The 57671-nt window shown below is 51.5% G+C and carries 56 protein-coding genes and 1 tRNA gene (1 of these 57 running past the window's edge); 30 read left to right on the forward strand and 27 right to left on the reverse strand.

Features of this window, described 5'->3' with window-relative positions; genetic code table 11:
* Positions 1–121: 121 nt before the first annotated feature.
* The 4 genes from ABF87_RS04825 to ABF87_RS04840 form a co-directional block, all read right to left on the reverse strand.
* Positions 122–322, reverse strand: coding sequence for a hypothetical protein (locus ABF87_RS04825; protein WP_160828007.1), 201 nt, complete (start codon positions 320–322; stop codon positions 122–124).
* Positions 319–552, reverse strand: a complete 234-nt coding sequence (locus tag ABF87_RS04830) for a hypothetical protein (protein WP_164503155.1) — start codon at positions 550–552, stop codon at positions 319–321. Before ABF87_RS04830 ends, ABF87_RS04825 begins: the two co-directional genes overlap by 4 nt.
* A 151-nt stretch (positions 553–703) precedes the next feature.
* The gene (locus ABF87_RS04835; RefSeq protein ID WP_160828008.1) at positions 704–856 is read right to left on the reverse strand and encodes a hypothetical protein; all 153 of its coding nucleotides are present in this window, start codon (positions 854–856) and stop codon (positions 704–706) included.
* 133 nt (positions 857–989) lie between these two features.
* Positions 990–2783, reverse strand: coding sequence for a hypothetical protein (locus ABF87_RS04840; RefSeq protein ID WP_160828009.1), 1794 nt, complete (start codon positions 2781–2783; stop codon positions 990–992).
* Positions 2784–2941: 158 nt separating this feature from the next.
* On the opposite strand from ABF87_RS04840, the gene ABF87_RS04845 reads away from it, so the two are divergent.
* The 3 genes from ABF87_RS04845 (at position 2942) to flhC (ending at position 4129) form a co-directional block, all read left to right on the forward strand.
* Positions 2942–3148 carry a hypothetical protein gene (locus ABF87_RS04845; protein ID WP_160828010.1) on the forward strand — a complete coding sequence of 69 codons (207 nt, stop codon included), beginning with the start codon at positions 2942–2944 and terminating at the stop codon, positions 3146–3148.
* Positions 3149–3245: 97 nt separating this feature from the next.
* The gene (gene flhD, locus ABF87_RS04850) at positions 3246–3563 is read left to right on the forward strand and encodes a flagellar transcriptional regulator FlhD (protein ID WP_160828011.1); all 318 of its coding nucleotides are present in this window, start codon (positions 3246–3248) and stop codon (positions 3561–3563) included.
* A gap of 26 nt (positions 3564–3589) precedes the next feature.
* On the forward strand, positions 3590–4129 hold the full coding sequence (gene flhC, locus ABF87_RS04855) for a flagellar transcriptional regulator FlhC (RefSeq protein WP_160828012.1): 540 nt from the start codon (positions 3590–3592) through the stop codon (positions 4127–4129).
* A gap of 37 nt (positions 4130–4166) precedes the next feature.
* On the opposite strand, the gene ABF87_RS04860 is transcribed toward flhC, so the two are convergent.
* Entirely contained in the window at positions 4167–5360 is a 1194-nt protein-coding gene (locus tag ABF87_RS04860) for a pyridoxal phosphate-dependent aminotransferase (protein WP_160828013.1), read from the reverse strand.
* A gap of 78 nt (positions 5361–5438) precedes the next feature.
* Here ABF87_RS04860 and uvrB point away from each other — a divergent pair, with 78 nt between their 5' ends.
* The 6 genes from uvrB (at position 5439) to ABF87_RS04890 (ending at position 13730) form a co-directional block, all read left to right on the forward strand.
* Positions 5439–7469 carry an excinuclease ABC subunit UvrB gene (gene uvrB / locus ABF87_RS04865; RefSeq protein WP_160828014.1) on the forward strand — a complete coding sequence of 677 codons (2031 nt, stop codon included), beginning with the start codon at positions 5439–5441 and terminating at the stop codon, positions 7467–7469.
* 677 nt (positions 7470–8146) lie between these two features.
* Positions 8147–8482 (forward strand): cytochrome c, encoded by a 336-nt coding sequence (locus ABF87_RS04870; protein ID WP_160828015.1) that lies wholly within the window; start codon positions 8147–8149, stop codon positions 8480–8482.
* A gap of 15 nt (positions 8483–8497) precedes the next feature.
* Positions 8498–9412: a hypothetical protein gene (locus ABF87_RS04875; RefSeq protein WP_160828016.1), complete on the forward strand. Its 915-nt coding sequence runs from the start codon at positions 8498–8500 to the stop codon at positions 9410–9412.
* 12 nt (positions 9413–9424) lie between these two features.
* Positions 9425–10969, forward strand: coding sequence for an FAD-binding oxidoreductase (locus ABF87_RS04880; protein WP_160828017.1), 1545 nt, complete (start codon positions 9425–9427; stop codon positions 10967–10969).
* A gap of 78 nt (positions 10970–11047) precedes the next feature.
* Entirely contained in the window at positions 11048–12160 is a 1113-nt protein-coding gene (locus ABF87_RS04885; RefSeq protein ID WP_160828018.1) for an NAD(P)-dependent alcohol dehydrogenase, read from the forward strand.
* A gap of 67 nt (positions 12161–12227) precedes the next feature.
* The gene (locus ABF87_RS04890; RefSeq protein WP_160828019.1) at positions 12228–13730 is read left to right on the forward strand and encodes an aldehyde dehydrogenase family protein; all 1503 of its coding nucleotides are present in this window, start codon (positions 12228–12230) and stop codon (positions 13728–13730) included.
* A 46-nt stretch (positions 13731–13776) separates the two neighbouring features.
* On the opposite strand, the gene ABF87_RS04895 is transcribed toward ABF87_RS04890, so the two are convergent.
* The 9 genes from ABF87_RS04895 to ABF87_RS04935 form a co-directional block, all read right to left on the reverse strand.
* Positions 13777–14814, reverse strand: a complete 1038-nt coding sequence (locus tag ABF87_RS04895) for a methyltransferase (protein ID WP_160828020.1) — start codon at positions 14812–14814, stop codon at positions 13777–13779.
* Between the two features lie 134 nt (positions 14815–14948).
* Positions 14949–15452 carry an SRPBCC family protein gene (locus tag ABF87_RS04900; RefSeq protein ID WP_160828021.1) on the reverse strand — a complete coding sequence of 168 codons (504 nt, stop codon included), beginning with the start codon at positions 15450–15452 and terminating at the stop codon, positions 14949–14951.
* A 327-nt stretch (positions 15453–15779) separates the two neighbouring features.
* Positions 15780–16124: a hypothetical protein gene (locus ABF87_RS04905; RefSeq protein ID WP_160828022.1), complete on the reverse strand. Its 345-nt coding sequence runs from the start codon at positions 16122–16124 to the stop codon at positions 15780–15782.
* Between the two features lie 156 nt (positions 16125–16280).
* Positions 16281–17096 carry an RNA methyltransferase gene (locus ABF87_RS04910; protein ID WP_160828023.1) on the reverse strand — a complete coding sequence of 272 codons (816 nt, stop codon included), beginning with the start codon at positions 17094–17096 and terminating at the stop codon, positions 16281–16283.
* Between the two features lie 46 nt (positions 17097–17142).
* Positions 17143–18444, reverse strand: coding sequence for a histidinol dehydrogenase (hisD, locus tag ABF87_RS04915; protein WP_160828081.1), 1302 nt, complete (start codon positions 18442–18444; stop codon positions 17143–17145).
* Positions 18444–18608: a hypothetical protein gene (locus tag ABF87_RS04920; RefSeq protein WP_160828024.1), complete on the reverse strand. Its 165-nt coding sequence runs from the start codon at positions 18606–18608 to the stop codon at positions 18444–18446. Before ABF87_RS04920 ends, hisD begins: the two co-directional genes overlap by 1 nt.
* Before the next feature lie 24 nt (positions 18609–18632).
* Positions 18633–19277, reverse strand: coding sequence for an ATP phosphoribosyltransferase (gene hisG, locus ABF87_RS04925; protein ID WP_160828025.1), 645 nt, complete (start codon positions 19275–19277; stop codon positions 18633–18635).
* Positions 19278–19288: 11 nt separating this feature from the next.
* Positions 19289–19930, reverse strand: coding sequence for a superoxide dismutase (locus ABF87_RS04930; RefSeq protein WP_160828026.1), 642 nt, complete (start codon positions 19928–19930; stop codon positions 19289–19291).
* A gap of 89 nt (positions 19931–20019) precedes the next feature.
* Complete coding sequence (locus tag ABF87_RS04935) at positions 20020–20472, reverse strand: biopolymer transporter ExbD (RefSeq protein ID WP_160828027.1); 453 nt, start codon at positions 20470–20472, stop codon at positions 20020–20022.
* A 241-nt stretch (positions 20473–20713) separates the two neighbouring features.
* On the opposite strand from ABF87_RS04935, the gene purE reads away from it, so the two are divergent.
* The 5 genes from purE to ABF87_RS04960 all read left to right on the forward strand — a co-directional run bounded on the left by purE (position 20714) and on the right by ABF87_RS04960 (position 25218).
* Positions 20714–21202 carry a 5-(carboxyamino)imidazole ribonucleotide mutase gene (purE, locus tag ABF87_RS04940; protein ID WP_160828028.1) on the forward strand — a complete coding sequence of 163 codons (489 nt, stop codon included), beginning with the start codon at positions 20714–20716 and terminating at the stop codon, positions 21200–21202.
* Between the two features lie 8 nt (positions 21203–21210).
* Complete coding sequence (locus tag ABF87_RS04945) at positions 21211–22344, forward strand: 5-(carboxyamino)imidazole ribonucleotide synthase (RefSeq protein ID WP_160828082.1); 1134 nt, start codon at positions 21211–21213, stop codon at positions 22342–22344.
* An 11-nt stretch (positions 22345–22355) separates the two neighbouring features.
* On the forward strand, positions 22356–23243 hold the full coding sequence (locus tag ABF87_RS04950; RefSeq protein WP_160828029.1) for a phosphoribosylaminoimidazolesuccinocarboxamide synthase: 888 nt from the start codon (positions 22356–22358) through the stop codon (positions 23241–23243).
* Positions 23244–23423: 180 nt separating this feature from the next.
* Positions 23424–23990, forward strand: coding sequence for a hemerythrin domain-containing protein (locus tag ABF87_RS04955; RefSeq protein ID WP_160828030.1), 567 nt, complete (start codon positions 23424–23426; stop codon positions 23988–23990).
* Between the two features lie 232 nt (positions 23991–24222).
* Positions 24223–25218, forward strand: a complete 996-nt coding sequence (locus tag ABF87_RS04960; protein ID WP_160828031.1) for a ribonuclease T — start codon at positions 24223–24225, stop codon at positions 25216–25218.
* Positions 25219–25289: 71 nt separating this feature from the next.
* Here ABF87_RS04960 and ABF87_RS04965 read toward each other — a convergent pair whose 3' ends face one another.
* Together ABF87_RS04965 and ABF87_RS04970 are read right to left on the reverse strand one after the other, a co-directional pair.
* A complete protein-coding gene (locus ABF87_RS04965; protein WP_160828032.1) occupies positions 25290–25919 on the reverse strand; it encodes a hypothetical protein in 630 nt (209 codons plus the stop codon).
* A 5-nt stretch (positions 25920–25924) separates the two neighbouring features.
* Positions 25925–26359 (reverse strand): glutathione peroxidase, encoded by a 435-nt coding sequence (locus tag ABF87_RS04970; protein ID WP_240143529.1) that lies wholly within the window; start codon positions 26357–26359, stop codon positions 25925–25927.
* A gap of 428 nt (positions 26360–26787) precedes the next feature.
* Between ABF87_RS04970 and ABF87_RS04975 the strand changes: the two genes are divergently transcribed.
* A complete protein-coding gene (locus tag ABF87_RS04975; protein ID WP_160828034.1) occupies positions 26788–28338 on the forward strand; it encodes an amino acid permease in 1551 nt (516 codons plus the stop codon).
* A gap of 78 nt (positions 28339–28416) precedes the next feature.
* On the opposite strand, the gene ABF87_RS04980 is transcribed toward ABF87_RS04975, so the two are convergent.
* Together ABF87_RS04980 and ABF87_RS04985 are read right to left on the reverse strand one after the other, a co-directional pair.
* Positions 28417–31068 carry an MMPL family transporter gene (locus tag ABF87_RS04980; protein ID WP_160828035.1) on the reverse strand — a complete coding sequence of 884 codons (2652 nt, stop codon included), beginning with the start codon at positions 31066–31068 and terminating at the stop codon, positions 28417–28419.
* A 92-nt stretch (positions 31069–31160) separates the two neighbouring features.
* On the reverse strand, positions 31161–31793 hold the full coding sequence (locus tag ABF87_RS04985) for a DedA family protein (RefSeq protein WP_160828036.1): 633 nt from the start codon (positions 31791–31793) through the stop codon (positions 31161–31163).
* Positions 31794–32190: 397 nt separating this feature from the next.
* Between ABF87_RS04985 and ABF87_RS04990 the strand changes: the two genes are divergently transcribed.
* The 3 genes from ABF87_RS04990 to ABF87_RS05000 are packed head-to-tail and all read left to right on the forward strand — an operon-like array spanning position 32191 to position 34223.
* Positions 32191–32646: an NUDIX hydrolase gene (locus ABF87_RS04990; protein WP_160828037.1), complete on the forward strand. Its 456-nt coding sequence runs from the start codon at positions 32191–32193 to the stop codon at positions 32644–32646.
* Positions 32647–32650: 4 nt separating this feature from the next.
* Positions 32651–33730: a tRNA 2-thiouridine(34) synthase MnmA gene (gene mnmA / locus ABF87_RS04995; RefSeq protein WP_160828038.1), complete on the forward strand. Its 1080-nt coding sequence runs from the start codon at positions 32651–32653 to the stop codon at positions 33728–33730.
* A 52-nt stretch (positions 33731–33782) separates the two neighbouring features.
* The gene (locus tag ABF87_RS05000) at positions 33783–34223 is read left to right on the forward strand and encodes a DUF1810 domain-containing protein (RefSeq protein WP_160828039.1); all 441 of its coding nucleotides are present in this window, start codon (positions 33783–33785) and stop codon (positions 34221–34223) included.
* A 55-nt stretch (positions 34224–34278) separates the two neighbouring features.
* Here the strand turns inward: ABF87_RS05000 and ABF87_RS05005 are convergent, their stop codons facing one another.
* Positions 34279–34788 carry a hypothetical protein gene (locus ABF87_RS05005; RefSeq protein WP_240143523.1) on the reverse strand — a complete coding sequence of 170 codons (510 nt, stop codon included), beginning with the start codon at positions 34786–34788 and terminating at the stop codon, positions 34279–34281.
* Positions 34789–34937: 149 nt separating this feature from the next.
* Here ABF87_RS05005 and ABF87_RS05010 point away from each other — a divergent pair, with 149 nt between their 5' ends.
* Together ABF87_RS05010 and ABF87_RS05015 are read left to right on the forward strand one after the other, a co-directional pair.
* Positions 34938–35219: a hypothetical protein gene (locus ABF87_RS05010; RefSeq protein WP_160828040.1), complete on the forward strand. Its 282-nt coding sequence runs from the start codon at positions 34938–34940 to the stop codon at positions 35217–35219.
* A gap of 801 nt (positions 35220–36020) precedes the next feature.
* The gene (locus ABF87_RS05015; RefSeq protein ID WP_160828041.1) at positions 36021–36476 is read left to right on the forward strand and encodes a PA2169 family four-helix-bundle protein; all 456 of its coding nucleotides are present in this window, start codon (positions 36021–36023) and stop codon (positions 36474–36476) included.
* Positions 36477–36811: 335 nt separating this feature from the next.
* Here the strand turns inward: ABF87_RS05015 and ABF87_RS05020 are convergent.
* The 3 genes from ABF87_RS05020 to ABF87_RS05030 form a co-directional block, all read right to left on the reverse strand.
* A tRNA-Asn gene (locus ABF87_RS05020) sits at positions 36812–36887 on the reverse strand.
* A gap of 159 nt (positions 36888–37046) precedes the next feature.
* A complete protein-coding gene (locus tag ABF87_RS05025; protein ID WP_160828042.1) occupies positions 37047–38438 on the reverse strand; it encodes a PAS domain S-box protein in 1392 nt (463 codons plus the stop codon).
* Positions 38439–38453: 15 nt separating this feature from the next.
* Positions 38454–40886: an EAL domain-containing protein gene (locus ABF87_RS05030; protein ID WP_160828043.1), complete on the reverse strand. Its 2433-nt coding sequence runs from the start codon at positions 40884–40886 to the stop codon at positions 38454–38456.
* Between the two features lie 366 nt (positions 40887–41252).
* Between ABF87_RS05030 and alkB the strand changes: the two genes are divergently transcribed.
* The 5 genes from alkB (at position 41253) to ABF87_RS05055 (ending at position 48646) form a co-directional block, all read left to right on the forward strand.
* Positions 41253–41924: a DNA oxidative demethylase AlkB gene (gene alkB / locus ABF87_RS05035; protein WP_160828044.1), complete on the forward strand. Its 672-nt coding sequence runs from the start codon at positions 41253–41255 to the stop codon at positions 41922–41924.
* Between the two features lie 109 nt (positions 41925–42033).
* Positions 42034–43572 carry an efflux transporter outer membrane subunit gene (locus ABF87_RS05040; RefSeq protein WP_160828045.1) on the forward strand — a complete coding sequence of 513 codons (1539 nt, stop codon included), beginning with the start codon at positions 42034–42036 and terminating at the stop codon, positions 43570–43572.
* A gap of 143 nt (positions 43573–43715) precedes the next feature.
* The gene (locus tag ABF87_RS05045; protein ID WP_160828046.1) at positions 43716–44267 is read left to right on the forward strand and encodes an NADPH-dependent FMN reductase; all 552 of its coding nucleotides are present in this window, start codon (positions 43716–43718) and stop codon (positions 44265–44267) included.
* An 84-nt stretch (positions 44268–44351) separates the two neighbouring features.
* Positions 44352–45533: an efflux RND transporter periplasmic adaptor subunit gene (locus tag ABF87_RS05050; protein WP_164503161.1), complete on the forward strand. Its 1182-nt coding sequence runs from the start codon at positions 44352–44354 to the stop codon at positions 45531–45533.
* On the forward strand, positions 45530–48646 hold the full coding sequence (locus ABF87_RS05055; protein ID WP_160828048.1) for a multidrug efflux RND transporter permease subunit: 3117 nt from the start codon (positions 45530–45532) through the stop codon (positions 48644–48646). The genes ABF87_RS05050 and ABF87_RS05055 overlap by 4 nt, the downstream gene beginning before the upstream one ends.
* 103 nt (positions 48647–48749) lie before the next feature.
* Here ABF87_RS05055 and ABF87_RS05060 read toward each other — a convergent pair whose 3' ends face one another.
* Together ABF87_RS05060 and ABF87_RS05065 are read right to left on the reverse strand one after the other, a co-directional pair.
* The gene (locus ABF87_RS05060) at positions 48750–49358 is read right to left on the reverse strand and encodes a response regulator (RefSeq protein WP_160828049.1); all 609 of its coding nucleotides are present in this window, start codon (positions 49356–49358) and stop codon (positions 48750–48752) included.
* On the reverse strand, positions 49355–50851 hold the full coding sequence (locus tag ABF87_RS05065) for a PAS domain S-box protein (protein WP_164503157.1): 1497 nt from the start codon (positions 50849–50851) through the stop codon (positions 49355–49357). Before ABF87_RS05065 ends, ABF87_RS05060 begins: the two co-directional genes overlap by 4 nt.
* 308 nt (positions 50852–51159) lie before the next feature.
* Between ABF87_RS05065 and ABF87_RS05070 the strand changes: the two genes are divergently transcribed.
* The 4 genes from ABF87_RS05070 (at position 51160) to ABF87_RS05085 (ending at position 54970) form a co-directional block, all read left to right on the forward strand.
* Entirely contained in the window at positions 51160–51540 is a 381-nt protein-coding gene (locus tag ABF87_RS05070) for a hypothetical protein (RefSeq protein WP_160828050.1), read from the forward strand.
* Positions 51541–51589: 49 nt separating this feature from the next.
* Entirely contained in the window at positions 51590–52612 is a 1023-nt protein-coding gene (locus ABF87_RS05075; protein WP_160828051.1) for a sodium-dependent bicarbonate transport family permease, read from the forward strand.
* 52 nt (positions 52613–52664) lie between these two features.
* Positions 52665–52994: a transcriptional regulator gene (locus ABF87_RS05080; RefSeq protein ID WP_240143524.1), complete on the forward strand. Its 330-nt coding sequence runs from the start codon at positions 52665–52667 to the stop codon at positions 52992–52994.
* 449 nt (positions 52995–53443) lie between these two features.
* Complete coding sequence (locus tag ABF87_RS05085; protein ID WP_160828053.1) at positions 53444–54970, forward strand: alginate export family protein; 1527 nt, start codon at positions 53444–53446, stop codon at positions 54968–54970.
* Between the two features lie 109 nt (positions 54971–55079).
* Here the strand turns inward: ABF87_RS05085 and ABF87_RS05090 are convergent, their stop codons facing one another.
* The gene (locus ABF87_RS05090; protein WP_240143525.1) at positions 55080–56420 is read right to left on the reverse strand and encodes a deoxyribodipyrimidine photo-lyase; all 1341 of its coding nucleotides are present in this window, start codon (positions 56418–56420) and stop codon (positions 55080–55082) included.
* Positions 56407–56628, reverse strand: coding sequence for a DUF1731 domain-containing protein (locus ABF87_RS14655; RefSeq protein ID WP_345789879.1), 222 nt, complete (start codon positions 56626–56628; stop codon positions 56407–56409). The genes ABF87_RS05090 and ABF87_RS14655 overlap by 14 nt, the downstream gene beginning before the upstream one ends.
* A 5-nt stretch (positions 56629–56633) precedes the next feature.
* Between ABF87_RS14655 and ABF87_RS14955 the strand changes: the two genes are divergently transcribed.
* Complete coding sequence (locus ABF87_RS14955; RefSeq protein ID WP_160828055.1) at positions 56634–56870, forward strand: hypothetical protein; 237 nt, start codon at positions 56634–56636, stop codon at positions 56868–56870.
* A gap of 83 nt (positions 56871–56953) precedes the next feature.
* Here the strand turns inward: ABF87_RS14955 and zapE are convergent, their stop codons facing one another.
* On the reverse strand, positions 56954–57671 hold the 3' portion of the coding sequence (gene zapE, locus ABF87_RS05105; protein WP_205012659.1) for a cell division protein ZapE. 491 nt of this gene lie beyond the right edge of the window; the window shows 718 of its 1209 coding nt (coding positions 492–1209); the start codon falls outside the window, past its right edge — the gene reads right to left on this strand; its stop codon occupies positions 56954–56956.

Raw genomic sequence — 57671 nt, forward strand, 5'->3', positions numbered from 1 at the left:
CCTGCCGATTCATCCGGAAATGGTGACGGGGGTGCTGGTGCCGGTCGTGATTTGGATCGTATGGCGCACGACGCGCCGGATTCATGATAAGTTTTTTAAGGGGCATTAAGCGTGTAAATGCTCAGGACGCATCATTAGGGATCGATAACAGGGTAGCGCCGATGATGACGATGAGCTGAAGAGCGATGAGGCAAAACAAGAATTGAGCATACTGCGCCGGCGAAATATGGAGGCGCTGAATGAAGAAGTCCCTGAAGCCGATTTGTACCAGCACCAGGGTGGTGGTAATCAAAAGGAAAATGGATAGGTTGTCTTCGCTCATGATGCCTGTTTCTCCTGATCCATTTTGTGCAAGCGGTTGAAGAAGCGCCGCACCAGATAACTTCGAGCAATCGACACAGCAGTGAAGATCAAGCCGATCTGGAGATTCTGGCTGATGCTGACCTCGATGTCATACCACGGAAACACGACGATCTGGGTGGCCAGCGCGACGACGTAACCGATGATGACGTTTATCCAGGCTTCGAGCAGTGATTGCAGTCGGGTTTGCATACAGGCAATAGTTTGTGTTCATGGACGGGACGCGGTGATAAGAACTGCGCTATCGCCGAACTCCCACTACGAGCTGATCTTCAAGAATTTCCAGCGGTGTTGGCAATTCCAAGCGGGCGGTAGTGTTTTTATTCAAGCGCCGGTATTTGCATTATTTCTCAGTCAGGAACATCATGGCCGCCACGAAAGAAACCAGCAAGCCCAGCAATACGAACGCCAGCACAGCGCCTTCGCCAGTGTTCAGAAAATAGACATACAATATCAGAGAAAAAGCCAGCGAACCCAGCATCGTAATTTTTTTCATACTCTCCATCCTTCTGAATATCATAACTGCTCGAGTCAATATCATGGCTGACCGTCACGCTTCAGCCCATCATGCCTTATCTTAATCCTATAACGCGGCGTAGCGCAGGATTATTTTTTCTGGCTAGCAAGGTTCATTGCGCGGGACGGCGCATTTCCTGGAACCACGTGCGGTATTGCATCATTTTTGAGCGTTGTTCCATCGGCGCATGACGACGGCAGGTCGCATATTCTTCGCTATCCGGTTGTGCACCCCAGCGCTTTTCGACGCAATCATTCGGGTTATATGCCATTTCATAGGCGGATTGACGTGCCAATACCTCAGCTATGGAAAGTTCCTGCTGACTGCCATCCGAGCGGGTGTAGCGGATTTTCTGCTGATGAGTGCGTTGCGCGTGGTATTGCTCAATGTCGGTTTTGACGGCTTGCGGCGCCTTGCCATGCATCAGGAATAAATCGGGATACCGCACGACTTTGTCGGGCAATCCGTTCAGTACATGCATCGCGATGAGCAGGCGCATATCGCGCGACGGTGTCGAATAATCTTCCCACGGGCCAACGGTTTGGAATATTGCTGTGCCACGCGGCATGGGTATGACGCTGCGCGGATTCTTGCGGAAATGGGCTTCGGCGTTGTCGATCGACGTGACACGCGTCTCGATTTGCTCGACCAATGCTGAAAACATCGCATCATACGCTTGTTTCGGCTCAAGGCCGTCGGGATTGATGAGCTTCGTAAGCTTGGCGTAAAAGTCATCCGGAGCCATCTGCTGCTGTTCCAGCGAGAATGGAATGAATTCGGACTGATCGGTCAGTTCAGCATTCGACAACATGTTCCACTGGTTTTGAGCAGTCGAGATCAGCGGGCGAAAAGCCTTGAAACCCGCGCCTGCGCTGTTAGTTTGGGCGAACAATAGTGTGCCTTCCCATACTCGCTTGCGGGTGATGGTGTTATCCGGTTGAGCGTCAGCCGCCCACAGCATGCCGGCATGCTTCGCTGTCTGAGGCACCCATTCGACGAGCACCAGAATATGCCCATACGGATCAGCAAAGATGGTTCCCGGCCTGAGCGCATCGCGGCGCAGCGGAACGGGGTACCAATCGGTCGATTCATCGTCAAGCCTGGTGCGGGCAGAACCGGAATGTACGGTATTGACTAGTTTTCGGCTGAATTGCGTGAAACTGACCGGTGTGCCGGTAGTTCGGGTGAATTCCGTCATGAGGGTAGGCGAACTGCATCGCGGCGGCGCATTGCCCGAGCCGCGCCCACAAGCGTGAAAAGCAAAGGGCAAGCCCATTTTCCAAGCGAAATAGCTTCGCAGGATATAAGGTAAATCGGCGCAATCCGGTGTCATGGGCAGAGCGGCATCTTCGTTGAGACCCAGGTAGTTGTGCAGGAAATTATGGTCAGTGTTGCGCAGCAGAGGTTCGAGCGAAGGAAAACTGAGATTTTCAGGAAATGGTGCGGCAAACAATGCTTCGATCCAGGCCGAATACAAGGCTTCGGTAATCTGATTCCATTCGTTGATTTTGGGCTGGGCAGGCGATTTGCCAATGCCGAGTGTAGAGCACGCGATCAATTTGCCATCGCTCTGAGTTTCGATGCGATACTGTCCGGCATCGAGGTGTTCTAACGTGGCGTTGATGCTCCATGGCGGGCCGCCGCGGCGGCTGGATTGCACAGGTATCCGATTGCCTCCGCTATCGATGACGGTCAATTCCGACAATGCATGGCTGGTCGATACGACCATGACGCGGACTGGTTTGCCTGCGTCCGGATGCTTCGGCGAAACCCACAGTTGGGCTGCGCCATGATCGGTGCATGGAGTGGTCTCAGCCAATGCCGGTGACATCGCGAGCCCAGCCAGAAAAAGAATGCTGATGTGATTCAGGAAGCGCCCGGTCAAATCCAGAAAATGTTTTCGCATGGTATTCTCCTTCAGCGCAATTGTAGGGAATGGGTGATCAAAAGACTACAAATTGCCTAACTGAGTAAAGACAGGTCATGAACCTCCGGTGCGAGCTCAGCATCCACCCTGGTTGAGAAGCGTACCATTCCAATCTTTGAGCACGAACGTATCATGAAATGTATCATAAATTTAAAGAATTCCGGGTGAGTGCCGATGTCATGCATCAGTCATCAATAGAAACAGTCGCACGGCATCATGGCTGCAAGCGATGCATTCAAAGTTGCCCAAGCCGGCCTGATTCGGTGAGCATCCCCGGCTATCGCGCCAGCGCCATCGATCGGTTGTCAGGCAAATTCCTACATTCTGATAAGAAGATTACCTAGCATTGTTTAGGTTAACTTCCATTTACTTCCACCCCGGCATGATTGAAAATCTCTCCATACGATCTTGTGAGTTTATTAATCTTAAAGGAGTAAAAAAATGGAAGCAGATCAACTTCTTGATGAAATCAGAGATATTAACTTAGCCTATTTGTTATTGGCCAAACAGATGCTGCGGGAAGATAGAGTATCCGCCATGTACCGTTTGGGTATCAACCAGGATATCGCCGAAATATTGGACAAATTGACTTCGGCGCAACTCGTCAAAATGGCGGCTTCCAATATGCTGCTCTGCCGTTTTCGTTTTGATGATCGCCTGATTGCGCAGATGCTGTCGAATGATACTCGCGAGCAGTCCGTGACCAAGTCGCATGCGGCCATTTTGATGGCAGGCAAGCCAGCAGAAGCGATTGTCTGATCAATTAATCATGAAGGGGCAGGAGCATGCGTAACCGGAGCATTCTAACCGAGGCCAAACAAATCCAGCTTGCAACCGAGTTGATCAGCTTGGGCGCTCGCTTGCAAGTGTTGGAAATGAATACCGATCTGAGCCGCGAACGGCTGGTCAAGTTGTACAAGGAAATCAGGGGAGTCTCTCCTCCGAAGGGCATGCTGCCGTATTCCGAGGATTGGTTCATGAGCTGGCAACCCAACATGCATTCATCCTTGTTCATCAACATTTACAACTTCGTGCTCAAGAATACCGGTGTCGAGGGCATCGATGCGCTGATCAAGAGCTACCGGTTATATATGGAACACATCAAAGTGCATAGCCTGGAAAAAGTTCTGAGCCTGACGCGGGCCTGGACGTTGATACGATTCGTGGACAGCGGTGTATTGTGCATCGCGCCTTGCGTCAGTTGCCGCGGCAATTTTATCGTGCATTCGCTGGAGATCCATTCCAATCATGTCTGCGGCCTATGCAACATTCCTTCTCGGGCAGGAAAAACCAAGAAAGCCGCTGCAATTGCCGGTTTTCATTAAAAGCACCTAGGAATAAGAATAAGGAATCGGTTACTGATTATTTGAGTAAACGCTTAATCCGATCCAACGCTTGCCGAAGATTCTCCATGGACGTGGCGAACGACAAGCGCATGTATCCCTCGCATCCAAAAGCAGAGCCCGGAACAACGGCCACACCGGCACTTTCCAGCAAATATTCACTGAATGCAATGTCATTCGGTGCCGCGATCAAGTTCTTCTTATACAGATCATCCATTGCCTGACGTACGTCGGCAAACGCATAAAAAGCCCCCTCGGACGATAAGCAACGAATTCCATGAATCTGGTTCAATTGTTCCGTCACAAAAAGATTGCGTTCCTTGAACGCGGAAACCATCGGCGTGATGCAGGACTGATCCGCGTTGAGCGCTACCTCGGCGGCGGCCTGTGAAATTGAGCTTGGATTCGATGTGCTTTGGGATTGAACATTTTCCATTGCCGTGATGATGTGAGCAGGGCCGCCGCAATAGCCGATTCGCCAGCCCGTCATCGAATACGCTTTGGAGACGCCATTCAGAACCACGGTTTGCGGCAATAGATCGGGGCAGGCGTTGACGATGTTGCAGAATTTCTGATCCGACAGCAGGATGTGTTCATACATGTCATCGGTGGCGATCAGAATCTGCGGGTGTTTGCGCAACACCGCACCCAGGGCCTTGAGCTCATCCATGCTGTATACCCCGCCGGATGGATTGCTCGGGCTGTTGATCACGAACATTTTGGTTTTGGGTGTGATGGCGGCTTCCAGTTGCTCGGCGGAAATTTTGAAATTCTGTTCTATGCCCGAAGGGATGAACACCGGCTTGCCTTCGGCGATGAGCACGATATCGGGATACGAAACCCAGTAGGGCGCCGGAATGATCACTTCATCGCCGGGATTGATGAGCGACAGTGTCAGATTGAAGAAACTCTGCTTCCCTCCGCACGAGACGAGAATTTGTTTGGCTTCAAAATCAAAGTTGTTTTCGCGTTTGAATTTGGCCACGATGGCATTTTTCAGGCCAGGCGTTCCGCCCACCGCGGTATATTTGGTCAAACCTTTGTTGATCGCGGCGATGGCGGCATCTTTGATGTGCTGCGGCGTATCGAAGTCGGGTTCGCCGGCGCCCAAGCCAATGATATCCTTTCCTTCCGCCTTCAATTTGGCGGCCCGGGCAGTTACCGCAAGGGTGGGAGAGGGTTTGATGCTTTGAACGCGGTTTGAAAGTTCCACAAAAATCCTCGCACTAAAATGAGTAGATCAGCATGTTAAAATGACACCAAGAAGAAATTCTATCGTGGAATTATACTCGTGATCATAACCTTCCCCAAGAGTCCGTTCAAATTACATCAAGCGTTCGAACCAGCGGGCGACCAGCCCGTTGCAATCGCACAATTAATCGAAGGTATCGACGACGGCCTTGCCTTTCAGACTTTACTGGGTGTTACCGGCTCCGGCAAAACCTATACGATTGCCAATATGGTCGCCCGAACCGGACGCCCGGCCATTCTGCTGGCGCCGAACAAAACCCTGGCGGCTCAGTTGTATGCTGAGATGCGGGAGTTCTTCCCTGAGAATGCCGTGGAATACTTCGTGTCCTATTACGATTATTATCAACCCGAAGCCTACGTGCCGTCGCGCGATCTATTCATCGAAAAGGATTCCAGCATCAATGAGCACATCGAGCAAATGCGCTTGTCGGCGACCAAGTCGCTGCTGGAACGCGATGATGCGATCATCGTCGCGACGGTATCGTGCATTTACGGTATCGGCGATCCGGTGGATTATCACGGCATGATTCTGCATCTGCGGCAGGGTGAAAACACCACGCAGCGCGACATCATCAAGCGTTTGACGGAAATGCAATACGATCGCAACGAATTGGAATTCAAGCGCGGCGTGTTCCGGGTGCGCGGTGACGTGGTCGACGTATTTCCGGCGGAAAGCTCGGAAGCGGCCGTGCGCGTGTCGTTGTTCGATGATCAAGTCGATAGCATGGCGCTGTTTGATCCGTTGACTGGCCGCGTGTTGCAAAAATTATCCCGCTATACGGTCTATCCTTCCAGTCATTACGTGACGCCCCGCAGCACCACATTGCGTGCGATGGAAACCATCAAGGCGGAATTGCGCGAGCGATTGGAGTATTTTTATCAGGAGAACCGGTTGGTTGAGGCGCAGCGCCTGGAACAGCGCACGCGGTTCGATCTGGAGATGCTGAATGAACTGGGCTTCTGCAAGGGCATTGAAAACTATTCACGCCACCTGTCCGGGAAGAAACCCGGCGAGCCGCCGCCGACTCTGCTGGATTATTTGCCGGGCAATGCGCTCATGATCATCGATGAAAGCCACGTCACTGTGCCGCAGATTGGCGGAATGTATAAGGGAGACCGCTCGCGCAAGGAAAATCTGGTGAATTACGGTTTCCGCCTGCCGTCGGCGCTGGATAACCGGCCTTTGAGATTCGAGGAATTCGAGAAACGCATGCCGCAGACGGTTTTTGTATCCGCTACGCCGGCCGATTATGAAAAGAACCATAGCGGCCAGGTCGTGGAGCAAGTGGTACGGCCGACCGGCCTGGTCGATCCTATCATTGAAGTGCGCCCAGTAGCCACTCAGGTGGATGATTTGATGTCCGAAGTCAACTTACGTACAGCCAAGAATGAGCGCGTGTTGGTCACGACGTTGACGAAACGGATGGCGGAGGATCTGACCGATTATTTTTCTGAACACGGTATCAAAGTGCGCTATCTGCATTCCGATATCGATACGGTCGAGCGCGTCGAGATCATCCGTGACTTGCGCCTCGGCCAATTCGATGTGCTGGTCGGCATCAATTTACTGCGCGAAGGGCTGGATATTCCGGAGGTTTCGCTGGTCGCGATCCTCGACGCCGACAAGGAAGGGTTTCTGCGTTCGGAGCGCTCGCTGATTCAGACCATAGGCCGCGCTGCCCGGCATATCCATGGTACGGCCATTCTGTACGCCGACACCATCACCAAATCCATGCGCGTGGCGATCGATGAGACCAACCGGCGGCGCGACAAGCAAATGCAGCATAATCTGAAAAACAACATCACGCCTCGCTCAGTGCACAAGCGTATCAAGGATCTGATCGATGGCGTCTACAATTATGAATCCGCACAGCAGGACTTCAAAGCGGCGCAGGTGCAGGCACGCTATGATGCGATGAGCGAAACGCAGTTGACCAAAGAAATTCAGCGGGTCGAGAAAAAAATGCTCAGCGCCGCCAAGAATCTCGAATTTGAAGAGGCTGCAAAATACCGCGATGAACTGAAAAGCCTCAAGAATAAGCTGCTGATCGGCTTTACCGATGTGACATAGAAAACCTCGAAAAACTGCTCTGTTCTTACTTTTTTCACTATACAAGAAGCTGTAACCGCGCAACAAGCTCGATATCTCAATACTGACCACAGTAGCCGATTCATCAAAAATTTCCCCTCTGTAGGCAGGAGTACATGAATGCTCGTCCTGCTAAGGCACAGCGATCATTTTTCTCTGATGGCTGGTACCTATGATCTGTTGCGCAGCCGATTAAACCGAAATTAACGATGACGATGATAAAAATCTTCGTGAATGAATTGATTTTGTAATTGGCGTTTGATGCATTTCCAGACAGCAGTTTTGCATTTCGAGTACCAGGTACAGCTGCCATGGATGACGTTGGCATGAATTGGAGCAGTGGTTGCCCCCATATTTTCGATATCGATTTCATCATTAGCTTCGCGCACTATTCAAACAAGCTTCTGATTCTGTAATGAGCGCCTAGTTCACTGAATACCTTGATGCGTTAGTATTCCTCATCTTCCATTCACTAAATGCTCGATAAGCTCGTGTTGAGTGATTTTCATAAACTATCCACACGACTTGTAAACGGCTTGTAAATGGGTTGCTCTAAAATGAATTGAAGAGTAAAACTTAATCTGATCTTATCAGACATGATGATGAAAACTTAAGAGTGTCATCGTCTTTAATGCACTGAAATTCTTCGGAGGATCAGCATGAAAGAAATAATAAGAAATCTAATTGTTGTATTCGGCTTCATGCCGATCATTATTTTCCTCGCAACAACTTGGGTGTGGGCAGCTCAAGAAGATAATTCTGCTTCTAGTCATAGATGGAAAGATGGGGCTGAAATTTATACCAAAATCTGCGCGTATTGTCATGATGCGCAGGTCGCTCCGCCAATTCGCAATCGGAAACTTCCTTTAGACTATATCCGTAACATTGTTCGCAACGGAAACCGCGCGATGCCTGCCTTTCGCCCTTCTGAGATTAATGATGAATCGCTGACCAAACTGGCGGAGTTTATTTCACATCAATCATCTCAGCATTAAAGGAGGCTGCATATAATGGATGAAACACGGCGTAACCTCATTAAAGGTATGCTCAGCGGCGGAACGTTGTTGGCTCTGGGGATCCCTGGCATAACCCAAGCAGCTTCAGCTACTCCGATCCTCCCCGACAATGCGCGGAATTGTCATTTACTGCTGGGCAACACGCTGATCGGCGAAGCATTCGCCACCGGCGCGCGAGCGGCTTGTGCTCATTGCGGCCACCCCGGTCAAGATGAACTCGCTACATTCCAACTTGGGGACGAGTTGTTGATCAATCCTCGGCGCATTGCCGATTTTTTGGCGCGATCGCATCACATGCGTTGGGTTGCCGTCATGGACTACGCGCATGCAGCGATTTTCACGGAACTTGTGCGCAATGCTGACGGACACTTGCTGGCCTTGGGCTCGCACACATCAATATCGAATGCTGATGCTGCGTTATCGCTACGGCATAGATGGGCGACGGCATCGCCGGTCTACAGTGCGGGGGGATTGCTGGCGTCCACGCTGATTCAAAACAGGCGCAGTTTTTCGATTGTGGAAAATTTCCTGAAGGCACCCTTTCATGACACCGGACTGATGGAAGCATCGTTACCGCAATTTTCTTCGTATAGCTCGGCTGATCAGCCTGCAACTCATTTACATTGCGCCGGAGTGCCTCTGCCAGAAGCCAGTCAATTAGTTGGCTGGGAAACATCAGTAAGCTGGGATTCTTTAGCGCCTCAATCGACTGCCTCTGTTATTGAACATCCGCAATTCGGAAATTGGATCGAAATGACGGGTTATGCAGTGGTGGCGGCTGCGTTAGGAGTAGGCATACACCAAGAAGCTTGTTCCCAGCGCGCCTACGTGCACCGGCCGGGTAACCGCAATCTGGATCATGATGGATTAGCGGGAGAACAGTTTGTTTCATTCGTCATCGACGTGTAGGGAGAACACAGCATGGCCAGTAAATATATCGCATTACCCAAGGGTGTTTCAGAAAAGGATTTTGATGCAGCCATCAATAATTTTCGTAAAGTACTGAGCGACGATGCCGTGCTCACCAGCGCAGAGCAGCTTGCGCCATACATCAAGACCATGATGCCGGTTGCTGACGCTGAGCACACACCGTCAGCGGCGTTGCTCGCGACCACCGTCGAACAGATCCAGCAAATTGTAGCGATTTGCAATCAATACAAAGTGCCGATCTGGATGATTTCCACAGGTAAGAATCTGGGTTATGGCTCGGCTGCGCCAGCAGAGCGCGGTCAAGTGGTGCTTGATCTGAAGCGCATGAACCGCATCCTCGAAGTGGATAAGGATTTGGCTTTTGCGTTGGTTGAACCGGGCGTCACTTATCAGCAGCTCTACGATTATATTAAAGAGCACAAACTTGGATTATGGTTATCCATGCCTGCGCCTTCAGCCATTGCCGGGCCGGTGGGCAATACGCTGGATCGGGGTGTCGGTTATACGCCATATGGAGAGCATTTCTTGTTCGCCTGTGGCATGGAAGTGGTGTTGGCCAATGGCGAGGTATTGCGCACAGGCATGGGTTCGATGCCGAATTCCAATACTTGGCAGGTTTTCAAATGGGGGTATGGCCCATATTTGGATGGCATTTTCACGCAGTCCAACTATGGCATCGTCACTAAATTCGGTTTTTGGTTGATGCCTGAACCGCCGGCGTTTAAGCCGTTCGTTATCCAATATCAGCACGAAGAGGACATCGTTGAAATTGTCGAAACGATTCGGCCTCTGCGCATCAGTGGGGTCATTCCCAATGCCGTGGTGATTGCCCACGCGCTGTACGAGGCACCGGTAAAAGCCAAGCGGAGCGATTATGTATCCGGACCAGGCTCAATTCCAGATGAAGCGGTCGATCGAATCATGAAAGACCATAAACTGGGAATCTGGAATGTTTATGCGGCGCTCTATGGCACGCAAGAACAGATCGATGTGAACTGGAACATCGTGACGCAGGCGTTCGGCAAGTCCGGCAAGGCAAAAATCCTGACGGAACAGGAAGCGGCGGATGATCCCGCTTTTGTGTATCGCGCCAAGCTCATGCGCGGAGAAATGACGCTGACGGAATTTTCGCTTTATAACTGGCGAGGAGGTGGCGGATCGATGTGGTTCGCGCCGGTTTCGCAAGCTCGGGGTAGTGAAACCCTCAAACAAATGGCGCTGACCAAACAAATTCTTGCGAAATACGGGCTGGATTATTCCGGTGAATTCATCGTCGGCATGCGCGATATGCATCATATCGTCGATGTACTATACGACAAGACCGATCCCGAGCAAACCAAAGCGGCTTATCAGTGCTTCGATGAATTGCTGACCGAATTCTCTGCGCGGGGATATGGAACGTATCGCGTCAATACGGCCTTCATGGATAAAGTTGCTGAAACCTATGGCCCGGTGCAGCGGAAAGTGCACAAGACGCTCAAGAAAGCGCTGGATCCCAACGGTATTATCGCACCTGGAAAGTCAGGCATTCGTTAGGTAAATGCACTCATGATTTCTTGAGTTATTTTTTGGATTTTGGAAGACAGCCCTATTTAATAAAGCGGAGACGAAAAGATGTTAAAAATCAAAGCAGCCGTCATTCGTCAAAAAGGCGGGCCTTTTCAAATTGAAGACCTGATTCAAGAAGATCCCCGTCCTGATGAAGTACGTGTCCGCATTGTTGCGGCGGGAATGTGCCATACCGATATGGTGGCGCGAGATCAATTGTATGATGTGCCTCTGCCGGTGATACTGGGACATGAAGGTTCAGGGATAGTCGAACGCATCGGCAGCGCTGTCAAAAAAGTCGCAGTTGGCGATCATGTCGTGCTGACTTTCATGTGGTGCGGGCATTGCAAATCGTGTTTACAGGGGAATTTCACTTACTGCGAGCATTTTTACCCGTTGAATTTCGGTGGCGCGCGTGAAGATGGCAGTGTGGCGACCCATCCTGACAACGGTACGCAAGAACCGATTCACGATCATTTCTTTGGGCAATCGTCCTTTGGCACCTTTGCGCTGGTACACGAGCGTAATGTCATCAAAGTACCCAACGATGCGCCCCTGGAACTGCTTGGACCGCTGGGTTGTGGCATTCAGACTGGCGCAGGAGCGGTCATGAATGCGCTGAAAGTCACCCCTGGTAGCAGCTTTGCCGCTTTCGGCGGCGGCGCGGTGGGACTCAGCGCGGTAATGGCAGCCCGCGCTGCCGGCGCTACGACGATCATTTCGGCGGATGTGGTTCCTGCGCGCCTGGCGCTGGCGATGGAACTCGGAGCCACGCACACCATCAACAGCCGCGAAGCCGATCCGGTCGAAGTGGTTCGTAAAATTACTGGCGGTGGGGCGGATTTTACGCTGGAATCGAGCGGACACCCGGTCGTATTGCGTCAAGCCATCGATGCGCTTGCAATTCGAGGAACGTGCGGCATCGTCGGCGCGCCGGCGTTGGGCACCGAAGCCAGCTTCGATGTGAATGGCGTGATGACAACGGGAAAACGCATCATCGGCATCGTCGAAGGCGATAGTAAACCGGATCTTTTCATTCCGGTGCTGGTTGAACTTTATCAACAAGGGAAATTTCCTTTCGACCGGCTGGTAAAATTTTATTCTCTCGACCAGATCAATCAAGCTGCTGAAGATAGCGAGAAGGGCGTTACGATCAAACCGATTATCCAGTTAGAATAAAAAATTCATCAATGTTTCGTCAGACAACGGCAACGAAATTTGGATAACCAAACACGAACAATACATTATGGAAAATAACAAAGAAACTCCCTCCGTCTATTCGAACTTCGATCGATTACCGATCAATGGTCAATGGCGGCACGGCAAAGGCGCCAAAGTTTTGCGGAACCTGAATCCCTATGACGGTGGTACGCTGGTCGAGATCCCTCATGCCAATCGCGATGATATGGACGAAGCCTATCGCGGAGCTGCCCAGTCGCAACAAGGTTGGTCGGCCTTGATGCCGGGTGAGCGCGCAGCCGTCATGCGCCGCGCCGCGCAAATCATGGAAGAACGCCGTGAAGAAATCGTATCCTGGATCATTCGTGAGTCTGGCGGCACACGAATCAAGGCAAATCTGGAATGGCATGCCGTCCATGGCGTGCTTTTGGAAGCGGCCACATTGCCCTATTTAGTAGAAGGCCGTATTCTGCCAGCCGACATTCCCAGCAAGGAAAGCCGCATGTATCGTAAACCGGTCGGCGTGGTCGGCGTGATCAGTCCGTGGAATTGGCCATTCCAACTCACGGCTCGTTCCGCCGCGCCGGCACTCGCCGTCGGTAACGCTGTGGTAGTGAAGCCCGCCAGCGATACGCCTGTGACAGGAGGGCTGCTGTTTGCGAAAATTCTTGAAGAGGCGGAATTGCCTCCAGGTGTGCTCAGCGTGATCGTCGGTGCAGGTAGCGAAATCGGCGATGCATTTGTCACTCATCCAATTCCCCGCGTCATCTCATTTACCGGCTCGACGCCGGTGGGCCGGAATATTGCCAAACTGGCTGCCGAAAGTCCCATGCTGAAACGGCTGGAATTGGAGCTGGGCGGCAATAGCCCGTTCGTGGTGCTGGATGACGCCGATCTGGAGCGCGCAGTGGAGGCTGCGGTATTCGGCAAATTCCTGCACCAGGGACAGACCTGCATGAGCATCAACCGCATCATCGTCGACAAACAACTTCATGATGATTTTGTGCAACGTTTTGCGGAGCGCGTCCGGCAATTAAAAGCGGGCGATCCCGACGCACCCGATACACTAATCGGTCCGATTATCAATGAAAGTCAATTGAAGGGCTTGCAGCAACGGATTCGGCATGCCGTTTCAGCCGGCGCAAAGCAAGTCATCGGCGGAGAAGCGATTGGCTCGGTGTTGCCGCCCCATGTATTCGATCACGTGACGAATCAGATGGTTCTGGCTCAAACGGAATCGTTTGGGCCGATCGTGCCCATCCTTCGTGCGGGCAATGAAGCTGAGGCGCTGACTATCGCCAATGACACCGATCTTGGGCTGGCTGCCGCAGTGTTTACGCAAGATGTGGAACGCGGCCTTCGGTTCGCGCAACGGCTCGAAGCGGGTATGGTGCATATCAATGATCAGCCGGTCAACGATTTGCCTTACAATCCCTTTGGCGGCGAAAAAAATTCAGGTATTGGTCGTTTCAATGGCGTTTGGGGCGTGGCAGCATTTACGACTGATCAATGGGTCAGCATACAGCATATGCCTCGTCATTATCCCTTCGATGCCCGGAAGATCCCATAATCGAAAGAAGCGCTGACTGATATTCAAGACATCACAAATAGAGAAGCTAAGGTTTAATACCGGTAACAATACTGTGATAGCCAAATGCTTTATGAATTTGAATGTCTTCAAATCCGACTTCATCCAGCATCCTGGTCAATTCTCGGCCGGAATACATTTTCCCTTCCGTCCATCCCATCATCACCATGCTGAATCCGGCCATGGCAAACGGGCCGGTTTTGTCGTCGTTGTAAAGCATTTCGTGAACTACGATTCGCCCACCCGGTTCTAGGCTATTGAAGCTCTTAGCCGTCAAGAAATGACATCTGTCGGGCATCCAGTCATGATACATATTTGAGAAAAAATGGAGATCAGCAGCCGGCCAATGATCCTGCCAAATGTTCGCGGCGTGTGTTTTAACGCGATCTTGCATCTTATACTGAGCAATATAGGTTTCAGCCACTTCGCATACCTGAGGAAAATCCATTGTTAGCGCAAGCTTCAAGTTTGGCAATTTAATTGCTGCTCCAATTGAATGCGCACCAGAGCCGCCTCCAATATCAAGCATGATCCGGTGCCTGGAGAAATCCATGATAGTCGGCCACACCAATGCGGAAGTAATACTAATACTATGCATTCCTGCTGTGAAACGCTGCAATAATACGATCTGTTCTTCATGGGTTTTGAACAGATTATTGCCACCATACACTTGGGGCTTATCAGTGACAATGGCTTGTTCTAGGCTTGCAATCGAAGATACTTGATAATTATCCATCATCATATCCCAGAAAAATCCAAAATAATTGGGACTGCTCTCAAGTAGATAGGCTTCAGTGACTGGCGTTAGGCTGTAGTGTTCCTCATGGAGAGACAGAAATCCCAGTGAGGTCGCTGTCGTCAATATCGCTTCAACTGGGCGCGGTTTAAGATTAAGCGCTTCACAGATTTCCAATAATGTGCAGCTTTTCTGAGCCAGAGCGGAGAAAATCTTGAGCCGATGCGCTAGAAGCAGCGCAGGATAACCATAAATCGCAAAGATTACATCCCATACCGGGCGATCGTCTACCTGCGGTATCTGAATATCGGAAAATTTGTCTTGTGCCATATATTCCTTGTATTGATAAATTTTTCGAATTAATTTATGGATTGGTCACAGTGATATGTTTAAGTCAATCACGACTGGATTTCTTTTTTAGTTATAAACCGTTGAATTTGTGCAATTGCGTACAACAACTCATATTAGTTGTTGCACTTCACTTTCTCGGCTTCGGCCAACTGCTTAATATTCTGAACCGTCTTGGACACCCCTTCCTTGATGGAAGCACGAACCAGCGCTTCAAAAGGACGCATTACTACCAATAACTCCAGTAACTCAAACGTAAATGTTAATTTTGTCGAGTTCTCAAGATGGTTAGCTTGCAATTCATAAGAACAACGATAAGGATCGGAGATACCAGTAAATGTTAACCGCTCTTCAGGTATAAAGTCGGATATTTTGAAACGGGACTCTGAACGGCGTCCCTGATCAAGGCGTACTTGCCGCCCGATTGTTCCTAATTGCACCGGGCCAGGCGTAATTTTCTCAAGCTCTTTCACTTCCGGAGACCATTGAGGATAATTCTGAAAGAGATTCTCTCCGATAAATTGAAATAGCTCACTGGCAGAGCATTTCACAATTGTTGATGCACTGCCTATAACAGGTTCGGTAGAACCTAGATTCAACATGGAACCTAAATTAAACATAGTCGTGATTGCCTCTTTTGTCAGACTAATTTAATAGTTGGACGTTTAAAACTCAATCTTATTCCAATCAATGGATGAATAGTAATCTAATATTGGATTGGTTTCTGTTCAAGGTTTCCGTAAAAAAACCTCTGCGCTTTCTCTTCCTATGAACGGTGAGATCTGAATTCGTGAGACCCTGTCAGTCCTTGAGGATTTTTTGATTAAGGTTTCGGAGAATCTGCAAGTAAGACGACTTTTTTTCTAACGGTTAACTTATCATCAGGTCTTTAAGCACTTAGTGTGCAACAGGTGAGCGCGGGTATTTTGTGAAGCTTTGCAAATTCATTATTTCTTGATTTCAGTCGAGGTGACGAAAATGAGGGTACTGAACGTGCGGTTCAGTGTTTTGCTGGTGAAGTTCGTCATGACCATGTTTTCTACAAAGCGGATATGGTCGCCATCATTGACTGGGGTGGTCGGTGCCGCGATCCAGAATTTATTTCCGCCGTTGTCCAGTTCCATATAGGTGTAACCGGCAGCATCCATATGAGAAACGACGATGCCCTCGTTATCGGGCAATTTGGCGGCTTGGCTTGCCTTGGACGATTCCTGGACAGGGGCTGAAGCGTGGGCGATGGTGAATGATAGGCACCCTGTTAGCAGGATGGCGAAGAAAGCAGAAATTTTCATAAAGGCTCCAAAGTTGCGGTTTGATCGGGTGCGGTATCATACACCGCTGCATAATTTTGTTCCATGACCAGGAGAAAACTCGGGGAAAGCTCTGCGCTAGGTCATGCGGCAATGTAATAACGCTCAGGAGGGCATTCATTATTTGAATCGTACTTTTCAGATCTTGCCTGAAGCAGCATTCGTGCTGTCTTGCCGCACTTTTTCGAAAAAACAGATGGCGGCCGCCGCAGCGGCGTTCAATGATTCAGTATTGCCGGGCATGTGAATGGCGATATTTTCATCGCAGGCACTGATGATTTCTTTCGAGAGGCCGGCGCCTTCGTTTCCGAAAACAAAAGCAATGGAGCCGGCGAGCGAGATTTCGAATAAGTTCTTGCTGGCCTGGATCGATGTGGCAATGACGGTGCCGGGAAATTGCGCGGCAATGCTCTGCAGATCGCTGTTCTCGTGAATGCGCAGAAAGAAATGAGCGCCCATCGCAGCGCGCAGGGTTTTCGGTGACCAGGCATCAGCGCATTGAGGGGATAAATAAATGTCCCTGACATTTGCCGCCGCTGCCGACCGCAAGATCGAACCCAGATTGCCAGGATCTTGAATGGCTTCCAATAAAACGCTGAAGGTTTCTCTTTTGTTGTTGACGTCAGGCGCCAGGTCGGGGATTGCAATGAGCGCGAGTATGCCGGTGGGGGTTTTCACCGGCGAGATTTCCTGGAACAGGGCATTGCTGATGACGATGACTTTCGCCAGCGCACCGCCGAACAGCATGCTGATGAATCGTTTGTTGGCCGTATCATCGATGTAGGATTGACTGACAACCAGATGCTTCGGTGTTCCCAGTACCGAACTGTAAATCTGGATCAGATGGATGCCATCCAATACTGTGAGATTCGCTTTCTTGCGGTACTGTGAGGATTTCTCCAGCTTGATCAATTGCTTGATCAAAGGATGTTGACGCGAGGTGATCACTGGCATGATAGCGTTCCGCGCCTATCGCTCAGCAATGGCCGAGATAATGAGGCTACCGGTGTTTATACCGATACTCTGCAGATAGTGCATGCGCTTGCAAGCCTTCGCCATAAGCCAGTGTTGATGCGATTTCACCCAATTTTGCAGCGCCTTGCTGCGAAACCTGAATCAGACTGCTGCGTTTTTGAAAATCGTAGACGCCCAGTGGCGAAGAAAACCGTGCGGTGCGCGAGGTCGGCAGGACATGATTCGGGCCGGCGCAATAATCGCCCAGCGCTTCGCAGGCATTGCGGCCCAGAAAAATGGCACCGGCATGCCGGATCGCGTTGACCCAGTGTTCCGGTTGCTCGACGGAGAGTTCCAAATGTTCGGGAGCGATCGTGTTGGCGATTTCGCATGCTTCATCCAGGCTTCTGACCTGGATCAACGCGCCGCGGTTTTCGAGTGAAGCACGAATGACATTTTGCCGAGGTAGTTTCGCGAGCAGACGCTGTATGCTTTCCGTCACCTGATCCAGAAATTGCGCATCCGGCGATAACAGAATGGCTTGCGCAAGTTCATCGTGCTCAGCCTGGGAAAACATATCCATCGCGATCCAATCCGGATTCGTGTGACCATCGCAAATGATCAGGATTTCCGAAGGACCGGCCACCATATCAATGCCGACTATGCCGAAAACTCGCCGTTTTGCGGCCGCTACATAGGCATTGCCGGGGCCCACGATCTTGTCCACCTGCGGTATGGATTCCGTGCCATAGGCAAGGGCCCCGACAGCCTGGGCGCCGCCGATGGTGAATACGCGATCGACTTTACTGATCGCTGCCGCCGCCAGAACCAGGTCGTTTCGTTCGCCATTCGGGGTCGGAACGACCATGATCAATTCCTGGACACCGGCTACTTTGGCAGGAATGGCGTTCATCAGCACGGATGAAGGATAGGACGCCTTACCGCCGGGAACATAGAGGCCCACCCGATCCAAGGGTGTGACTTTCTGGCCCAATAGCGTGTCATCCGCATCGGTGTATTGCCAGGAATTCAATGATTGCTTTTCATGGTAGTTGCGCACGCGGTCGGCCGCCTGCTCCAGAGCTGTGCGTTGATTGGGCGGCAAGTTATCGAGCGAGTGCTGCAATTGCTGCGGCGTCAGTGCCAGCTCGGCCGCAGAGCTGACCGTCAGCCGGTCAAACTGACGGGTATAGTCAAGCAGCGCCGCATCTTTACGTGCGCGGACATCCGCCAGGATGCGGGCCACGGTTGCGTCAACCGCATCATCCTGCGCACTTTCAAATGCCAATAACGCGTCAAGCTGGGCCTTGAAGCCAGGATTTGCTGAGTTTAAACGTTTGATGTTGATCATGGGTTCAGTTGAAGTTTTGAATGAAAGCGCCGGTCGATTTTTGGAGTAAAGTGCTGACAAACGGTCACGCTTGGCCATGCCACATTGGCATCCGGTTCAACACGTTCGTCGATACTTTCTGAACTGTGCGTATTGAACCGGATCTCGTCTTGCCTGGCCATCACGCTCTCGTTTTTTGGATTTCCTCAGCGCGGGATGGCTTCGGAAAAAGCGTTCAGAACCGGCTGGATGATGTCCCTCTTGAGTTTCAGCGCAGCTTGATTGATGATCAACCGCGCCGAAATCGGCATGATTTCCTCGACCGCCACCAGCCGGTTGGCTTTCAGGGTATTACCGCTGGAAACGAGATCGACGATGGCATCCGCCAGTCCGACCAGCGGTGCCAGTTCCATCGAGCCGTACAGCTTGATCAGGTCGACATGAACGCCTTTTTGAGCAAAATGCTCGCGGGCGGTTTGCACATACTTGGTGGCGATGCGCAATCGCGCACCCTGGCGGACTGCGGAATCATAATCAAAGCCTTCGGGTACCGCCACCATCATCCTGCAACGCGCGATATTGAGATCCAGCGGTTGATATAGCCCTGCGCCGCCGTGTTCGAGCAGCACATCCTTGCCGGCAATGCCCAGATCGGCTGCACCATATTGCACATACGTGGGTACATCGGACGCGCGCACGATGATGAGGTGAACATTGGCCTGATTGGTGTCGAGAATCAATTTGCGCGAGGATTCCGGATCATCCAGCGCAACGATGCCGGCTGCTTTCAGTAACGGAGCGGTATCTTCGAAAATTCGCCCTTTTGACAGGGCGATGGTAATGTCAGTCATCGATCGAAAATTTATCCCAGATTAGCCGCGGCGAAATCCCAGTTGATCAATTTGTCGAGTATGGTGTTGACATAATCGGCACGTCGATTTTGATAATCCAGGTAGTAGGCGTGTTCCCATACATCGATGGTCAACAATGGTCGGACATTTTTGGTTAGCGGGGTTTCGGCATTGCCGGTTTTCACAACCGCGACCTTGTCGCCATCGGCGACGAGCCAGGCCCAGCCACTGCCAAATTGTGTCAGCGCCGCTTGAGCAAATTCTTTTTTGCAGGCGTCCAAACTGCCAAACGCAGCATCGATTTTTTGTTTGAGTGCGCCGGAAGGTTCGCCGCCGCCATTCGGTTTCAGGCTATGCCAATAGAACATATGATTCCAGACTTGGGCGGCATTATTGAAAATGGCTGCCTTATCGGCCTGGCCGGCCGTGGCCTTGATGATGTGCTCGAGCGATTGACCTGCCAGGTCGCTATTGGCCAGCAGATTGTTCAGATTGTCGACATAGGTTTTGTGGTGCTTGCCGTAATGGAAACTCAGCGTATTGGCGGTGATCACCGGTTCCAGTGCAGTATTGGCGTAAGGCAGCGGAGCGAGAATATATTGCGAGCCTGATTGAGCGGCCTTTGAAAAATTATCAAGATTGCAATTTGACATGATGTTCTCCTTAATTAAAATTGTTTGGATAAATGCGAGGTGACATTCAATTCTATGTCAATCGATGTCCGTCCGGGTCTTGAATGAAATTATTTGGGTTTGACGGATTGCTGGGTATTGCGGTCGGTCTCAGTCGTAAAGGTAATTTTATTGTATCCTGCCAGGCGAGCGGCTTCCATGATCGTGATGACGGATTGGTGAGCGGCTTTGGCATCGGCGTTGATGATGATGAACGGATCCGTCAGATTTTCGGCTGCCGATCGAAGCGCATCCCGCAAGGCTTCGATGCTGGAGGACTGGATCGGCGTCAGATTGATGGTATAGTCCCCGCCAGCGCTGACGGTAATATCGATGCTGCCGGGTTTCTGGGTATTTTTATCGACTTCTTCCCCACTGGCTTGCGGCAGGTTGATTTCGAGCTCGGCAAATTTTGAATAAGTCGTCGTGACCACCAAAAAAATCAATATGACGAGCAATACATCGATCATCGGAACCAGATTGATTTCCGGTTCGTCATTTTGTTTACCTCGTTGAAAATTCATAACACGTATCGCTATTCCAAGAAATATCAATGAAAGAAATTCGCGCTATTGAAAACGCCGGTCATTTCACAAGCGCAATGCCGAGTGCCCGTTAGTATAATACGATCGATGAGGATTATTATTAAAACCTGACGAAAAAATAATACAATTATTGCACAGCCTTATAGAATACCCGGCACGCGCCGCAGGGCGGAATCATTGCCGGCGCTCGCCTTGACAAACTCTGAAGAATTGGACTCGAATGATTAAACCATTGATTAGCGTAGTAATGGGCAGCAAAAGTGACTGGGATGTGATGCAGCATGCAGTGGCGATCCTGGATGAATTCTCGATTGCTTACGAAACCAAGGTGGTTTCAGCGCATCGTACGCCTGATCTGATGTTTCAATTTGCCGAAGAGGCCAAGCCGCGCGGCATCAAATGCATCATCGCCGGTGCCGGCGGGGCGGCGCATTTGCCGGGGATGATGGCCGCGAAAACGACGGTGCCGGTGCTTGGGGTTCCGGTCAACTCCAAACATCTGCAAGGGCTGGATTCATTGCTGTCCATCGTACAGATGCCGAAGGGAATCCCGGTCGCCACCTTTGCCATCGGGGAAGCGGGCGCAGCCAATGCCGGACTGTTTGCAGTGGAACTGCTGGCGATCAGTAACAGTGAATTGAGCGCGCAGCTTGACGAATACCGGAAAAAACAAACCGAAGCGGTGCTGTCTGCTGAGTTACCGGCATAATGCCTGTAATCCCTGTAATGCCTGGAGCGATGCTCGGCGTTCTCGGAGGCGGCCAGCTTGGGCGCATGTTTACCGCGGCCGCTCAGCAAATGGGGTATCAGGTCACGGTACTGGATCCAGCCGCGGATAGTCCCGCCGGACGAAGCGCCGATCGCTTGGTTTGTGCGGATTATAGCGATCAGGCGGCGCTCGGAAAGCTCGGCGAAGAATGTGCGGCCATTACCACCGAGTTTGAAAACATTCCTGCCGAATCACTACGGCAATTAAGCGAACGCTGCGTGGTCAGGCCGGATTCGCACAGCGTGGCGATTGCCCAGGATCGGGTGCTGGAGAAGCAATTCCTGCGCGATAACGGTTTTGCCGTTGCGCCATTTGCGGTCATCCAGCAGCCATCCGATCAAGCCGATCAGGCGATTGCTCATTTACTGCCGGGCATATTGAAGGTCAGCCAGTTCGGCTATGATGGCAAAGGTCAGAAATCAGTGAGTCATCAGGCAGATTTGACGGCTGCCTATGCGCAGTTGAATCATTCGGTCTGTGTGCTGGAGAAATTCATGCCGTTGCAGTGCGAAATCTCCGTGGTTGTGGCGCGCGGCAGTGATGGTGAAATCAAGACCTTTCCCGTTGCCGAGAATCAACATGTCAATGGCATTCTGGACATCAGCATCGTGCCGGCGCGAATTCCGCTGGCTTTGGCGCAGCAGGCTCAGGCTGTCGCTTGCCGGGTGGCTGAACGGTTGGATTACCAGGGCGTGCTCTGCGTCGAGTTTTTCGTCGTGCAGGACGATCAGCTCCTGGTGAATGAAATTGCTCCCCGGCCGCACAATAGCGGTCATTATTCGATCGACGCCTGCGTCACATCGCAGTTTGAGCAGCAAGTTCGTGCGTTGTGTAGTCTGCCGCTCGGAGCCACTACGCAGCACAGTGCCGCGGTGATGGTCAACCTGCTCGGCGATCTGTGGCAATACGGCACGCCTGACTGGAGCGTGGTTTTGCAACATCCCACCGCGAAACTGCATCTCTACGGCAAAAGCGACGCGCGGCCAGGCCGCAAAATGGGACATTTCACGGTACTCGGCGCTGACGTTGATGAAGCGCTGCAGCAGGCCATTCATATCAAACAACAGCTTCAATGCGATTGATTACAAAAACTATGACCTCTTCATCCGCGCTATTCGAAACCACCATCAAAAGCTTGCCATTTGTCCATCGCGGCAAAGTTCGCGATATTTATGCGGTCGATGCCGATCAATTGCTGATCGTGCAGACCGACCGACTGTCGGCATTCGATGTGATCCTGCCGACTGCAGTGCCTGCCAAAGGAAAAATCCTCACGGCGCTGTCGCAGTTCTGGTTTGACAAGCTTGCGCACGTCATGCCAAATCACCTGACCGGCATAGCGCCCGAGTTGGTCGTGGCCGCTGACGAGCGCGGTCAAGTTCAAGACCGTGCCTTTGTGGTCCAGCGGCTGAAACCACTGCCGATCGAAGTGATCGTGCGCGGCTATGTGATCGGCTCGGGATGGAACGATTATCAACGAACTGGCGCGATTTGCGGCATTCCACTGCCGCCAGGGCTGAAGCTGGCGGAACGATTACCTGGCGGCGCGATCTTCACGCCGTCGACCAAGGCTCCAGCCGGCCAGCACGATGAAAATATCTCGCTCGCGGACGTGGAAAAGCAACTCGGCAAGGATTTGACCGCGAAAGTCAGCCAAAAAGCTATCCAGCTTTATACCGAGGCTGCCGATTACGCCCTGTCGCGCGGTATCATCATTGCCGACACCAAGTTTGAATTCGGCTTGGATGACACAGGCGAACTGTACTTGATCGACGAAGTACTGACGCCGGATTCATCGCGCTTCTGGCCGGCAGACCGCTATCAACCGGACCAGAATCCGCCGAGCTTCGATAAGCAGTTCGTGCGCGATTGGCTCGAGCAGCAGGACTGGAACAAAAAAGCACCCGCTCCTGAGTTGCCGCAGGACGTTTTACGCCAAACCGTGGAGAAATATCAGGAAGCACTGCGGTTGCTGACGTAAAAAATATCCCTGTATTTCATAAGTATTTGACTTAATTCATTATCTCTTAATAGAAATTTCGAAGTAATCAGCAACTGTGTTGCTGTGTGATGAATTATCCAATTGTTTGATCATTCGCAACAAACCCTGCGATAGGTTCTGTTATGTTCGAGCATCAACGCTGCGTCACAGGAGGATGCTATGCATACAGTTCAACGCCAGCTTCATACCGACCATTACCATCTGCAACGGTTATTGAATTGCCTGAGTCATGAAATCGAGTGCTATGAATATAACAGTCACGAGAATGCCGATCTGACCGTGATATTGAGCGCATTGGATTATGTTCATGATTACCCGGATAAATGGCACCATCCTGCGGAAGATGTGATTTTCAGCAAGCTCGAACAGAAGGGTGTCAAGGAGTGTCCATTGATTGAGCAGCTCAAATCCGAGCATCGGCAAATCATCCAAGCCACGCATACCATTTATGAATTATTCAACATGGCGGCGGAAGATTGCATCGTGCCGGCCAATCAGTTGCTGGAGACGACCCGTCATTACATCGCGTTGCAGAAGCAGCATATACACAAGGAAAATGAATACATTTATCCGCTGATGAACAAGGTATTTTCCGATCAGGAATGGGATGCGATTGAAAAAGCCGTGAAGATCCGGAACGATCCATTGTTCGCCCATCAGTCCAAAAAAGAATACGAACTGCTGTATCACTACATTTTCGATCTGGAAGCCCATAAAAACCACTGAGGGTTCAGAATCGCAAGTACTGTGGCTGCAAACCGTGACGGAAGCGGTGATTTTTGCACTGCAAGGCTGCGGAGCCGGCATCCCTGACTGGATCCATTGCCCTGGTCACATTGAATTTTCTTCCTCACTGATGTGAGACGCGACGCAAGAGGTTCACGGCAGCTTTATCGATGACGTTCAATAATGATAAGCTGCCAGCCTATCATGTAGTACCCATCGCCGGAGGAAATCAATGTCGTACTCAAAAGAATTGTTTGTTCGTCATGTCGTCATGATCGTGTTGACAGTCTGCTGCGCCCCTTCGCTATGGGCTGCCAAAGCGACAGGTGTTTTTTCTGCACAGCAGGTATGCCCTGCCTATGTTTCAAAAAATAACCTCACCAATCCGGACAACGCGCAGATTCAGGCGGGAAGCGATTACACCGTTCTTGAAGCGAATCGGCCCAATCAACCGGATTGGTACCGTGTCATCGTATCCTCAGCCCAGCCTCGGGAACGCTGGGTCAGCGCCGATTGCGGTCAAGTGAAATTAACCCAACCGGATACGAATGGCAATGCGCAATGCGGGGTTGCCGGGCAAGCGGATAGTTTCGTGCTGGCGCTGTCCTGGCAGCCGGCTTTTTGTGAAACAAAACCGGATAAAGCGGAGTGTGCAATTACTGATCCGCAGGTCTATCAGGCGAGGCACTTCACGTTGCACGGCTTGTGGCCCAACAAGCGAACTTGCGGCATACAGTATGGTTTCTGCGGTGACGTCAAAGCCCAGAAGCAGAATTTCTGCGATTATCCGCAGCTTTCATTAACTCCCGCTTCACGCGCGGCGTTGGCCGAGGTCATGCCGAGTGTGACGGCCGGTTCCTGTCTCGAGCGGCACGAATGGCATAAGCATGGCACGTGCCAATCCGGCTCGATGGATGATTATTTCGACTTGGCGGTGGATTTGATACGTCAGTTCAACGATGCCGGTATGGCCTACTTCATGAACCGCCGGATCGGCCAGGATGTGCGTACCGCTGATTTTCTCGAACGCGCTGCCGCTGTGCTGGGGTCATCCGTGCGCGACCGTATCAAATTGACCTGCCAACAAGGCATGCTGGTGGAGGTTCAATTGAATTTGAATGCCGATCTAAGCCGCGGCGGCGATCTCGAAAAGTTGATCGTGAATGCACCGGTACAAGGAAATTCCAATTGCGGCGAAACCTTCCGCGTCGATGCGATTGGCCAATGAAATGAATACAGATGGGATAAAAAATTTTAAATCGCAAGGTTAAGGCAGAGGTGATGATCATGCTCAACCTGTCATGCCGGCAGTGCGAGATCAAGCTTGATCCCATACCGCACGGTTTGGTCAGTCTGTGTTTCGGCATTTTCGATCAGCACAGCCATGCAGGTGGTAATTTGATTAGAAAGTTGATGATCTTTCAAGAGCTTGCGAAAACGCTGCGCTTGATCATACGATAAATAGCCCACGGTATGTTCGCCAATATCGACGCGGATGACGTTGTCGTCGTATGGATTATCATTGACCGGCTCAAGCAGCGCCAGAAAAAAACGCCTTTTCGTGCCGGTGGAATCCGGATTGACGGGATTTTCCTGCGCCAATTGCTGGATTTCTTGTTGATAAGGAACCGCCGAGATGGTTACAGCATACTGTTTTGATTCCGGCCAGGCGTAATAGATCTTGGGGGTGGGTGAAGCGTTGTGGCTTGTTGAATTCGGGGTATCCTGGGCAGCGATTTTATGTCGGTTGGTATACAGAATGATCGCGCAAATCAGTGTTGCTGGCAGAATATGCGATTTGTCGGTGGCGGCACCTATCATTAACCCTAAAAATAATGCCAAGCCCAAAATCGGCCCCACGCCGATTTCCGGTTTTTCTTTACCGGAAGAGTCAGGCGCGGTGGGTGGCTGAGAGGATGACTCTTTCATTGGGTTTATTGCTGTAATGCCTTTTCGATCGCGGTGATTACCATCGGATCAGATGGCTTGGTATGCGGCGTAAAAAAAGTGATGTACTTGCCGTCGCGCCCAATCAAGTATTTTTGGAAATTCCAGGTCGGAAAAGTACCCGACAATTCGGCTAACTGTGCATAGAAAGGATGCGCGTGCTCTTTTTTCACCGGCGTTTTCTCGAACATCGGGAATTTGACGTCATAGGTGAGCCGGCAGAAATCCTGAATTTCTGCTTCGGTTCCGGGTTCCTGGCCCATGAAATCGTTCGACGGAAAACCGAGCACCACCAATCCTTGAGATTGATATTTTTCGAATAACTGCTCCAGTCCTTCGTATTGCGGCGTATAGCCGCATTTGCTGGCGGTGTTGACCACCAGCACAACTTTGCCGGCGTAGGCCTGGCACAGATTGACCATTTCCTCAGCCGCGAGTTTGCGGAAATTCTGGTCGAGCAACGAACTGTTGCACGCAAACACGGGAGTGGCCAGTAAGGCGATGATCATTATCAGTAGGATGCGCATCGATAACTCCTGAATTGATGGATTGATTGGGTGGGAAAACGTCGGGTAAATATTCTATCCCACTTCGTGTGTATTTTTGTGCGTGAACCGGGCAATAAGTTTCATTGAAGCAAGCTTAACTTCGGCAATAATGTCAAAGTAGCGGATCGAATCAGATGCGAAACTGCCGGGTCAGCTAAAATCGCTGAAAAATTTAAATTTTTAAGGCACTGCGTTGCTTTGATCCAGCGCATCGAATCTTTACCATAGCGTCATTTCTTGTACACTATGCCCGCGCTGAAGGTATCATTTAGCGCGATTCGTTTTCATTAAAGGGGAAATTTATGATCTTCTGGCGCGTGAAATCGCTGGATGCCATCCTGGCTACCGCTGAAAAGAAAAGCTTGCACCGATCCTTGGGTGTATGGCAACTGACGCTGCTGGGAATTGGTGCGATCATTGGCACCGGTATTTTCGTGCTGACGGCTGAAGCCGCGCAGAAAGCGGGGCCTGGAATGATGGTGTCGTTCGTGATCGCCAGTTTCGTGTGCACGGTAGCGGCGCTGTGTTATTCCGAATTATCGTCGATGGTGCCGGTTTCCGGATCGGCGTACACCTATTCGTATGCGGTGCTCGGCGAATTGGTCGCCTGGCTGGTCGGCTGGGCGCTGATGCTTGAATATTCAGTCGCGGCGAGCGCCGTGGCCGTTGGTTGGTCGGGTTATTTCGTCGGCCTGCTGGATCATTCGATGGGAATCAAATTGCCGTTCGGCTTGGTCAATGGCCCGTTTGCGGGCGGCATCATCAACTTGCCGGCGGTGTTCATCTGCCTGCTGGTGATTGCCTTGCTGGTCATCGGCACGCGGGAAAGTGCACGTTTCAACGCGGTGCTGGTAGCGATCAAGATTATGGCGTTGACGTTGTTCATCGCGTTGACGCTGCCTGTCATCAACCTCGACAATTTCGAACCGTTCCTGCCATTGGGTGAAACCGGTGTGATTGCGGCTGCATCGTCGATTTTCTTTGCTTATGTCGGATTCGATGCCGTTTCGACGGCGGCGGAAGAAACCAAGAATCCGCAGCGTAACGTCCCACTCGGATTGATCAGCTCGCTCGCGATTTGCACGGTGTTTTATCTGTTGATTTCGATGGGCGCAATCGGCGCAATCGGGGCGCAACCGGTGCTGGATGCAAGCGGTCGGAATCTGGTTCCCGGATCGCTGGCGCTGGCCGAGCACTGCCAGTCGCTGATGGCGGTGGGCCAACAACCGCTGGTTTGTTCGCGCGAAGCATTGGCGCTGGTGTTGCGCGAAATCGGCTGGGAAAAAATCGGCAATCTGCTCGGTCTCACGGCCTTCCTGGCATTGCCATCCGTGATTCTGATGATGCTGTTCGGGCAGACCCGCATATTTTTCGTGATGTCGCGCGATGGCCTTTTGCCGGAGGTGCTGAGCCGGATTCATCCGCGCTTCAAGACGCCGCACATCGTTACGTATGTGACCGGGCTGGGCGTCACGTTGGCGGCGGCCTTTCTGCCGGTCGGCAAATTGGCAGACATTTCCAATTCCGGTACGCTGTTCGCGTTCATGGTGGTCGCCTGCGCGGTGATGATTCTGCGCGTGAAGGACAGGCAACGCGAACGGCCATTCCGGGCGCCGATCATCTGGCTGGTGGGGCCGCTTGCGGTCATGGGTTGCATCATGCTGTTCCTGTTTCTACCCGCGGACGCCAAGCTGGTGTTCCCGATCTGGTCAGGGATAGGATTGATGTTTTATTTTCTCTATGGTTACCGCAAAAGTCATGTCGCCCTCGGTATCGATACGCCCAGCGGTGGCGAGGATGTGATCAGTCCGGTTCGACCGTTGGTCAATCAGGATCGCGAGGGCAGGCAGTAAATCACCGGGGAAACATTGAACAAGCGCGCAGATTTTTCAAGGTTTTTCGTGGACAGCAACCAAGAATTGTAAGAGCGCTCATGGGCGCGCAGCAGCCGGGACGCGCAATAACGCCGGCAATATCACCAACGTGCAGATCAGTGTGAACGTCAGCCCGACCGTCAGCATGATGCCCATGCTCGAGGTTCCCTGGTGCGATGAGAACATCAGGCTGGCGAAATCGACCAGCGCAGTCAGTGCGCTGAAAAAAATCGCCCGCGCCGTGCTGGTGTGAATCAGAATTTCGCTGACCAATTCGTTGTTCAGGCTGCGATACACCATGTGCAAGCTGCTGTCGATGCCCAGACCCAGCAACAACGGCAATGCGATGATATTGGCGAAATTGAAGGGCACATCCAGCAGCACCGTGAATGCGGCGGTGAACAAACTGGACAGCAGCAGCGGCAATAACACCAGCAGCGCGTATTTCACGCTACGTAACAGGATCAGCAGGATCGCCACGACGCCGACCAATGCCAGCAAGAACGCCTGAATGAACGCCTGCACGACGGCTTCGCCCGCCTCCAGGCTGATGACCGGAGTGCCGATCGCATGCGGCGCTATGGTTTGCACGGCATGCACGAAGCGTCGCAATGCCGAGTTGTCATTCAGATCCTCAGCCGGATAGACTGCCAGGCGGTATTCGCCTTTTTCGCTATACCAGCGACGACTCAGTGCGAGCGGAAGATCGTCCTGCTCGAACGCAACCGCTTCCGTGGCGGTATGCAAGCTTTGCAGCGCCAATGGCAATGTCGTCAGCAGGTCCTGCTCGACGGAACGCAACAGCGCGGCTTGTTCGCTGGCGCTCAAGCGATCGAGCCGCGCGATCAATTCACTCAGCGCCGCCTGCAATTGCCGCGCCGTGTCCGCGGTCGCATGTGTCGGATGATCGCGGGTGAAGCGATCCAATGCCGTGGTCAGCGCATCCAATGCGTGGCGTTGCTTTGCCTGCATCGCGTCATCATCGATAGCGCGGTTTGGAGCCTGCATCGACGGTGGAATCGATCCGATCGTCAGCGTCATTTCACTGATCAACGCAAGTTTTTCCTCTTGTCCACTTGGCACGAAATCAAGAATACTGGCCACCCGGTCGACTTCCGGCAGCTTGGCCAGCCGCTGCGCCAATTGCTCTGCCTCGGTTCGATCCTGAGCCAATACCGAGACATACCACGGTGAAAGATCGGGTTCCGTCAGCAATTCGCGAAACGTCTGTACGGCGCCGCCTTTCTGATCCTGCATGTTGAGCAGGTTGTAATCGAAGCGGACTTGCGGCATCAGCGTCAGCGCGGCAATGGTGGCCGCAAAAGTGATGGCATACGTCAATCGGTGCCATTTCAGCGAGAATTCAAGGACTTTTCCGACGGAACTCTTTCTGGTCGACTTTTGCGCATCTTTCTGCGGTAAATAGCGCAGCAGCGCCGGGCCGATCGTGAGCGTGACCAACAGGCTGATGATCATGCCGGTGCCCGAGATGATGCCCAGTTCCGCCACGCCGCTGTAATCGGTCGGCATGAAAGCATAAAAACCGATCGCATTGGTGATGGTGCACGCAGTCAGCGCAGCACCCGCGTCGCCGCCGGAGATGTGAATGGCGTCGGTCGGCGGCAGGCCGTTTTCCAGGACTTCGCGGTAGCGCAGCAGGAAATGGATCGCGAAATCAGCCCCGAGGCCGATATATAGCACTGCGAACGCGATCGAAATCAGATTCAGATGGCCGACCGCGGCAGTGGCGAATGCGGCGGTGAGAAGCAAGCCCATCAACAGGCAGATCAGTACATTCAGGATCAATCCGCCGGTACGCATCGCGAAGTACAGCACGACGCCCACCAAGACGAAAGTGATGATCCCGGCATATTCCATGCCGCTCAATGAGCTAGCGAGTTCTTCATCGGCCAATGCAGCTTCGCCGGTGATGCGCAATTGCACCGGCCCGTCTGCGGTGATGCCGATGCTTTCTGCGGCCTGGTACAAGGCTTTGATGGATTGTTCGCCGGGCAGCAGTTGGGTGAAATCCAGCTTGGGTTTTACAATGATCAGTTCCTGATAGGTACTTTTCTGGGTCTCACCGCCAAACAGCGTTTGCCACGACAATGCCCGCGCTGAACCGTTTAGGCGCGCATCCAGCGTCGTGCTGACTTCGCCGAGCACGGGCCGCAACTCCATGCTGCGCCCTTTCTGCAATTCCTCCACTGCCGTGGTCAGAATATCTGCAAAAGACGCCAATGTCGGGTCGCGAGTGATGCGTGCGATCAAGGGCTGCGCAGCGGCCACGCTATCGGTGATGCGCTCGAGCTCGGGGACACTCTGATAGAGCAAGCCATTGCGCGCGGTAAAATCATCTACCCGCGGAGGATAGACATCGTAAAAATGCGCGCTGTCCTGTTTCAATCGCGCGGCCAGCCGCTGCGTTGCCGAGCGGGCTTGTTCCGGCGTCGGCGCATTCAGGACCACCAGCAGCGTATCGATATCCTGCGGGAAGGTTTCGTTATAGTGTTTCAGGTTGACGCGGAAGGGCAATTCCTCCGACAGCATCTCGGCGGTATCGGTGTTCATGCCCAGGTTCTGTACGACATACCAGCCGCAGGCGACGGCGGTCAGCAAGGCCGCCAGCAGAACCCATGCGGCTTGCCGGTAGGCAATGTCGGTCCAGTGGGCAAAGATGTCGTGAATACGGCTGGATGAAGCTTGCATGAGTGCGGTTATCCTTCAGGTAGAAATCGGAATGATGGGTTGGTCATCGTAGGCATCGGCAGCCGGAATTCTTCATTCATGCGCTCATGCCGTCATTTCTTGTTGCGATGCTTGAGATATTCGATCACCGGCGGTGTGATCGATAGAATGATGATCGCCAGGATGACGAGCTTGAAATTCTGTTGAATGAACGGCAGTTGACCGAAATAAAATCCGGCATACACGAACGTGCCAACCCATAGCACTGCTCCGACGATGTTATAGGTGATGAAGGTTTTGTAAGGCATCGTGCCGATTCCGGCGACAAAGGGCGCAAACGTGCGGATGATCGGTATGAAACGCGCAATGATGATCGTTTTGGCGCCATATTTGACGTAGAACGCGTGCGTCCGGTCGAGATATTCACGCTTGAAGAAACGCGACTCTTGCGAAGTGAACACCCTGGGCCCAACTTTCTTGCCTATCCAATAATTGACACTGTCGCCAATGATGCCGGCGATGCACAATCCGATAAACAGCATATGCGGGCTGAGCTGGGAATTTTCGAGCGACGCCAGTGAGCCGGCCGCGAATAATAACGAATCGCCGGGCAGTAGCGGCAATATTACCAGTCCGGTTTCACAAAAGACGATCAGAAACAGGATGCCATAGATCCATAGCCCATATTCCGAGGCGAGTTCCTGCAGGTGAATGTCGATGTGGAGAATGAAATCAATGAGAAACATGGGCTTATCGGAAATCGTGCAGCAGATTCAAACATCTGCCCCAACAGTTAATGATTGTGGAATTTGGCAAGGCCCGTATTATGCAGGAACTTTTCCGAAAGCTCTAGGGAAGCTCCGATTAATTGACCGCATGAGCGAGTCGCCTCGTTGCACGGCATTTGTTCTCTTGGCTATCGTGTTGAATTGTCTCGGTTGTTGCGTTTCACGCGTCTTCACGTCATCTCATGCGCCGTACGTTTATTAAAGCGTGCAAGCTAGGTTTTCTTGTTGGGCTTGTGGTTGACCGCGCTGAATCCTTACCGGATCAATAGCAGCGGTGCGATAATAGCGTTTTATAGGGGTCAAAGGCAGCAATTGTGCTGAAAATTGGCCATTGATTGTTTTTATTTAGGACATCATGATCTGGAAACCCAACGTGACGGTGGCTGCTGTAATTGAGCAGAATGGTAAATATTTATTGGTCGAGGAAGAGCCGGAAATAGGCGCGGGTTTGTTTCTGAATCAGCCGGCAGGCCATCTCGATCCGGGAGAATCGATCATACACGGCGCGATTCGCGAAACCCTCGAGGAAACGGCCTACACCTTCGTGCCGGAGCATCTGCTGGGCATTTATCAATGGTATTCCCGCCGCATGGATACCACCTATCTGCGATTTGCATTCTGCGGCCGGGTGACCGATCACGATCCTGAGCGGGTATTGGATCAAGGCATTCTGCGAGCCGATTGGTTCAGTATCGACGAGATTGCGCAAGCAGAGCAGCGCCACCGCAGCCCCTTGGTGATGCAGTGCATTCGCGACCATATCGCGGGAAATCGCTATCCCTTGGCGTTATTGACTCACTATGACGCTTGACGCGATGAAAAACAAACGGGTGGTGGTCGGCATGTCCGGCGGCGTGGATTCATCGGTCGCTGCGTATTTGCTGAAGCAGCAGGGATACGACGTTGTCGGTTTGTTCATGAAAAACTGGGAAGACGATGATACCGATGAATATTGTTCTTCCCGCCAGGATTTTCTGGATGCGGTATCGGTTGCGGATGTCATCGATATTCCCATTGAAGTCGTGAATTTCTCGACGGAATACAAAGACCGCGTCTTTTCGCATTTTCTGGCCGAATACCAGGCCGGACGCACACCCAATCCCGATGTGCTGTGCAATGCGGAAATCAAGTTCAAGGCATTTCTGGAACATGCCCATACGCTTGGCGCCGACCATATCGCCACCGGCCATTACGCCCAAGTGCGAAAAGTGGGCGACACGTTTCAGCTGCTGAAAGGGGAAGACGGCAACAAGGACCAGAGCTATTTTTTATACCGACTGAATCAAGCACAGCTGGCCACCACGTTATTTCCGGTCGGGCATTTATACAAGCGCGACGTTCGCAGAATCGCCGAGGAATTGAAACTGCCGAATTTCTCGAAAAAAGACAGCACCGGCATCTGTTTTATTGGCGAGCGGCCGTTCCGCGAATTCCTGAATCGCTATCTGCCGCATCAGCCGGGTGAGATTCAGACACCGGACGGCAAAGTCGTGGGCAAGCATCTCGGACTGATGTACTACACCATCGGGCAACGGCAGGGTTTGGGAATCGGCGGCACGCGCGAGGGCAGCGATGAGCCGTGGTTTGTTTTCGGCAAGGATATGGCGAGAAATGTGCTGATCGTAGTCCAGGGGCATGATCATCCGAGTTTGTTCCAGCCGGCATTGAAAGCCGCCGACCTGACTTGGATCAGCGGCAAACAGCCGCACTGCAATTGGGTTTACGCCGCAAAAACGCGCTACCGCCAGGTGGATGCGCCGTGCGCGATTGCGCGTTTTACCGAAGATTACTGCGAAGTCGATTTTGCGCAGGATCAGTGGGCGGTGACGCCCGGGCAGTCGGTCGTCATTTATGAAAGCAAAGTATGTCTGGGTGGTGGCGTGATCGTGGAATGATCGGTGATGCCGCCAAGACAGTGAGAATTTCGATCAGCCGTGAGGAATAGTTGTGGCAGAAGACCCCGATCCCCCCGATCCTTATGATCTCGATCGTTTCGTCCAAGCGCAGGCGCATGACTTTGAGCTTGCCTTGGCTGAGATTGCGCAGGGGCAAAAGCGCTCGCATTGGATGTGGTATATCTTTCCCCAATTTGCCGGGCTTGGTTTGAGCTCGATGTCGCGGCGCTATGCGATCGAGAGCATCGCGGAAGCGCATGCGTATTTAAACCACCGATTGCTTGGCCCGAGGCTTGTGCAGTGCTTCGAGACGCTGCTGACGATCAACGACCGAACAGCCCATGAGATTTTTGGTTCACCGGATGATCTGAAGCTGAAATCCTCTGCGACATTATTCGCCAGCGTGACGCCTCCGGGTTCAGTATTCGAACGCGTGCTCGACCGGTATTTCCACGGTGAACGTGACTTGAAAACCTTGGATTTGATCCGTTAGTATTCCCGCGCTCAAGAACCGTAACTTATTATTTCCAGAACTTCTTCAGCGGGAGTCACCGCACCGCATGACCCATGACTTTGATAATCGTCCAGTCAAAGTCATGAATATGACTATCCTCGTTCGCCAGCGGCATCGATAACGCGCCTTTGGATAGCGGCGGTATTTCCAGGTTGATCTGATGCACTTTGGGTTCGTGCGACATCGTTGCGTGCATGTCGCCGTGATGGTGGCCGTGGATCGGCGTCATGCTGACGATCAGTTGCGCGACCTGGTAATTGTCGTTGCCATTGTAGACCGTGCCGCTGAAAATTCCCCAGCCGAAGCCTGCGGTGATGTCCAGTTTCTCGACGGCGTCTTTCGGCAATTCGATCAACTCGGAAGATGAGCAGCACGTTGCCGCCGCAGAAGCTTCGGCCGATACTGCCGTTGCCGGAGAAACGATCAGCAGGATTGAAAATAAGCAGGTAAAAATCAGTGTCGTCAATTGAAGCAGATTAATCATGGGTTGTCCTTGCAGCCAGGAAAATAAATCGAAATCGTGCCGGATTATAAATCCATTCATCAGGCTCAGGTTTGGCAATATGAATCTAATTGGAAGCTCATGATTAATGATGTGGCGATAAAGGTATTGCTGGCGCTGGTTACACCATTTTTAGTTGTAAAAATCTCATCATTGCTTTGCAAAGTCCTAACCTCGACTCTCCAGAATAAATGGTGGCTGATAGGTTAATCAAAGGCGGAGAGTTCCATGTTTTAAATCAATCAAGTCGCAGGATGCCGCCGTCCGCAACAACTTCTCGATATCAAAAAAATCAGCTTGAAGCTTTTATTAAGGCACTGAAAACAAAGCTACTGGACAGAAAAAGCGGATTCGGTAAGGAGTATTTAAAGCTACTGGTGAATGAGAGCCGCATCAAAGACAATCAAATAGAGATAACCGGCAGCTATTCTGCGCTTGCTCACCTGTGGAAGAAACAAAAAGCACTCTCTTGAGTGCTCAGTTTTGTACTGAATTGGTTCACCAAAATGGATAAATCTAGGCAGTGGTTTATCACGGTTTCTGTTTGATATTTTGATAAAGATATTTAGTCGACCCAGAATCAATCTGGGCCATAGATATCCAAACCTAATTCAATACCGCACTGTCCGAGAGCAGACAATGTTCTAGGCGATAATGATAAGCCTTCATTACTACTTCCCATAAATAATCCACAAAATATATCTACTTCAAATCGCATAAACGCACCTTTTGATTTTCCCCGTCCAAGTAACACGGGGCTACAAATACATGGATTCTAAGATAGCAGATAGCAGTTTTTCAATAATTTTTCTGTAAGAAAAATCACATCAACAATTAAGCTCAATTCACCTTTTTCAAAGTCTATACCGGGCTGTCCTCTGGTGAATGCAGAGTTTGGTTTTTGCTAATCGGCAATCGTCGCAGCGACGCGACCTTGGAGCGGAGCGTGCGCACGAGTGCCTTTGTAGGATAGCGCGGTGTAATTCAGTAAACACAACATTTTCAGAAACTGTCACAGAACACGTCCTGCTTCTCTAGATCGGAGCTGTGTCATTATGCCAATTTTCTTTGTGATATCAGTACTATAGATGTAGATATTTGGTTGATAGTTGTTAACATTTTTTGGATAGCGTTTATTATCACATTTAGATGACATTGATTCGAAACCATTTACTGTAGGTATTCTAGCGCACAGACTATTATTAAATTTTTAATCATCATTTCCTTTGAAATGTTGATGGATTTATCTTGCTATTAATCTTTAGGAGAATGAGATGACTAATGAAAAAAGTATTGATGTATTAAATGATTTAATCGAAACTTCTCGCGATGGTGTTGAAGGTTTCAGAAAATGTGCAGAGGATTCCCATGATCCAACATTGAGAATGTACTTTGAAGACCGTTCAAAGAGTTGTGATGAGGCAATTCGATCTTTGAGTGAAGAGGTAAGAAAATTAGGAGGTGAACCAGCTACAGGTGGATCGACTACAGGTGCTTTACATAGAATGTGGATTGATTTTCGTACTGCAATTACTAACAAAGATAATCTTGCTGTATTGGAAGAATGTGAAAGGGCTGAAGATATTGCGCTTGAAGCATATGAAGACGCTTTGAAAGAAGAACTGTCTGATAATCTTCGATCTTTGATTACTCAGCAGTTAGATGGAGTAAGAAGAAATCATGATCGTGTTCACCAACTTAGAGATGAGGCAGAGGCTAATCCTTCTTAGTTTTCAATAATCAATTTGTCCAATCTCGTCAGAAAATTATCTCAAAAATAAAGGCATATTGCCCTGACGGGTCATGCTGTCTTCGTCGGTTTTCCAATCTTCGTTGAATTCCAAACCAACTATATTCAGGAGAATGAGATGGATAATGAAAGCAAGCTTATCGGTGGAGTAGGGGAGTGGGAGAAGAGTGCAAAGGTTAATCAATAAGCGCAATAACGAGATTTTGTTATTAAAATCCTAAAATAGTCTGGGCTGATATTGTGAATTATTATTTGATGGAAAATTAAAATTGCGGAACAGAATTAATTAATATTTCTTGTAAGTTCCTGATTATGTGGCTCCCCGACCAGGGCTCGAACCTGGGACCTGCGGATTAACAGTCCGTCGCTCTACCGACTGAGCTATCGGGGAAAATGGTGAGTTGCGCATGTTAACGTTTTGAGCCTTTTTGGTCAACTGTCGTGTGGCTGTAGCGCAATAAATCTCTTACCCGGATTCTGAACCTCAATCGGAATCAGGTAATGATGCGATGCTATGGGAGATTGTCCGTTGTTTCCCATGCCAGAGGGATCACACGGGAACCATGAGCGTAAAGCGCGTGGGATTCTTGCGCTGTATGGTCAGCTCAGCGGAGATCTGCTCACTCAGGAGCGTCACCAATTGCAGTCCCAGGGTTGAGGTATTATCGATATCCAATTCCTCCGGGAGACCTCTGCCATCGTCGCTGACGATCACTTGTAAGCGATGGTTGTCGAGATATTTGAGCGCGATATGAATATGTCCCCGATGGTTCAGAGCAAATGCATATTTCATGGCATTGGTGCACAATTCATTGAGGATCAATCCCAGCGGAATGCTGATATTGATCGGGAGCAGAACGTGATCAGCGTCGATGACAATATGGATGTTCGACGTATTCAAGGCATAGGAAGCTGAAAGATTGCTGACCAGGCTTTCAGTGACGGCGCTGAAATCGACGCGTGAAAAATCGGTCGATTCATACAGGATTTGATGAATCATGGCCATCGATTTGACTCTATTCTGGCTTTCTTTCAGAATTCCAATGGCGGCGCCGTTCATCGATCTGTCGGATTGCATACCCAGCAGGCTGTCGATGATTTGCAGGTTATTTTTGACGCGATGATGAATTTCGGACAATAGCAGATCTTTTTCTTTGAGGGCGGCCTTCAACTGTTCTTCCTGATGCTTCCGTTCCGTGATGTCGATCACCGAAGCCAGAATCATCTGGCCCTGCGGCGTTTGGATCGGATTCAGGCCGACTTCAACCGGAAATTCCAGGCCGTTTTTGTGCAATCCGAACAAATCTCTTCCATGACCCATGGCGCGCGCGCTCGGTTGTTCGAGATAATTTTTTCTCAGTTGCGGATGATGACGGCGATGCGTTTGCGGTATCAGCATTTCGATCGAGTGATTCATCAATTCGTTGCGGGCATAGCCGAATAATGTTTCGGTTGTCGTATTCACCATCACGATGATGCCATTGCGATCGGACATGATCATGCCGTTGGGCGATGCTTCCACGGCAAGTCGCAGCATATTTTCGGCAAAATTGCGGTCGCTGATATCGACGATGGCTGCGAGCACATAGATGCCATATTGCGTTTCGATCGGATTGAGGCCCACTTCGATCGGAAATTCCTTGCCATTTTTATGCAAACCGTACACGTCCTTTCCATGACCCATCGGACGGGATGTCGATTCTCCGATATAAGCCTGGCGGTATTCCGGATGTTTTTGACGGAACCGCTCGGGTAATAGGATTTCAAGAGGATGACCGAGAAGTTCGTGTCGATCGTAACCGAACAGCTTCTCCGTCATGGAATTCGCCATCACGATCTTGCCTTCACTACCCATCATTACCATGCCGCTCGGCGACGCTTCGACAGCGAGATGCATCATTTCATTGGTATTGCCGAAATTTTTCAAATGGGCGAAGGGCATGGTGACGGCGTGGCTTCAGGTGTTTGGGCGAATAGGCGAATTTTTGATCAACCCGGGGATGTATTCCGGCGCTACCGGTTTGCTGAGCAGATAGCCTTGCAATTCGTTACAACCCAGTTCAGTCAAAAAAGCGATTTGTTCCTGTGCCTCGATGCCTTCGGCAATCACCTGCAATCCAAGCTTCTGCGCCAGCACCATAATGGCGGCGGCAATGGCGCAGTCATTGTCGTCTTCAGGAATGCCCTTGACGAAACTTTGATCGATTTTCAATCGATGGATCGGAAGATTTTTTAGCGAGCTCAGGCATGAATAACCGGTGCCAAAATCATCTATGGAGATGGAAAGGCCCAGATTCTCCAATTGCTCCAGGCAATTGATGTAGATTAATTCATCCTGCAGGCAGGATTCAGTGACTTCCAATTCCAGCAAATGAGCCGGAAGTGCGTATTGATACAGGAGCTTGGCAATAAAATTGTGGAAATTCTTGTCCGCGAGCTGCCGTATCGAAATATTGACGGCGATTCGTAAATCGCTCAGCCCGTTCGCGTGCCATTGGCTGAGTTGCTTGCAGGCTTCGGTCAGCACCCAATTTCCGATCTCGATGATCAGCCGGCTCGTTTCGGCGACCGGAATGATGTCGATCGGGAGTAACAATCCCTTAGTCGGATGCTGCCAGCGAATCAGCGCTTCGACCCCCGTGATGCGCTTTTCGGTCGGAGAGAACTGGGGCTGGTAGAACAACATGAACTGTTGCTTTGCCAAGGCGTGGTGAAGTTCCTGCTCCCGGGTCAGATGATGTGCGGCTTTCTGGGTCAATGCGGAGTGATAGAAGGCATAGTTATTCCTGCCTTTGTTCTTTGCCTCATACATCGCAGTATCCGCCATCTGCAGTAGTTCCTCCGGATGAGCGGAATGATCCGGGTAAGCACTGATGCCAATGCTACATGACGGAATGATTTCCATATTTTCAACGATGACCGGCATGGCCAGGCTTTCCAATATTTTTTCCGCCACTCTGATCAAAGCGTCATTCGATTCGGCGCGGCTCACGATCACGATGAATTCGTCTCCACCGAGCCTTCCCAGCGTGTCGCACTGGCGCAATACCGACAGCATGCGGTGCGACACGAAGCATAATAGCGTGTCGCCGCTGTTGTGCCCCAAGGTATCGTTGATGCGCTTGAAGTTATCCAAATCGATGAATAGCACGCCCAGCATCGAAGATTCGCGTATCGCGACCGCCAATGCCTGCTTGAGGCGATCCATGATCAGCATGCGGTTCGGCAGATTGGTCAAACTGTCATAGTAAGCGATATGCGAGAGTTGCTCGGTCGTTTCGCGGATGACCGTGATATCCGATATCATTACGACAAACTGTTGAGTCGTGCCTGCGTCAGAATGAATGAGGCCGATGTTCAGCCAGGCATAGAGGCTGTCCATATTCTTCTTGAGCACACTGACTTCACCTTGCCATTGACCATTCTGATGGCATGCAAGCCAGATCTTGTTATACATATCCTCACCCAGTGAGAATCGGTTCAAGAACGGCAATTCCTTGTTGATGAGGTCGTGGTGCTCAAAACCGGTCATGCTGAAGAAAGCGTTATTGGCACGATCGAAACGTTTGTCTTCATTCAGAATGATGATGCCTTCCGCAGCACATTCGAACACTGTTGCCGCCTGTGCCAGTTTGTTTCGTGCTGAGCGGCTTTCGGTCGTGTTTTGCAGTATACCGACAATCTGAGGTTGGTCGGCTGCCGCGTCACTGAAGGATTTACCGTATAGTTTGTACCAAACGGGAGTTTCACTGCCGCAGTCGACTTGGAATTCCAGATCGGCGGTCTTTCCTTTGCTGCTGCGCAGTCGATCAATGAATTGCGCGAGTTTGTGTTTGTCGTCATCATGCATGGCAGTCATAACACTGTTCCAGTCCGGCAACGGCAAAGCCCCGCCATGCGGAGTTTTATTCAAGATGATGTCTTGTGAATCCGCCGCCATTTCCCAGGTTCCCAGATTCGCGGCTTCCAGAGCCAGACGAAAATGCTGTTCGTTCTTTTTGAGCACGATGTCGCATTCAAAACGCTCCAGGCTCACCTGAATGATGATATGGAGTTCCCGGTCCGAAAATGGCTTCAATAAATAGCCATACGGTTTGGTGGTCTTGGCGCGGGCAAGCGTCTTTTCTTCCGAAAATGCAGTCAGATAAACGATCGGGATATGATGGGTTTTTTGCAGCAGAGCAACGACTTCGATACCATCCATGCTGCCTTGAATATGAATATCCATCAGTACGAGGCTGGGGACTTCCTGGTTGATCAGTGCCAGCACTTTATCGCTATTGGCCGCGGTTCCCGTAATATGATAGCCCAGCTTGGTCAGTCGCCTTTTCAGATCGAGGGCGACGATCGTTTCGTCTTCTACGATGAGTATTTTGATGGGTTCGTTCATCAGGTTTCCTTCCTCTGAAAGCGTATGGAATGAATGAGCAATTTTTTCAGGGATAGACATTCATGGCTCCGGGACGAGGAAGCAGCGCGTGGATGGGGTGATATGATGATTTGACATTTCAATATCCTCACTCTCTTTGCGGTAACCCACTATGGAAGTGACTGCAAAATAACATAAAAATGGAATGCGATAACATCAGCAATGTCTGACATCTATATCGGAAGAATTATCTTGAAGAAATTCAGAAAATTTAATGCTTATAGCCGGATTTCAAGCGAAAATGGCGGAGAAAGTGCTGTCACGATCCGTACAGTGTCATTGATCTGCTACGGTTACTGAGGGTGAGCAGAATGGATGGGCAGGGTTATGAGTTTGTTTGAAGACGACGCATTATTTCAAGGGCAGCAACAGCAGAAATTATGCACGGGCGCATTCGTGTTGCGAGGCTTTGCATTTGCTCAAGCAATGGCGCTGCATGAGGCAGTGAGCCGGATGACGGTGCGAGCGCCATTCCGGAATATGGTTACGCCGGGAGGTTTTTGCATGTCGGTCGCGATGACGAATTGCGGTTCCTATGGCTGGATTTCGGATTCCATAGGTTATCGCTATGACGCCATCGATCCGCAGAGTGGTCAGCCCTGGCCCAGAATGCCTGAAATTTTTATGGCATTGGCGCAGAGTGCCGCGGCAGCGACAGGATTTCAGAAGTATGTTCCCGATGCCTGCCTGATCAATCGGTATGATCCTGGAACCCGACTATCCATGCACCAGGATATGGATGAGCACGATAAAGAAGCGCCCATCGTTTCGGTCTCCTTGGGAATTCCAGCGGTTTTCCTGTGGGGTGGCATGCGGCGTCAGGATGAACACATCCGGATACCTTTATTTCATGGCGATGTCGTGGTCTGGGGCGGGCCGGCGAGATTTCGCTATCATGGCGTATTGCCTATTAAAGAGGAATGTCATACATTAACCGGCAGGTGTCGTATCAATCTGACGTTTCGCAAGGTTATGGATGATTCTCAGGGCAGCGGATGACAAGAATAAGCTAGGTTGCTGGGAACCAATACGTCGGTACGGCTTCAGACAACATTGTGTTCCTGTGAATTTCCGTTTTTTTCATGATGTGTAATAAGGATAGGGCGTAATGCCAGCGTCGATTTTTTCTCATTGGGTACGATGGATAAGCTGGATTTCTGTGGCTGGGCGTTTGAAACGCAGCCCGATCTTTTGTGCTTGGCTGGTGCTTTCATGGAAACAAACGGTTACTGGCATCAACGCTCTGTGCCCGGTCTTACCCATTCTCCGCCTGCGCTTGGCGGGTCTATTGCTGATTTCTTTGGCCGCAGGTTGTGCGATGGGTCCGGATTTTGTTCGGCCACAGATCGAAACCGCCGAGAAGTTCCGCGTTGTCAGTGAAGCCGAGGGAGACTCGATTGCTAATCTGCCGTGGTGGGCGCTGTTCCAGGATGAAGAATTGCAACGGCTGATTACCCAGGCGCTCGTCGAAAACAAGAATCTCAAGCAAGCAGTCGCCAGCGTGGAAGAATTTCAAGCGCGCTCACGCACGGCCTGGATGGATTTTGCTCCAAACATGGACATCAGTGCCAATGCGCCGGCATTTGGCACACTGGGCGGGTTTCTGCGCCCCGGCTTCGCAACCCCCTTTAATTATTTCGGCCAAACCACATTGAACTGGGAAATCGATATCTGGGGCAGGATTCGCCGCTCTACTGAAGCCGCAAGGGCTGACCTGATGGCGCAGGAAGAAAACCGGCGGGCGGTCATTCTGACGCTGATCAGCGCTGTGGCGCAGTCGTATTTCGATCTCTTGCAGTTTGATTTTCAGCTCGATATTGCGCATCGTGCTCTGTCCTCATGGGAAGAATCGGTGCGTATTTCGCGCGCGCAGTTGCAGGCTGGGATCATTTCGCGTTTGGATCTGGATCAGTTCGAAGCCGAGCGCGCCAATGCGTCTGCCCGTGTTGCTGAGCTGCAACGGCAAGTGACACAGAAGGAAAACGAATTGAGCGTTCTAGTGGGCAAGAATCCGACTGCCATTGTGCGCGGACGGTTGCTCACGGAACAATTGAACATGGTGGAAGTGCCGGCGGGTTTGCCGTCCGAACTGTTGCAACGCCGCCCGGATATCCTGCAAGCCGAGCAAGCGCTGGCAGCGGCGACCGCGCGCATCGGCATGGCTAAGGCTGCGCGGTTTCCGAAATTATCATTGACCGGTTTTCTCGGTGTCGCCAGTCCGGCGCTATCGAATCTGCTGTTGTCCGGCAGTGAATTCGGCGTGGGCGGGCTTGGGTTGGCTGGGCCATTGCTGAACGCGCAAAGCCTGGGATTTGAACAGCGGGCGGCGGAGGCACAGGCCCGGCAGGCGCTGGCGCAGTATGAACAGACGATATTGGTGGCATTCAAGGAAGTGGACGATGCACTGATCGCCATTCATACCGCCAATGAACAACTCAAGGCGCAGCAGCAACAGGTTGATGCATTGCATTCGGCGCTGCATGTCGCCGATCTTCGCTACCGCGGTGGAATTACCAGTTATGTCGATGTTCTGCTCGCGAAACGCACGCTGTTCGATGCGGAGTTTTCATTGACGGCGATGCGCCGCTTTCATCTGGTGTCGATCATTCAGCTGTATAAAGCACTGGGTGGAGGCTGGGCATCGTGATGGCCATATACAACGAGACGATTGTAGCAGGTAACGAGCGATGGTCAGCAGGCATGGCGAAATTGGCCGAAAGAGCGCAGTAGTTTTTCAGATTCCTTTAACGATAACAGCATATACGAACATAATTCGTACAGGAGAATATTGTGAGTCATTATAAGATTGCGACGATCATTGGAAGTCTTCGCAAGGATTCGTTCAACCGGAAACTTGCCGATGCCATCGTGAAACTGGCTCCGGCCGAATTTTCATTTAAGCTGATTCCGATCGATGATCTGCCTCTTTATAACCAGGATGACGATACCAACCAGACCGAACCGGTGAAACGTTTCAAGGCGGAAATCCTGAAATCGAACGGCTTGTTGTTTGTGACTCCGGAATACAATCGCTCCATCCCAGGTGTGCTCAAGAACGCGATCGATCATGCCTCGAGACCGTACGGTCAAAGCGTTTGGGCGGGTAAACCTGCCGGTATTCTGGGTGTCTCGATCGGCGCGAGCGGAACGGCAATGGCTCAGCAGCATTTGCGCAATGTACTGGCGTATCTGGATGTGCCGACGCTGGGTCAGCCCGAAGCATTCATCCAGGTCAAAGAAGGGTTGTTCGATGACAATGGCAATATTGGACCGGCCAGCAAGAACTTTTTGCAGAACTGGATGGATCGCTATGTTGCGTGGGTGGATCGACATGGATGCTAATGCTTTGAATGTTGCGTATTCTCAGCGGAATCTGCAGGCTGAATGATGACTAGGGCACATTTTTTAGGACGTCCTACCGGACATATGAGCCGATGCGCGGCTGCCTTCTGTGTGGTAATGGTTGTTGTCATGCTTGGCGGTTGTGCGGATAAGGGGTCCGAGCAAGCCGCACCGCCGTTACCGCAAGTGGACGTCATCACGGTGGCTACCCAAGCGATCCAGGATGAACCGGAGTTCATCGGCCAGACCGAAGCATTCCGTCCGGTTGAGATTCGCTCGCAAGTCAGCGGTATCATCAAGAAAGTGTATTTTACCGAAGGTCGCAACGTCAAAAAGGGCGACCGGCTTTATTTGATCGATCCGGTACCGTTCAATGCCGTTTATTTGAGCACCAAAGCCAGGGTCGCGCAGGCCCAGGCGCGCCTCACTCAGGCAAAACTCGATTTGTCGCGCGTCAAACCGTTACTGGAACAGCAGGCAGTCAGTAAAAAGGATGTCGATGATGCGCAGGCTGAGTTCCTCGGCGCCAAAGCCATGCTCGAGGCGGCGCAGAATGATGTGATCAAGGCGAAATTTGACCTGGATAATACCGTTATCACAGCGCCCGTGAAGGGCCGTATCGGCCGTAGTCATTTTTATGAAGGGCGGTTGATTTCGGCGCAAACTGCGTTGCTGGCTACGATCGATCAACTCGATCCGATGTACGTCAATGTCAGCGTTCCCGAAAGCTACCTGCTGCGCCGCCGCCGCGAATTGGCGGAACAGAAGGTGCAACGGCCGGATATTTTCCAGTTGAGGGGTATGATGACTTTTTCGGATGGCAGTGTGTATCCGGAGGAAGGTGTGCTGGATTTTGCCGACGTGGCGTTACGCCCGGAAACCGGCACCCTGCAGGGGCGGTTTGTGTTTCCGAATCCCGAGGGCAATTTGGCGCCGGGGCATTCGTATTTTTATCCCGGCCAGTTTGTCAAAATTCGCATCAAAGGTTATGTCCGCACCGATGCCATCCTGATTCCGCAGCGTGCCGTGCAACAGGGCCCGAGTGGATCGTTCGTGTATGTCATCAATCAGGAGGAGAAAGCCGAGTTACGCCCTATCCGCGCCAGTGCATGGCGGAGCAAGGATTGGCTGATCGAAGAGGGGTTGCGTCCGGGCGACAGAGTCGTCGTGGAAGGGTTCTTCCGCATCCTGCCGGGCGCGGAAGTCCGGGCTGTTGCCGCAGCGCCGTCACATTCTGAAAAACCTACGGTGCAAAGCCAGCCATGACCTCGCATTTCTTTATCGACCGGCCGATTTTTGCGTCAGTGCTTTCGATGATCATTGTGGTGCTTGGCCTTGTGGCGCTGCAGAAATTACCGATTGCGCAATTCCCGCAAATCACGCCGCCGATGGTGCAGATCGACGCCGATTATCCCGGTGCGAGTGCAGAGGTTGTGGCGGAAGCCGTGGCGCGCCCGATCGAAGTGCAATTGCCCGGCATCGACAACCTGCTGTACTACGAATCCACCAGCACCAACGACGGCCATATGACGATGAAGCTGACGTTCGAGATCGGAACCGATGTGGACATCGCGCAAGTGCAGACGCAGAACCGGCAACGGCTGGCCGAACCGCAACTGCCGGACGAGGTTGTTCGCCAGGGTATTACCGTCAAAAAGACATCGCCGGATTTATTGGCGGTGGTGGCGTTGAGCTCGACCGATCCCAAGCATGATACGGTTTTCCTGTCAAATTACGCACTATTGCGTATCTTGGATAATGTCAAGCGATTACCCGGCGTCGGCGATGCAATCATTTTCGGCGGGCAGAATTATTCGATGCGGTTAATTCTCGATCCGGTGCGCATGGCGCAATTGAATGTCACACCGAGCGAGATTGCCGCGGTCGTGCGCGAGCAGAACCGTGATTTCCCAGCCGGCCGGATCGGCCGCGAACCGACGCCGAAGGGTACCGAATTGACCATTCCGGTCATTACTCATGGCCGCATGAGCGAAGTGAAGGAATTCGAGGACATGATCATCCGTGCGTATCCGGATGGCGCGATGGTGCGCATGCGCGATGTCGCTCGCGTCGAATTGGGGGCGCAATCGTATGACTTGCAAGGGCGATGGAACGGCAAACCGAACACTTTCTTGTTGACATTTCTGGCTCCCGGCGCCAATGCGCTCGAGACTGTCCGGCAAGTCCGCCAGGAAATGGATACGCTCTCAAGAACGTTTCCCGCCGGGGTTTCTTTTGATATTCCGTACGATACGACGACCTTCATCGATGTGTCGATCCGTGAAGTGGTCAAGACGCTCGGTGAGGCGATGCTGCTGGTCATTCTGGTGGTTTTCCTGTTTCTGCAAAGTTGGCGCGCAACGCTGATTCCTGCCATTGCTGTGCCGATTTCGCTGATCGGAACGCTTGCCGGTATGGATGCATTGGGATTTTCGATCAACACGCTGACGCTGTTCGGCATGGTGCTGGCGATCGGTATTGTCGTGGACGATGCCATCGTGGTGGTCGAGAATGTCGAGCGCCACATGACGCAAGACGGCTTGGCGCCGGTCGATGCGGCCAAGAAAGCGATGAGCGAAGTGACCGGACCGGTGATTGCGATCGTATTGGTACTGGCCGCGGTGTTTGTGCCGGTTGCTTTTCTGGGCGGCATTACCGGGGAATTGTATAAGCAGTTTGCGATTACCATTGCTTTGTCGGTGGCGATTTCCGGCTTTGTCGCATTGACGCTGAGTCCAGCCTTGTGCGCTCTGATTCTGAAGCCGGGACATGGCGCACCCCGTGGGTTCTGGAAATTATTCAACCGCTGGTTCGATTGGACGCAAGCCCGCTATGTCGGCACGGTCGGCATCGTGATCAAGCGATCGATATTTGCGCTGGCTATTTTTGCCTGCCTGCTCGTAGCCATTGCCGGTCTGTTCAGGATGATTCCCGGCAGTTTTCTGCCGGAAGAGGATCAAGGCTATTTCATTACCGTGGTGCAGTTGCCCGATGGCGCTTCGATGCCACGGACCATCGAGGTCCTGAAAAAAATCGAAAGTTATTTTCAGTCCATTCCAGCAGTGCATTCAACGGATGCCATGGCGGGTCAAAATTTTGTGTTTAGCACGCGTGGAACCAACCAGGCCACCATGTTCATTCCATTGCATCACTGGGATGAGCGCCCGGATCCTGCCCAGCAAGTGCCTGGTTTGATCGGCGCTGCTTTTCAGGAATTCGCGAAAATACCGGAAGCGTTGATTCTGGCTTTCAATGCGCCATCGATCAGCGGGTTGGGATCGACCGGCGGGTTCTCGGCGCAATTGCAGGATCCGAGTGGCGGTGACTTTGCGGCATTCGCCGCGGTAGCGCAGGAATTCATTTCTAAAGCGACGGAGCATCCGGCGATTGCGGTGGCTGCGACCAATTTCCGGCTCAGTGCGCCCAGGCTCTATGCGAAGGTCGACCGGGAGCGAGCCAAAGCCCTGGGCGTACCGATTTCCGAGGTGTTCGACACAATGCAGGCGTATTTTGGCAATATGTATATCAATGATTTCGTTAAATTTGGTCGTATCTATCGAGTCCAGACCGAAGCACTACCGGAATACCGATCGAATCCGGACGACATCAGCAAAATTTATGTCCGTGCAAGATCTGGTGAGACTCAGACCATGATTCCGTTGAATTCTGTGGTTACCACCGAATTCAACAGCGGCCCTGATCCAGTGACGCATTTCAATGGCTACAATTCGGCGTTGGTATTGGGAAGTGCCGCACCCGGATATAGCTCCGGCCAAGCGCTCGAAGCGCTGCAGCAAGTGGCTGACGAAGTCTTGACGCCGCGCGGATATTCCATCGATTGGAGCGGAATTTCGTTGCAGGAGCGCAAGGCCAGCGGACAATCGATCTTTGTTTTCGCCTTTGCGCTGTTGATGGTTTTTTTGGTGCTGGCGGCGTTGTATGAGAGCTGGTCTATTCCGTTTGCGGTGATTCTTGCAATCCCCTTCGGTATTCTGGGCGCATTCGTGGCGATTTGGCTCCGCGAAATGACCAATGATATTTATTTTCAGATCGGATTGGTGACATTGATCGGGTTGGCAGCCAAGAATGCGATTCTGATTGTCGAGTTTGCCAACCAACGGGTCAGCGCCGGTATGCCGCTGGTTGATGCGGCGTTGGATGCTGCGCGGTTGCGCTTTCGGCCCATCATCATGACATCGATGGCCTTCATTCTGGGGGTTTTACCACTCGTGATGGCGACCGGCGCAGGCGCGGCCAGCCGTAATTCAATCGGAACCGGTGTGTTCGGAGGAATGCTGGCGGCGACTTTTCTGGCTATTTTCTTCGTGCCGCTATTTTTTGTGTTGATCGGAAAAATCGCCCGGCGCGCGAAGCGTTAGCACTGCATGTTTCGTGCTGGATGAGGGGAGATGCCTAAAGATTTTCGGAGTGTTCGCGATGACCAGAAGGGGCAAGAAGTGCAAAGAACACCTAGTCTCCCTCTCAGTTTGCCGCGCGGACGATACGGGCGAGGTCGAGTAAATTACTGGCGCCGGTTTTGAGCATGATCTTGGATTTGTGGATTTCGACGGTGCGGTAACTGATGCCCAGGTAGGAGGCAATTTCCTTATTGGAACGCCCTTCGACAGCCAGAATCATGACCTCTCGCTCACGCTCGGTCAGTTTGGCCAGGCAGGCAATGGCATCCTGGTTGTAGACCAGATCCTCAACCCGTTTTTCCGCTTCGATGAAAGCAGCTCGCACGCAGATCAAAAGCTTCTCCCGGATCACCGGCTTGGTGAGGAAATCAACCGCGCCAGCCTTCATCGCCCTCACGCTCATTGGAATATCGCCATGCCCGGTCAGAAAAATCACCGGCAATACGATATTGCGCTGCGATAATTCTTCTTGCAGTTGCAATCCATCCATATCGGGCATTTTGACATCGATCAGGATGCAACCGAAAAAATCCGGCCGGTAAGCGTCCAGGAAAGCTCTGGCGTTTTCAAAGGCGCGAACGCGAATCTGCGCCTGTTCGATCATCAGTGTGAGCGAATCGCGCACGGCAGCGTCGTCATCGACGATATAAACGATGGGTTCGCGACTTTTCATGGTGCAAACGGTAACGAAAAATGAAATTTTGCGCCCTGGCCTGCGTCCGGATCAATCCAAAGCTGGCCGCCATTGGCTTCGATTAGAGCGCGGCTGATATCGAGACCCATGCCGATGCCGGTGGTTTTGGTCGTGAAAAAAGGCTCGAAGATGCGCTTGGCGATTGCGCGATCCACGCCCGGCCCGTTATCTTGCACGACGACCACCGCCATTTTTTTTCCTGCCATGATATGCCGGGTGGTGGTGATCGTTAACGTGGGAGCGTCCGATCCTGACATTGCCTCGACGGCATTGCGAAATAGGTTGACCAGGACTTTCTGCACCTGAATGCGATTGCACTGTACAGGCGGCAAGTGCTGTTTCAGATGCAACACCAGGTCGAACCACCGGTCATCGTCGGTATACATATTATTCAACGCATCATGAATCAGGTCATTGAGATTGATCTGCTCGGTGATCAGTTCACCCTTCTGCAGGAAGGCGAGCAATTCATGCAGGCTTCGGCCTGCGCGCTGCGCTTGTTCCACACAACCTTGCAGCGCATTTTTCAAATTGTCCGAATTGAGAACATCATTGTTCAGGGCTTGCAATACCACTTCGCCGTACGCCGAAATCGCAGTCAGCGGTTGATTGAGTTCATGCGCGATCGCGGAAGCCGTTCGTTCCGCAACCTGCTGCTTGATCATGATTTCCGCTTCCTTGCGCTGCTTGTATTGCTTTTTCTGAAAATCTTTCTGCTCGGTAATGTCGCGTGTGACGCCGATCAGCCGATTCGCCTGTCCAGCTTCGAAATACACTTGGCCGCGCGCAAATATCCAGCGCTCAAGACCGTTGTTCGGATCGACGATGCGGTATTCCGCTTTGAATTCGCCATTGGTGGTTGGATCCATGGCTTTGTCGATCGCAGTTTGTCTGGCGGCACGATCTTCCGGATGGATGGCCGCTACGAATTCTTCGTAATTAACGGTTTTTTCCGAATGCTTGCCCCACAGAATGCGCATTTGCTCGTCCCAGTACACGATATTCCGTTTGAAGTCATAGTCGAAAATACCGAGTCCTGCTGCCTGCTTGGCCAATCGCAAACGTTCTTCGCTGGCCCGCAGCGCTTCCTGGGCATCCAGGCGCCGGTTGGCGATGTTGAACGTGATCAGCACATGTAACTGGTGGGGCATGTTGATAGGGCTGAGACTGATATCCAACAGCATTTCTCTGCCATTGCGGTTCATGGCCACCAATTCATTGCCCGCTCCCATCGAACATTTGATCGGCCGGGTAAAGAAGAACTCTTGCTGATAGCGGTACTGTTTCCGATAGCGGGGCACGATCAGCATTTCAAGCGTCAGATCGCTCAACTCGTCGGCAGTATAACCGAACAGTTGCTCCGCGGCTGAATTGACTATTTCGATCCGGCCGGCATCGTCGGTCAACATCATCGCGTCTGCGCTGGCGTCGAATATCGCCTGGAAACTCAAGTTTTTGAGTGTGTCGATCAAAATATCTCCCTTTCTCTGAGCTTGGATTGAGATGCCGGTAAAGCTTACGACAAAACGTAAGCAATTTCCATAAACTCATTGATCCATAAGTGTTTGCCCTTACGTGCTAGCACTAATATTAGCGCCTGTCATTCTCTTGTAGCATTCACAAAGGTCAGAAATCAACCATTCTTGCTCATAAATTCTTCACGAATGTCAAGCATATATGAGCAGGAAAAAAGAAAAGTTACTCATCGTCATGAATGACTATCTTTTCTGGGATTTGTTCTCGCGGCGTCAAGTTAACGTTTAACCGACTGGAGACTGCAATGAAAAACAGACTAATCGCTGATGCATTGATTGTGATTGTTCTTTCTATGCTACCGAATAGCCTAATGGCAGCCGATGCTTCTGCCAATCGACCGGCAGAGCAGAAATCGTCTCTTGAACGTACGTGCGAGCAACCCGCACAACTGATTCCTATGCTGATGGGGCACACCAACCTGGCGCAATTTGCTTCATTGGGTCTGCAATTTCCCGAAGAAACGCTCGATCCGGTCAAAAAGGATCGAGTCATTCAAATTCGTGAAACACAGCAACCTTTAAAGCTCAACGTTCCTTGTTTGCTTAACCACAGTGAGGTGAAGTACGACGGCATGCACAGGATAACGCCATGTCGTCCGGCAGGACAGCGTTTCATGAGCATATGACCATCGGGTTTTTCTTGTTAATTTAATTTTGCGTATAAGGAGTATCACTATGTCAATCTCCAGTCTTCTCGTACCGGCGATATTGTTCTTTGCGTTGGGTATGTTTGCTTGTCTCATCAAATCGGATCTCAAATTTCCGCCAGACATGCACAAAATGATCGTGATCTATTTGCTGATCGGTATTGGGCTGCATGGCGGCAAGGAACTTGCCGGATCCAATATGGCGGATGCTCTACCCGCGGTATGGGCTGCGCTTGCATTTGGATGCGGACTTCCTATCATCGCGTATATCATCTTGCGATGGTTGGGGAAAATCGATCCACTCAATGCCGCAGCCATTTCCGCGCATTATGGCTCGGTGAGCGCAGGTACTTACATGACGGCAGTTGCTTTCCTGGCTGGTCTGGGCGTCACGTACGAAGCTTATCCCGTCATTATGCTGGCGATCATGGAATCTCCGGCGATCATGATCGGCTTGGTTCTGGCGGGGTATTCCCGTCGTATTCTGGGCGGTGCGGCCAAGAATGACAAAGGAATGATGAAGCATCTGGTCATCGATGCCTTTACCAACGGTAGTATTCTGTTGTTGTTCGGTGCAATGGCGATTGGCTGGATGGTTTCGGAACCCAGCTACAAAAAGATCGAGCCTTTCTTTGAACTGATTTTCATGGGTGCGCTGTGTATTTTCCTGTGTGATATGGGGATGGAAGCTGGCAAAAGATTATCTGAATTCAAGTCGGTGGGTGTTTTCCTGGTCAGCTTTGGCATTGCCATGCCCTTGATTGGTGCGGCAGTCGGTTTGTTCGTGGGTCATTTCCTGCTGGGTTATTCCGTAGGAGGCATCACGCTGGTGACTGTGTTGGCCGCGAGCTGCTCCTATATTGCGGTTCCCCCCGCAATGCGGCTGGCGGTTCCGGAAGCCAATCCGTCGTTTTATCTGACCTTGTCGCTCGGCGTTACTTTCCCGTTCAATGTGGTGGTCGGTATTCCCAGCTATTATGCGGCAGCGCAGTATTTGCATGAAACTTATTATCCATGGGGTACGGTAGCGCAGGTCGCCCTAAATCAATGATGAATGACTGTTTTGATATTGAACTGAATCAATTTAACTTTTGGAGAGAATCATGGCGCTAGAACCAGGAATGTTACTCAGAATGAAGCGAATAGACGTTGTCGTCACCGGGGAATCGCTCGAACATGTCATCAAAATGTTCAAAGATGCCCAGGTGCGTGGTTACACTGTTATTAAAGAAGCCGGTGGGCTGGGTTCAACCGGGGAACGCAATCCTGAAGATTATATTCTGCGGGAACCGAATGCGGTCATCGTGGTGGCCTGCGAAGAAACCCAGGCGGAAAAAATTGTCAAAATCCTGCAACCCGAGTTGAAACGATTCGGCGGCATGTGCCTCGTCTCCGATTGTGAATGGGTGACAGGTCCGGCCGTGTCTTATTGACGATCCTTTGAGCTTCTGACAGCGCTGCGCATGCGGCGCAGTGGTTTTCGAAGTTTTCCTTACCTCCTCTCGACGATGTCATTCGTCGATCTCTGGCAACTCTCGGCTGATTCAGGCCGGGAGTTGGTTTTGCCAGCTCATTGCCTATTGATCCCATAACTGGGTGCTGCCTGACAGAAATTAAGAAATGAAGGTTGCGGCACAGTGCATTTTTGCTTCCCTCTGCACTCTCTCACCGGTCACCTTGAAGAGAGAAATTCCTTTCTGTGATTCTCGAGAAGTTGCCAGGAACCGGGTAGTGCCCGGCAGTACCCTGAAGTCACTAGGGGTTTGCGCTTAGGTATTCGCACGGATTTTTCTGACCTTCATTCACAAATAGAATTTGAGCAACTGTCGATCCACTGTGTTGATTTTTTAAATGTGAAGAATAGTACTGAAAGGAGAATAAAATGACATGGAAGCAAATTCAAATTACCTGTTGGACAGTATTTTTCATTATTGGGTGTTTCCTATGGAGTCCTCACCTCTTTGCTGCTGAAGCTGAAAAAACCCCGCCGGCTCAGAAAATTCCACCCGACCCATCGCAGAAATCGATCATCCTCCTGAACAATAACACCGCAGCTAATGGGACAAATGGTGCCAATGGTACAAACGGTGAGTCGTTCAGTGCGCAGGAAACGGTTGGGCATACCCGCTTCGACTTCGATCGGTTGACCGGATTGATGGAAAACCATAAAACGCCGCTTGCCGCACTGGCGCCGGATTGGCTCAATCTGGCGGTTGAGCATCGTACTCGTTATGACGTGTTCGACAATGGATTTACCCGGACTATTCCGGGTTTTAATGATCAGATCCACCAAAGAACGCGGTTTCTAATGGAAATTCAGAAAATCATCGATCCGCTGCGTTTTACCCTCGAAATCACCGATATCCGCGCGCCGCTCGCGAATTTCGGCCAAGATCATTCACCCGCATTTGCCAACCACTTTGATTTCACGCAACTGCATCTTGATTTGATCACGAAAGATTTGTTGGGAACGGGTTATGCTGCAAAATTCGAAGTCGGGCGGCTGGTGATGGATTTCGGCGAAGCACGCTTGATCGGTGGTCATCGGTGGGGGCCATTTACGCCCACGTTTGATGGGATGCAATTAACCGTTGGCAATGACAAGGAAAAATGGGGGCTTCGGGTATTTGGCACCCGGCCCGTCAACCGGGAACCGACGCACCTGGATTGGAATACGCCGGAAACTTATTTTTCTGGCGCGCAAGTCACCAGCCGGCATTTGCCCTGGGCAAATGTCGATGCCTATTTCTTTCAGTTGAATGAAGGAAATAAGCTCAGAAAACGAAATCTGTCGACGACAGGCTTCAGGTTATTTGCCAAGCCAACCGCAGGGAAAATGGATTATGAAATCGAATCGATGTATCAATTTGGCGATACTCAGGACACCAGTGTTTTCGCGCATCGGCATCATGGAGAAGTAGGCTATTCATTCAAGACGGCGATGCCTTTCCGGTTGATTTATCTGTTCGATTATTCTTCCGGCGACCGCGATCCAAATAAGAATTTCGATATTCTGTACGCGAAACGCCGGGTCGAATATGGTCCCACCGGTATGTTCGGTCCATTTTTCCCATCCAATCTGTTTTCGCCTGTGGGCTTTCGTGCAACCTTCATCCCTACGCCCACCGTCAGGCTGATGATGTCACATCGGGCCTATTGGCTGGCCAATAAACATGGCGCTTATGTCGGCAGCGGTTTGCAGGATCCGACGGGGCGCGCAGGCAGTTTCCTGGGTAATATGCTGGATGTCAGCATCGGTTGGGATCCGCAGTGGAGTTTCTTGAAACGCGTCAGCTTCGATATTGGCTATAGCCATATCTTCAAGGGCGATTTCTTTGAAAAAGTGCCGCAAAGCCCGGGTATGGCCGATACCAATTATGGCTATACGATGGCAACCCTCAAATTCTAGCTGTGCATGTTCTCGCCATACTGAAGAATCGATCAGATGAACTTAGCGCATGATCCATGGCGAGTGATGTATGTCTTAATGCCTATGAGCATCGATAGGTTGATGCTCATCAACCGACCGCTTGCCGGTATGCTTTCAGGCAACGCTCGCGGGCATAGGCATGATCAATGATGGGAGCCGCATAAGTGAGGCTGTTCCACTCAGTGATCCAGGTATGGATGTAATGCAAATTCTTGTCGAATTTCTGAACCTGCACGGTTGGATTGAAAATTCTGAAATAGGGCGCAGCGTCGACACCGCAACCGGCCGCCCATTGCCAATTGCCGACGTTGCTAGCCATGTCGTAGTCCAATAACTTCTTGGCAAAATACGCTTCTCCCCAACGCCAATCGATCAACAAATGCTTGCATAAGAAGCTGGCTGTGACCATGCGTACCCGGTTGTGCATCCAACCGGTCGCATTGAGTTGGCGCATACCGGCGTCAACTAACGGATATCCCGTCGTTCCCTCGCACCAGCGCTGGAATTCGGCTTCATTGTTGCGCCACTGGATATCATCATAGCGCGGCTTGAAACTGCTGTGCCGGGTATGCGGAAAATGCCATAGAATCTGACTGAAAAAATCCCGCCAGATCAGTTCATTGCAGAAGATATCGCTATGCTCGAATGCCAGCCGGGCGATGTGCCGGATACTGACGGTGCCAAAACGCAGATGCGGACTTAGCAAGGATGTGCCTGACAGTGCCGGGAAATCCCGTTGTTGCGCATAGTCTTGCAACAATTGCGGATTCAATTGAAAAGCCGGCGTCGTGATCGACGAACGGACAAAGCCCAGGCCGGATAAGGCAAGATTCGGAAAATCCAGGTCCTTGACCAGATTTGCAAGCTTGGACAAGGTCTGGTAAGGGGTGCAGGTCGCTGGGTTCTGCATGGTTTTCCATTTACGCATGTAAGGGGTGAACACCATGTAGGGACGGCCATCCTCCTTGGTGATCTCGGCCTTTTCCGATACGACATGGTCTTTATAGGTATTGAATGGCACTGATCGCGCGTGCAGCCAGCGCCGCACCTCTTCATCCCGGGCTTGTGCATCGGGTTCGTAGTCATGGTTTGCATACACCGCCCGAACGGGAAATTGCTGCAGGAGCTGTTTAAAAATATCCAGTGGCTTACCCTGATAGAGAGCAATTGAACTGCCATGGTGTTTTTCGAGTGTGGCGCGCAATTTCTGCAGTTGGTCGTGAATGAAAGTGACGCGCGCATCGTCCGGGGGCAAACCGGTCAAAATCGCCGGATCGAAAATGAAAATGGGCAGAACCGACGAGCCAGACGCCAGCGCATGGGAAAGCCCCGCATTGTCCTCCAGGCGCAGGTCGCGCCGGAACCAGAAAATCGCAAGCGGTGCAGTCATGGTGCTGAATGAATGCGGATGCGGATCATGACTTTGCAACGATATCCTGCAATGCGGCGCTGAGATGCGGAAAGGTAAACTGGAATTTCAATTCCTCAATCAATCGTTTTGGCGCGATGTGATAACTATTTAACGCCAGAGCCGCTGCTTCTCCCAATGCCAATTTCAGCATCATCGCGGGAACCGGAAGCAGGGCAGGGCGATGGAGTGCTTCGCCAAGCGCCGCGGTAAATTCCCGGTAGCGCACAGGATGTGGCGCGCGCGAGCGCCGTTGCGGCTGAGTACCTTGATGGCATGATGGTCGTGCTGCAGATGATGCAGCAGATGCCGCCCGATGAATCTCGTCGCTCCAGTGATGAGGATGTTCATGATCGCCTAATCATAAGCTGTAAGAAGTATCTGCAGAATACGCAAATTCGTGGATTTTTCCAGAGTTGCCGCAAAGCCATGAGCAACGGTTGCTCGCAGGCTGAAAATGATTGCCTGTGATTCCCTTGTGAATTGCATCTGCTATGAGTATTTTTGTGGTCGATCGTTGAATTGCATGGGTAAGACCGCGCCGGGTTGACGTTTTATCCGTTCAGTAGACGCTTTCCATGGCCTTGCGCCAAATAAGCTTCCGATTGCATTTCCGTCAAGCGCGAAATCGTGCGTTCAAATTCAAACTGCACGTCTCCGCCGGCATACAGTGATTGAAGCGGCACGGTGGCCGAGCAGAGGAATTTGACGTGATATTCGTAAAAGGCATCGATCAGGTTGATGAAGCGCCTGGCTTCATCGTTGTTGTCGTGATTGAACTGCGGAATGGCTACCATGATCACGGTGTGATAAGTTCGGGCAATGGCGAGATAATCAGCGCTTCCCAGCGGATTTGCGCACAGCCGTTTGAACGAAAACACCGCGACGCCGCGCGCGGCCTTGGGCACGAATAGCGTGCGGCCGTGGACGTGTAATTCTTCGCTCGGCACTTTAGCGCGGTCGGCGATGCTGCGATCCGTCAGGCGGAAAAAGGTCGCGGACAATTGTGCAGTGGTTTCTTCATTCACCGGAAAATAATAGGTTTGCGCGCCTCGCAGACGGTTATAGCGATAATCGACCGGCCCTTGCAGCGGGATAATCTCCAACCGCTGCTTGATCTGCTCGATGAAAGGCAGAAAACGGTGCCGGTTCAGGCCGTGTTCGTAGAGAGCATCCGGCGGACGGTTGGACGTCGCCACCAGGATCACGCCGAGCGCGAATAATTCGTTGAAGAGCCTGGTGAGTACCATCGCATCGGCAATATCCGTAACC

Source organism: Nitrosomonas sp. JL21 (assembly GCF_009833095.1).
Classification (GTDB): domain Bacteria; phylum Pseudomonadota; class Gammaproteobacteria; order Burkholderiales; family Nitrosomonadaceae; genus Nitrosomonas.

Coding starts and splice junctions, on each gene's coding strand:
- ABF87_RS04825 (WP_160828007.1), bottom strand. CDS start 322: ATGAGCGAAGACAACCTATCCATTTTCCTTTTGATTACCACCACCCTG.
- ABF87_RS04830 (WP_164503155.1), bottom strand. CDS start 552: ATGCAAACCCGACTGCAATCACTGCTCGAAGCCTGGATAAACGTCATC.
- ABF87_RS04835 (WP_160828008.1), bottom strand. CDS start 856: ATGAAAAAAATTACGATGCTGGGTTCGCTGGCTTTTTCTCTGATATTG.
- ABF87_RS04840 (WP_160828009.1), bottom strand. CDS start 2,783: ATGCGAAAACATTTTCTGGATTTGACCGGGCGCTTCCTGAATCACATC.
- ABF87_RS04845 (WP_160828010.1), top strand. CDS start 2,942: ATGTATCATAAATTTAAAGAATTCCGGGTGAGTGCCGATGTCATGCAT.
- flhD (WP_160828011.1), top strand. CDS start 3,246: ATGGAAGCAGATCAACTTCTTGATGAAATCAGAGATATTAACTTAGCC.
- flhC (WP_160828012.1), top strand. CDS start 3,590: ATGCGTAACCGGAGCATTCTAACCGAGGCCAAACAAATCCAGCTTGCA.
- ABF87_RS04870 (WP_160828015.1), top strand. CDS start 8,147: ATGAAAGAAATAATAAGAAATCTAATTGTTGTATTCGGCTTCATGCCG.
- ABF87_RS04875 (WP_160828016.1), top strand. CDS start 8,498: ATGGATGAAACACGGCGTAACCTCATTAAAGGTATGCTCAGCGGCGGA.
- ABF87_RS04880 (WP_160828017.1), top strand. CDS start 9,425: ATGGCCAGTAAATATATCGCATTACCCAAGGGTGTTTCAGAAAAGGAT.
- ABF87_RS04885 (WP_160828018.1), top strand. CDS start 11,048: ATGTTAAAAATCAAAGCAGCCGTCATTCGTCAAAAAGGCGGGCCTTTT.
- ABF87_RS04890 (WP_160828019.1), top strand. CDS start 12,228: ATGGAAAATAACAAAGAAACTCCCTCCGTCTATTCGAACTTCGATCGA.
- ABF87_RS04895 (WP_160828020.1), bottom strand. CDS start 14,814: ATGGCACAAGACAAATTTTCCGATATTCAGATACCGCAGGTAGACGAT.
- ABF87_RS04900 (WP_160828021.1), bottom strand. CDS start 15,452: ATGTTTAATTTAGGTTCCATGTTGAATCTAGGTTCTACCGAACCTGTT.
- ABF87_RS04905 (WP_160828022.1), bottom strand. CDS start 16,124: ATGAAAATTTCTGCTTTCTTCGCCATCCTGCTAACAGGGTGCCTATCA.
- ABF87_RS04910 (WP_160828023.1), bottom strand. CDS start 17,096: ATGCCAGTGATCACCTCGCGTCAACATCCTTTGATCAAGCAATTGATC.
- ABF87_RS04920 (WP_160828024.1), bottom strand. CDS start 18,608: ATGGCCAGGCAAGACGAGATCCGGTTCAATACGCACAGTTCAGAAAGT.
- hisG (WP_160828025.1), bottom strand. CDS start 19,277: ATGACTGACATTACCATCGCCCTGTCAAAAGGGCGAATTTTCGAAGAT.
- ABF87_RS04930 (WP_160828026.1), bottom strand. CDS start 19,930: ATGTCAAATTGCAATCTTGATAATTTTTCAAAGGCCGCTCAATCAGGC.
- ABF87_RS04935 (WP_160828027.1), bottom strand. CDS start 20,472: ATGAATTTTCAACGAGGTAAACAAAATGACGAACCGGAAATCAATCTG.
- purE (WP_160828028.1), top strand. CDS start 20,714: ATGATTAAACCATTGATTAGCGTAGTAATGGGCAGCAAAAGTGACTGG.
- ABF87_RS04950 (WP_160828029.1), top strand. CDS start 22,356: ATGACCTCTTCATCCGCGCTATTCGAAACCACCATCAAAAGCTTGCCA.
- ABF87_RS04955 (WP_160828030.1), top strand. CDS start 23,424: ATGCATACAGTTCAACGCCAGCTTCATACCGACCATTACCATCTGCAA.
- ABF87_RS04960 (WP_160828031.1), top strand. CDS start 24,223: ATGTCGTACTCAAAAGAATTGTTTGTTCGTCATGTCGTCATGATCGTG.
- ABF87_RS04965 (WP_160828032.1), bottom strand. CDS start 25,919: ATGAAAGAGTCATCCTCTCAGCCACCCACCGCGCCTGACTCTTCCGGT.
- ABF87_RS04970 (WP_240143529.1), bottom strand. CDS start 26,359: ATGGTCAATCTGTGCCAGGCCTACGCCGGCAAAGTTGTGCTGGTGGTC.
- ABF87_RS04975 (WP_160828034.1), top strand. CDS start 26,788: ATGATCTTCTGGCGCGTGAAATCGCTGGATGCCATCCTGGCTACCGCT.
- ABF87_RS04980 (WP_160828035.1), bottom strand. CDS start 31,068: ATGCAAGCTTCATCCAGCCGTATTCACGACATCTTTGCCCACTGGACC.
- ABF87_RS04985 (WP_160828036.1), bottom strand. CDS start 31,793: ATGTTTCTCATTGATTTCATTCTCCACATCGACATTCACCTGCAGGAA.
- ABF87_RS04990 (WP_160828037.1), top strand. CDS start 32,191: ATGATCTGGAAACCCAACGTGACGGTGGCTGCTGTAATTGAGCAGAAT.
- mnmA (WP_160828038.1), top strand. CDS start 32,651: ATGAAAAACAAACGGGTGGTGGTCGGCATGTCCGGCGGCGTGGATTCA.
- ABF87_RS05005 (WP_240143523.1), bottom strand. CDS start 34,788: ATGAATGGATTTATAATCCGGCACGATTTCGATTTATTTTCCTGGCTG.
- ABF87_RS05010 (WP_160828040.1), top strand. CDS start 34,938: ATGGTGGCTGATAGGTTAATCAAAGGCGGAGAGTTCCATGTTTTAAAT.
- ABF87_RS05015 (WP_160828041.1), top strand. CDS start 36,021: ATGACTAATGAAAAAAGTATTGATGTATTAAATGATTTAATCGAAACT.
- ABF87_RS05025 (WP_160828042.1), bottom strand. CDS start 38,438: ATGCCCTTCGCCCATTTGAAAAATTTCGGCAATACCAATGAAATGATG.
- ABF87_RS05030 (WP_160828043.1), bottom strand. CDS start 40,886: ATGAACGAACCCATCAAAATACTCATCGTAGAAGACGAAACGATCGTC.
- alkB (WP_160828044.1), top strand. CDS start 41,253: ATGAGTTTGTTTGAAGACGACGCATTATTTCAAGGGCAGCAACAGCAG.
- ABF87_RS05040 (WP_160828045.1), top strand. CDS start 42,034: ATGCCAGCGTCGATTTTTTCTCATTGGGTACGATGGATAAGCTGGATT.
- ABF87_RS05050 (WP_164503161.1), top strand. CDS start 44,352: ATGAGCCGATGCGCGGCTGCCTTCTGTGTGGTAATGGTTGTTGTCATG.
- ABF87_RS05055 (WP_160828048.1), top strand. CDS start 45,530: ATGACCTCGCATTTCTTTATCGACCGGCCGATTTTTGCGTCAGTGCTT.
- ABF87_RS05060 (WP_160828049.1), bottom strand. CDS start 49,358: ATGAAAAGTCGCGAACCCATCGTTTATATCGTCGATGACGACGCTGCC.
- ABF87_RS05070 (WP_160828050.1), top strand. CDS start 51,160: ATGAAAAACAGACTAATCGCTGATGCATTGATTGTGATTGTTCTTTCT.
- ABF87_RS05075 (WP_160828051.1), top strand. CDS start 51,590: ATGTCAATCTCCAGTCTTCTCGTACCGGCGATATTGTTCTTTGCGTTG.
- ABF87_RS05080 (WP_240143524.1), top strand. CDS start 52,665: ATGGCGCTAGAACCAGGAATGTTACTCAGAATGAAGCGAATAGACGTT.
- ABF87_RS05085 (WP_160828053.1), top strand. CDS start 53,444: ATGACATGGAAGCAAATTCAAATTACCTGTTGGACAGTATTTTTCATT.